Source organism: Methylobacterium sp. J-088, from assembly GCF_022829295.1.
Lineage (GTDB): Bacteria > Pseudomonadota > Alphaproteobacteria > Rhizobiales > Beijerinckiaceae > Methylobacterium.
This window is the reverse complement of sequence record NZ_JAKSYH010000278.1, coordinates 114144-170232: the sequence shown is the minus strand read 5'-3', so window position 1 is coordinate 170232 and position 56089 is coordinate 114144. Positions and strand designations below refer to the sequence as shown.

At 67.9% G+C, this 56089-nt stretch carries 51 protein-coding genes (2 of these 51 only partly in view); 26 read left to right on the top strand and 25 right to left on the bottom strand.

All coding sequences use genetic code 11. The features are described from left to right. On the bottom strand, positions 1-66 hold the start of the coding sequence (locus MKK63_RS30760) for a DUF427 domain-containing protein (RefSeq protein WP_244008245.1). The gene continues 444 nt to the left of window position 1, outside the view; the window shows 66 of its 510 coding nt (coding positions 1-66); its start codon is at positions 64-66; the stop codon falls past the left edge of the window. A gap of 115 nt (positions 67-181) precedes the next feature. Here MKK63_RS30760 and otsB point away from each other — a divergent pair, with 115 nt between their 5' ends. From otsB to MKK63_RS30745, 3 genes are all read left to right on the top strand, one after another. After that, entirely contained in the window at positions 182-925 is a 744-nt protein-coding gene (gene otsB / locus MKK63_RS30755; protein WP_244008244.1) for a trehalose-phosphatase, read from the top strand. Positions 926-952: 27 nt separating this feature from the next. Further along, positions 953-1357, top strand: a complete 405-nt coding sequence (locus tag MKK63_RS30750) for a DUF4260 domain-containing protein (protein WP_244008243.1) — start codon at positions 953-955, stop codon at positions 1355-1357. A gap of 89 nt (positions 1358-1446) precedes the next feature. Continuing rightward, a complete protein-coding gene (locus MKK63_RS30745; RefSeq protein ID WP_244008242.1) occupies positions 1447-2451 on the top strand; it encodes a glucokinase in 1005 nt (334 codons plus the stop codon). Between the two features lie 54 nt (positions 2452-2505). Here the strand turns inward: MKK63_RS30745 and MKK63_RS30740 are convergent, their stop codons facing one another. Further along, positions 2506-3978: an MFS transporter gene (locus tag MKK63_RS30740; protein WP_244008241.1), complete on the bottom strand. Its 1473-nt coding sequence runs from the start codon at positions 3976-3978 to the stop codon at positions 2506-2508. Between the two features lie 158 nt (positions 3979-4136). Here MKK63_RS30740 and MKK63_RS30735 point away from each other — a divergent pair, with 158 nt between their 5' ends. The 4 genes from MKK63_RS30735 (at position 4137) to MKK63_RS30720 (ending at position 8386) form a co-directional block, all read left to right on the top strand. Further along, positions 4137-4424, top strand: coding sequence for a hypothetical protein (locus tag MKK63_RS30735; RefSeq protein ID WP_244008240.1), 288 nt, complete (start codon positions 4137-4139; stop codon positions 4422-4424). A 93-nt stretch (positions 4425-4517) separates the two neighbouring features. Next, positions 4518-5459, top strand: a complete 942-nt coding sequence (locus MKK63_RS30730; protein ID WP_244008239.1) for a 2-hydroxyacid dehydrogenase — start codon at positions 4518-4520, stop codon at positions 5457-5459. Between the two features lie 105 nt (positions 5460-5564). Further along, positions 5565-7526, top strand: a complete 1962-nt coding sequence (locus MKK63_RS30725; RefSeq protein WP_244008238.1) for a cytochrome C oxidase Cbb3 — start codon at positions 5565-5567, stop codon at positions 7524-7526. A gap of 11 nt (positions 7527-7537) precedes the next feature. Further along, the gene (locus MKK63_RS30720) at positions 7538-8386 is read left to right on the top strand and encodes an oxidoreductase (RefSeq protein WP_244008237.1); all 849 of its coding nucleotides are present in this window, start codon (positions 7538-7540) and stop codon (positions 8384-8386) included. Positions 8387-8435: 49 nt separating this feature from the next. On the opposite strand, the gene MKK63_RS30715 is transcribed toward MKK63_RS30720, so the two are convergent. The 10 genes from MKK63_RS30715 to urtA form a co-directional block, all read right to left on the bottom strand. After that, positions 8436-9005: a ClpP family protease gene (locus tag MKK63_RS30715; protein WP_244008236.1), complete on the bottom strand. Its 570-nt coding sequence runs from the start codon at positions 9003-9005 to the stop codon at positions 8436-8438. A 51-nt stretch (positions 9006-9056) separates the two neighbouring features. Next, the gene (locus tag MKK63_RS30710; RefSeq protein ID WP_244008235.1) at positions 9057-10112 is read right to left on the bottom strand and encodes an aliphatic amidase; all 1056 of its coding nucleotides are present in this window, start codon (positions 10110-10112) and stop codon (positions 9057-9059) included. Between the two features lie 46 nt (positions 10113-10158). Beyond that, positions 10159-10470, bottom strand: coding sequence for an FmdB family zinc ribbon protein (locus MKK63_RS30705; RefSeq protein WP_244008234.1), 312 nt, complete (start codon positions 10468-10470; stop codon positions 10159-10161). Positions 10471-10546: 76 nt separating this feature from the next. Beyond that, positions 10547-11776, bottom strand: coding sequence for a formamidase (gene fmdA, locus MKK63_RS30700; protein WP_244008233.1), 1230 nt, complete (start codon positions 11774-11776; stop codon positions 10547-10549). A gap of 62 nt (positions 11777-11838) precedes the next feature. Further along, the gene (locus MKK63_RS30695; protein ID WP_244008232.1) at positions 11839-12858 is read right to left on the bottom strand and encodes an alpha/beta fold hydrolase; all 1020 of its coding nucleotides are present in this window, start codon (positions 12856-12858) and stop codon (positions 11839-11841) included. Positions 12859-12867: 9 nt separating this feature from the next. Further along, positions 12868-13632, bottom strand: a complete 765-nt coding sequence (gene urtE, locus MKK63_RS30690) for an urea ABC transporter ATP-binding subunit UrtE (protein WP_244008231.1) — start codon at positions 13630-13632, stop codon at positions 12868-12870. Positions 13633-13634: 2 nt separating this feature from the next. Further along, positions 13635-14420 carry an urea ABC transporter ATP-binding protein UrtD gene (gene urtD, locus MKK63_RS30685; RefSeq protein WP_244008230.1) on the bottom strand — a complete coding sequence of 262 codons (786 nt, stop codon included), beginning with the start codon at positions 14418-14420 and terminating at the stop codon, positions 13635-13637. An 8-nt stretch (positions 14421-14428) separates the two neighbouring features. Continuing rightward, positions 14429-15601, bottom strand: coding sequence for an urea ABC transporter permease subunit UrtC (gene urtC / locus MKK63_RS30680; RefSeq protein ID WP_244008229.1), 1173 nt, complete (start codon positions 15599-15601; stop codon positions 14429-14431). Between the two features lie 13 nt (positions 15602-15614). Next, positions 15615-16541: an urea ABC transporter permease subunit UrtB gene (gene urtB, locus MKK63_RS30675; RefSeq protein WP_244008228.1), complete on the bottom strand. Its 927-nt coding sequence runs from the start codon at positions 16539-16541 to the stop codon at positions 15615-15617. A 241-nt stretch (positions 16542-16782) separates the two neighbouring features. Continuing rightward, a complete protein-coding gene (urtA, locus tag MKK63_RS30670) occupies positions 16783-18039 on the bottom strand; it encodes an urea ABC transporter substrate-binding protein (RefSeq protein WP_244008227.1) in 1257 nt (418 codons plus the stop codon). Between the two features lie 229 nt (positions 18040-18268). Between urtA and MKK63_RS30665 the strand changes: the two genes are divergently transcribed. The 4 genes from MKK63_RS30665 (at position 18269) to MKK63_RS30650 (ending at position 23280) form a co-directional block, all read left to right on the top strand. Then, a complete protein-coding gene (locus tag MKK63_RS30665; RefSeq protein ID WP_244008226.1) occupies positions 18269-21628 on the top strand; it encodes an ATP-binding protein in 3360 nt (1119 codons plus the stop codon). Then, positions 21621-22535, top strand: a complete 915-nt coding sequence (locus MKK63_RS30660; RefSeq protein WP_244008225.1) for a DNA-binding response regulator — start codon at positions 21621-21623, stop codon at positions 22533-22535. The genes MKK63_RS30665 and MKK63_RS30660 overlap by 8 nt, the downstream gene beginning before the upstream one ends. Positions 22536-22646: 111 nt before the next feature. Continuing rightward, positions 22647-22859, top strand: a complete 213-nt coding sequence (locus MKK63_RS30655; protein WP_409564579.1) for a hypothetical protein — start codon at positions 22647-22649, stop codon at positions 22857-22859. Between the two features lie 31 nt (positions 22860-22890). Continuing rightward, complete coding sequence (locus MKK63_RS30650; protein WP_244008224.1) at positions 22891-23280, top strand: DUF6894 family protein; 390 nt, start codon at positions 22891-22893, stop codon at positions 23278-23280. Between the two features lie 369 nt (positions 23281-23649). Here the strand turns inward: MKK63_RS30650 and MKK63_RS30645 are convergent, their stop codons facing one another. Next, positions 23650-24087 (bottom strand): DUF488 family protein, encoded by a 438-nt coding sequence (locus MKK63_RS30645; RefSeq protein ID WP_244008223.1) that lies wholly within the window; start codon positions 24085-24087, stop codon positions 23650-23652. Positions 24088-24289: 202 nt separating this feature from the next. Here MKK63_RS30645 and MKK63_RS30640 point away from each other — a divergent pair, with 202 nt between their 5' ends. Further along, a complete protein-coding gene (locus MKK63_RS30640; RefSeq protein ID WP_244008222.1) occupies positions 24290-25174 on the top strand; it encodes a glycoside hydrolase family 25 protein in 885 nt (294 codons plus the stop codon). Positions 25175-25307: 133 nt separating this feature from the next. Continuing rightward, entirely contained in the window at positions 25308-26066 is a 759-nt protein-coding gene (locus MKK63_RS30635; protein WP_244008221.1) for a Crp/Fnr family transcriptional regulator, read from the top strand. A gap of 105 nt (positions 26067-26171) precedes the next feature. On the opposite strand, the gene MKK63_RS30630 is transcribed toward MKK63_RS30635, so the two are convergent. Then, complete coding sequence (locus tag MKK63_RS30630; RefSeq protein WP_244008220.1) at positions 26172-26555, bottom strand: VOC family protein; 384 nt, start codon at positions 26553-26555, stop codon at positions 26172-26174. A gap of 218 nt (positions 26556-26773) precedes the next feature. Here MKK63_RS30630 and MKK63_RS30625 point away from each other — a divergent pair, with 218 nt between their 5' ends. Both MKK63_RS30625 and fabI read left to right on the top strand, forming a co-directional pair. Next, positions 26774-27700: a DnaJ C-terminal domain-containing protein gene (locus MKK63_RS30625; RefSeq protein ID WP_244008219.1), complete on the top strand. Its 927-nt coding sequence runs from the start codon at positions 26774-26776 to the stop codon at positions 27698-27700. A gap of 85 nt (positions 27701-27785) precedes the next feature. Then, positions 27786-28610, top strand: coding sequence for an enoyl-ACP reductase FabI (gene fabI, locus MKK63_RS30620; RefSeq protein ID WP_244008218.1), 825 nt, complete (start codon positions 27786-27788; stop codon positions 28608-28610). Positions 28611-28639: 29 nt separating this feature from the next. Here fabI and MKK63_RS30615 read toward each other — a convergent pair whose 3' ends face one another. Both MKK63_RS30615 and MKK63_RS30610 read right to left on the bottom strand, forming a co-directional pair. Further along, complete coding sequence (locus MKK63_RS30615; protein WP_244008217.1) at positions 28640-29797, bottom strand: AAA family ATPase; 1158 nt, start codon at positions 29795-29797, stop codon at positions 28640-28642. A 15-nt stretch (positions 29798-29812) separates the two neighbouring features. Then, positions 29813-30787, bottom strand: a complete 975-nt coding sequence (locus MKK63_RS30610) for a polyphosphate kinase 2 family protein (protein WP_244008216.1) — start codon at positions 30785-30787, stop codon at positions 29813-29815. Positions 30788-30884: 97 nt separating this feature from the next. On the opposite strand from MKK63_RS30610, the gene MKK63_RS30605 reads away from it, so the two are divergent. The 3 genes from MKK63_RS30605 to MKK63_RS30595 all read left to right on the top strand — a co-directional run bounded on the left by MKK63_RS30605 (position 30885) and on the right by MKK63_RS30595 (position 37143). Beyond that, a complete protein-coding gene (locus tag MKK63_RS30605; protein WP_244008215.1) occupies positions 30885-31472 on the top strand; it encodes a histidine phosphatase family protein in 588 nt (195 codons plus the stop codon). 111 nt (positions 31473-31583) lie between these two features. Then, positions 31584-35648, top strand: coding sequence for a Pls/PosA family non-ribosomal peptide synthetase (locus tag MKK63_RS30600; RefSeq protein ID WP_244008214.1), 4065 nt, complete (start codon positions 31584-31586; stop codon positions 35646-35648). A gap of 337 nt (positions 35649-35985) precedes the next feature. Next, positions 35986-37143, top strand: a complete 1158-nt coding sequence (locus MKK63_RS30595) for a sensor domain-containing diguanylate cyclase (protein ID WP_244008213.1) — start codon at positions 35986-35988, stop codon at positions 37141-37143. 226 nt (positions 37144-37369) lie between these two features. On the opposite strand, the gene MKK63_RS30590 is transcribed toward MKK63_RS30595, so the two are convergent. After that, positions 37370-38845, bottom strand: coding sequence for a methyl-accepting chemotaxis protein (locus tag MKK63_RS30590; protein ID WP_244008212.1), 1476 nt, complete (start codon positions 38843-38845; stop codon positions 37370-37372). A gap of 168 nt (positions 38846-39013) precedes the next feature. Continuing rightward, the gene (locus tag MKK63_RS30585; RefSeq protein ID WP_244008211.1) at positions 39014-39235 is read right to left on the bottom strand and encodes a hypothetical protein; all 222 of its coding nucleotides are present in this window, start codon (positions 39233-39235) and stop codon (positions 39014-39016) included. A 657-nt stretch (positions 39236-39892) separates the two neighbouring features. Here MKK63_RS30585 and MKK63_RS30580 point away from each other — a divergent pair. Next, positions 39893-40099, top strand: a complete 207-nt coding sequence (locus MKK63_RS30580) for a SlyX family protein (protein WP_244008210.1) — start codon at positions 39893-39895, stop codon at positions 40097-40099. An 8-nt stretch (positions 40100-40107) separates the two neighbouring features. On the opposite strand, the gene MKK63_RS30575 is transcribed toward MKK63_RS30580, so the two are convergent. Both MKK63_RS30575 and MKK63_RS30570 read right to left on the bottom strand, forming a co-directional pair. Then, positions 40108-41541 (bottom strand): NAD-dependent succinate-semialdehyde dehydrogenase, encoded by a 1434-nt coding sequence (locus tag MKK63_RS30575; RefSeq protein WP_244008209.1) that lies wholly within the window; start codon positions 41539-41541, stop codon positions 40108-40110. Positions 41542-41642: 101 nt separating this feature from the next. After that, positions 41643-42428, bottom strand: coding sequence for a class II glutamine amidotransferase (locus tag MKK63_RS30570; protein WP_244008208.1), 786 nt, complete (start codon positions 42426-42428; stop codon positions 41643-41645). 320 nt (positions 42429-42748) lie between these two features. Between MKK63_RS30570 and MKK63_RS30565 the strand changes: the two genes are divergently transcribed. Further along, positions 42749-43141, top strand: coding sequence for a response regulator (locus MKK63_RS30565; RefSeq protein WP_244008207.1), 393 nt, complete (start codon positions 42749-42751; stop codon positions 43139-43141). A gap of 303 nt (positions 43142-43444) precedes the next feature. On the opposite strand, the gene rpsU is transcribed toward MKK63_RS30565, so the two are convergent. Continuing rightward, positions 43445-43780, bottom strand: coding sequence for a 30S ribosomal protein S21 (gene rpsU / locus MKK63_RS30560; RefSeq protein ID WP_244008206.1), 336 nt, complete (start codon positions 43778-43780; stop codon positions 43445-43447). A gap of 221 nt (positions 43781-44001) precedes the next feature. Between rpsU and MKK63_RS30555 the strand changes: the two genes are divergently transcribed. After that, complete coding sequence (locus tag MKK63_RS30555) at positions 44002-45048, top strand: threonine aldolase family protein (RefSeq protein WP_244008205.1); 1047 nt, start codon at positions 44002-44004, stop codon at positions 45046-45048. A 9-nt stretch (positions 45049-45057) separates the two neighbouring features. Here MKK63_RS30555 and MKK63_RS30550 read toward each other — a convergent pair whose 3' ends face one another. Both MKK63_RS30550 and MKK63_RS30545 read right to left on the bottom strand, forming a co-directional pair. Next, positions 45058-46245 (bottom strand): DUF1501 domain-containing protein, encoded by a 1188-nt coding sequence (locus tag MKK63_RS30550; protein ID WP_244008204.1) that lies wholly within the window; start codon positions 46243-46245, stop codon positions 45058-45060. Continuing rightward, positions 46242-47771, bottom strand: coding sequence for a DUF1800 domain-containing protein (locus MKK63_RS30545; protein ID WP_244008203.1), 1530 nt, complete (start codon positions 47769-47771; stop codon positions 46242-46244). Before MKK63_RS30545 ends, MKK63_RS30550 begins: the two co-directional genes overlap by 4 nt. 179 nt (positions 47772-47950) lie before the next feature. On the opposite strand from MKK63_RS30545, the gene MKK63_RS30540 reads away from it, so the two are divergent. After that, positions 47951-49564 (top strand): peptide chain release factor 3, encoded by a 1614-nt coding sequence (locus tag MKK63_RS30540; protein WP_244008202.1) that lies wholly within the window; start codon positions 47951-47953, stop codon positions 49562-49564. A 234-nt stretch (positions 49565-49798) separates the two neighbouring features. Here MKK63_RS30540 and MKK63_RS30535 read toward each other — a convergent pair whose 3' ends face one another. Further along, positions 49799-50257 (bottom strand): response regulator, encoded by a 459-nt coding sequence (locus MKK63_RS30535; RefSeq protein WP_243925574.1) that lies wholly within the window; start codon positions 50255-50257, stop codon positions 49799-49801. Positions 50258-50265: 8 nt separating this feature from the next. Further along, positions 50266-50733 (bottom strand): BLUF domain-containing protein, encoded by a 468-nt coding sequence (locus tag MKK63_RS30530; RefSeq protein WP_244008255.1) that lies wholly within the window; start codon positions 50731-50733, stop codon positions 50266-50268. A 290-nt stretch (positions 50734-51023) separates the two neighbouring features. On the opposite strand from MKK63_RS30530, the gene MKK63_RS30525 reads away from it, so the two are divergent. The 4 genes from MKK63_RS30525 to MKK63_RS30510 form a co-directional block, all read left to right on the top strand. Next, positions 51024-52370, top strand: a complete 1347-nt coding sequence (locus tag MKK63_RS30525) for a flagellar hook protein FlgE (RefSeq protein WP_244008201.1) — start codon at positions 51024-51026, stop codon at positions 52368-52370. Between the two features lie 31 nt (positions 52371-52401). Further along, a complete protein-coding gene (gene flgK / locus MKK63_RS30520; protein WP_244008200.1) occupies positions 52402-54231 on the top strand; it encodes a flagellar hook-associated protein FlgK in 1830 nt (609 codons plus the stop codon). Positions 54232-54233: 2 nt separating this feature from the next. Next, on the top strand, positions 54234-55790 hold the full coding sequence (locus tag MKK63_RS30515; protein ID WP_244008199.1) for a flagellin: 1557 nt from the start codon (positions 54234-54236) through the stop codon (positions 55788-55790). A 150-nt stretch (positions 55791-55940) separates the two neighbouring features. Beyond that, on the top strand, positions 55941-56089 hold the 5' portion of the coding sequence (locus MKK63_RS30510; protein ID WP_244008198.1) for a hypothetical protein. The gene runs 112 nt beyond the window's last position; only the first 149 of its 261 coding nucleotides appear in the window; it begins with the start codon at positions 55941-55943; its stop codon lies beyond the right edge, outside the window.

The following is a 56089-nucleotide window of genomic DNA, read 5'->3' as shown; positions in this document are numbered from 1 at the left end:
GTCCCAGACACTCTCCTCGCCCGGCTTGATCGGATCCGGTGTCGGATGGGTCGGCAGCCTGATCATGTGGATTCCCGTGCAGAGCGCATGCGCGGGCGATATAGGGCGCTCACCGGGCCGTTTGTCGGAAGGCCGGCCCGTGCTAGCCCGGAGCCGACATTCGAGCCCGGGATCACCCGCGATGGACATCGCCCTCTTTCTCGACTTCGACGGTACGCTGGCCGAAATCGCGCCGCGCCCCGATGCGGTCGTGGTGGAGCCCGGCCTCGTGGAGACGCTGGAGCGGCTGCGCGAACGCCTCGGGGGCGCGCTGGCGATCGTGACCGGCCGGCCGGTTGCGGTGATCGATGGCTTCCTGGCGCCCGCCCGCCTCGATGCCGCCGGACTGCACGGCGTCGAACGCCGGCTCGGTGGCGCCCTCAGCGGCAGCCGGGCGGAGGACCATCCGGACCTGCGCCGGCAGGTCGCGCGGCTCGAAGCCGAGAGCGCCGCGCTGCCGAACGTCCTGATCGAGGACAAGGGCGCCTCCGTGGCGGTGCATTGGCGGCTCGCGGGCGCCGACGATGCGGCGCGCGCCGAGGCGCTCGTCAAGGCGGCCGCCGAGGTGCTCGGTGCGGACTATCGGCTGCAGCTCGGCAAGGCGGTCGGTGAGATCGTCCCGGCGCAGGCCACCAAGGCCCATGCGATCCGCGCCATCATGGAGCAGCCTCCCTATCGCGGGCGGGTGCCGGTTTTCTTTGGCGACGACCGAACGGACGAGATCGCCTTCGCATCGGTCAATGCGGATGGCGGAATCGCCGTCCGGGTCGGTGACGGCGAGACCGTCGCGCACCATCGCCTGCCCGATCCGGCCGCGATCCGCGCCCTGCTGCGGGACTGGGCTGCGGGCGGCACCATCGATCCGGCGGCGCTGCCGCCGGCCTGAGCCAAGCGGCGTCAGGGGAGGATCGGCATGTCCGACGGCTTCGTGGACGGCGGCCCCCGGATCATCCTGCGGATCGAAGCGGCGTGCCTGCTCGTCTGTTCGGTCGCGGCCTATGCCTGGCTCGGACAATCCTGGTGGATCTTCGCCGCCCTTCTGTTCGCCCCCGATCTCAGCATGCTGGGTTACGCCGCCGGCCCCGGCGCGGGCGCCATCGCGTACAACGCGGTCCATACGGTAACGCCGCCCCTGGTCGGCCTGTGCGCGGCGGTGGTGCTTGGTCAGCCGCACGTCGCCGGGCTGGCCCTGATCTGGCTTGCCCATATCGGGCTTGATCGGACGCTCGGATATGGCCTCAAATACGCCAGCGGGTTCGGCGATACGCATCTCGGCACGATCGGCCGGGCGCGGATGACGGCGAAGGCACCCCAATAGGGCGATTCCGTCTTCAGCGGGGCTTGCCCAACCGGGGATGTGCGGCGAATGAACCACCGCGAAGGTTCAGCGAGCAGAGGCACCTTGCGATGTTCGAGTTTCCGGTCCTCGTCGGCGACATCGGCGGCACGAATGCCCGGTTCGGCCTGATCGAGGCACAGGGGGAACAGCCCCGGCTCCTGTCGCACGAGGCGACCGCGGATCATCCCGACCCATCAAGCGCCATCCGGGCGTCCCTGGCCAAGGCCGGCGATCTCAAACCGCCCTGTTCGGCCATCCTGGCCATGGGCGGCCGGGTCGATGGCCCGGTGAACCAGCTGACGAACGCGCATTGGCAGATCGCCGGACAGCGCATCGGCGAGGATTTCGGGCTGGCCTCCGCGGTGGTGGTGAACGATTACGTACCGGTGGCCGCCGGTGCCGCCGGCATCGCGCCGCACGACCTCACGTCGGTCGGGCCCTGCCCACCGATCTCCGGTGGTGCGCGGGTCGTGCTGGGACCGGGCACAGGGTTCGGCGCAGCGGCCCTGGTGCCGTACGCGACGCAGCTCGCGATCGTCTCCACCGAGGCCGGCCACACCGATCTCGGCCCGGCCGACGCCTTCGAGGAGAAGGTCTGGCACGCGCTGGAGCGGGTCGAGGATCGGATCACCGTGGAAGCCATCCTGTCCGGCCCCGGCCTCGCACGGCTGCATGCGGCGGTGGCGCATGTCCGCACCGGTCGGCCGCACGAGAAGATCGAGCCCGCCGCGGTGACCGAGACCGGGCTCGACGCGTCCGATCCCCACGCCGCCGAGACGCTGGAGCTGTTCGGTCGGCTGCTCGGCCGCGTCTGCGGCGACCTCGCGCTGACCTTCCTGGCCACCAGCGGCGTCTATATCGGCGGCGGCATCGCCCCCCGGATCGTCCGGGTGCTGCAGGAGAGCGGGTTTCGCGACGCGTTCGAGCGCAAGGCGCCCTTCGCCGAGATGATGCGCAAGATCCCAACAAGCGTCATCACCGTGCAGGACCCGGCCTTCCAGGGCTTGGCGGCTTTGGCCAACGAGAGCCGGACGTTCGTCTACCACGGGCAGGTGTGGCGGAAGGGGGCGTAACAGCCCCCCGCTGCCTTGACCCGCACGTCAAGAGCAGGGACTTCGACCCCAGCCTCACGCCGCCGCCAGCGGCTTCGACACCTCTTCCAGCGACTTGCCCTCGGCCGCCGTGCCCCAGATTCCGCCGACCACGGCGGCGACCAGCATCAGCACGGCGCCCAGCCCGTAGCCGAACAGGACCCAGTCCCGCGAGCCGGTCTCGACCAGCGTGCCGAACAGCAGCGGCCCCGAGACGCCGCCGATGCCCGTGCCGACCGCGTAGAAGGCCGCGATGGCGAGCGCCCGGATCTCCAGCGGGAAAGTCTCCGAGACGGTGAGATAGGCCGAGCTCGCCGCCGCGGAGGCGAAGAAGAACACCACCATCCAGGCGCCGGTCTGACCGACCGGCCCGAACACGTCGAGGCGGAACAGCACGCCGACACCGGCGAGCAGCAGCGCCGAGATGCCGTACGTGAAGGCGATCATCTGGCGCCGGCCGATCGTGTCGAACAGCCGCCCGAGCAGCAGCGGGCCGAGGAACGAGCCGAGCGCGAAGGGCAGCAGGTACCAGCCGACGCTGTTGCCCGGTACCTGATAGAATCGCTCAAGAACCAGCGCGTAGGTGAAGAACAGCGCGTTGTAGAAGAAAGCCTGCGCGATCATCAGCGCGAGGCCGACCATGGTCGCTTTGCGGTTCGTGACGAACAGCGCCTTGAACACCTCCGAGAGCGGGGTGCGGTCGCGGGTGCGGACCTTCATGCGTTTGCTCTCATCCACCGGCGGCAGGGTCACGCCCTCGTCGGTGAAGCGCTTCTCGATGCCGGTCACGACCCGGTCGGCCTCTGCGGCGTAGCCGTGGGTAGCGAGCCAGCGCGGGCTCTCGGGGATCCAGGTTCGCAGCAGCAGGATCACGAGGCCGATGGCGCCGCCCGTGAAGAAGGCGACCCGCCAGCCCCAAGCCGGGTCGATCACCTCGGGCTTCAGCAACACGATCGACATGAACGAGCCGATGGCCGCGCCGATCCAGAATGAGCCGTTGATCACAAGGTTGGTCCAGCCCCGCACCCGGGCCGGGACCAGTTCCTGAATGGTCGAGTTAATTGCTGTGTACTCGCCGCCGATCCCCGCGCCGGTGAAGAACCGGAAGATGCAGAAGCTCCAGATATTCCATGACAAGCCGGTCGCCGCCGTAGCGACGAGGTAGAGGGCCAGCGTGATGAAGAACAGCTTCTTCCGCCCGATCCGGTCGGTCAGCCAGCCGAAGCCGATCGCGCCCGTGACCGCGCCCACGAGGTAGCAGGAGGCGGCGAGCCCAACGTCGAATTCGGAGAACGACATCGGCGGCTGGCGCAGGGCGCCCACCAGGGAGCCGGCCAGCGTCACCTCCAGGCCGTCGAGCACCCAAGTGATTCCCAGGGCAACGATGACGAGGACGTGGAATCGACCCCAGGGCAGCCGATCGAGGCGCGCCGAAATGTCGGTATCGATCACTTGGCCGATCTGCGCCCGTTCGGGCGTTCCGGAGGTCCCCTCGACCTTGCTCGTCATCTGCGCATGTCCTCCCGAACGGGCCGTTTACCCTGCCTGACCAGCCCGCATTTACCGAAACACCAGACAGGTGTTGGCAACGGGTTGGGAATCGATTCGGTTCGAACCGGTTTTCATTTGATGCGCGCAGAGAGGAGGGATCCACGCGGTGCCCCCTCATGTCATCCTGTCCTGCTTCTCCCCGTCGCCGCCTCGCCCGCTTCGCGCTGCTCAGCCTGATGATCATGGTGGGCTTGGCGACCGTCCCGTCTAAGGGCGCCGACGCGCATCTCGAACGGCCGAAGCCTCACGTCTCGATGCCGACCGCCGACCGGTGGCGAATGCGGCCGGTCGAACCGGCGACGCCGAGCACGACCGGCAGCATCCGCGGCCGCATCGAGACGCCGATCCCGGAAAGCCGCCGCCGTGTCCGCCTCGTCTATCCAGCGCTCATCGAAGCGCGCTGAACCGGTCGCCGGTTTGGCGAACCGCGTCAGCTCGGGCACAGCGCCTGCTTGGTGCGTCGCGGCCCTTGAGGCTGGATTCGAGCGGAGTCGGGAATGGCAGAGGCGATCGCCCTCATCGGATGCAAGGGCCGGACGCAGGAGGCCGATCACCTGGCGGTGCTTTCTACCGCGATGCCCGAGGAACGGATCGTTCCGTTCCGCCTGATGGACGATGCGGAGCGCGCGGCGACCCAGGTCGCCATCGTGGCCAACCCCGATCCCGCCGAGGTCGCGGCCCTGCCGAACCTCGTCTGGGTGCAAAGCCTCTGGGCCGGCGTCGAGCGGCTGGTCGGGGCCTTCGACCGGCCGTTGCCGATCGTGCGGCTGGTCGATCGCGAGATGGCCCGCACCATGGCGGAGGCGGTGCTGGCCTGGACCTACTACCTCCAGCGGGACATGCCGGCCTACGCACGTCAGCAGCGTGCCGGTGTCTGGCGGCCCCACCTCTATCGGAAACCCACGGACACGACGGTCGGCTTGCTGGGGCTCGGCGCCCTCGGGATCGCGGCGGCGGAGAGGCTCCTCGGTGCGGGCTTTCGCGTGGTCGGGTGGAGCCGCAGCCCGAAATCCGTCCCCGGTGTCGATGCGGAGCACGGGCTGGAGGCGCTCCCGGCGATGCTGGACCGATGCGACATCCTCGTCTGCCTCGTGCCGCTGACGCCGGAGACGCGCGGCCTCGTGAACGCCGAGCGTCTGGCGGCGCTGAAGCCCGGCGCGGCGCTGATCAACTTCGCCCGCGGCCCGATCGTTGTGACGGCGGATCTGATTGCGGCGCTGGACAGCGGCCAGCTCGCCCACGCGGTGCTCGACGTCTTCGAAACCGAACCCCTGCCCGCCGAAGACACCCTCTGGGCCCATCCGGGCGTAACCGTGCTGCCGCACGTCTCGGGCCCGACCGATCTGCCGTCAGCGGCCGCGACGGTGGCGGCCAACCTGCGCGATTTCCGGCGGACCGGGCAGCTGCCGCGGGGCATCGATAGAAGCCGGGGCTACTGACGCGACACCCGGTCCCGCCGGCGGACGTGAACCCTGGCCATATCGGCGTGTTGATGCCCAACTGCCGCGCTTGCGCCGGCGGAGCCGGAAGGATTCTGACAGATCATGGGTTGGCCACGCCGCATTCTGATCGGTACCGGCGTCGTGGCCGTTGCGGTCGGCGCCACCGCGAGCCTCGGGCGGTTCAGCTACGCGCCGATGCCAAACCGGGCGGACCTGCTCAACGCCGACCGCTACCCGATCCAGACCGCCTTCGACATTCTCGGGCGCCGGGTTTTGCGGGCGGAGGCGGATCGCTTGAACGCCACGGAGAGCGGCCGGACGGAACTGGCGCCGGGTGGGACTGCGGTTGCGATCGATCCCGCCATGGTCGAGCGCGGGCGGCAGGCCTTCTACCAGGAGACGTTCGGCAACGAGGTCTTCCTCACAGACGTGATGGGCATGCTCGACGGCGGGCTGACGCCGACGCAGGTCGCGCTGGCGGTGGCCAAGCTTGGCGGACAGGGCACCACCAACCTGCAGGTCGCCATGGCCAGCGACATGCGCGTCGGCGAGCGCGTCTACAAGAAGGGCGAGTTGGTCCCGACCGGGCTCGACGTGCCGAAGGGCGGCGCCTTCATCATCGGGATCAAGACGGTCTACGATCGCGGCCACCTGCGCATGGGCATCACCTGCGCGCTCTGCCACGCCGCGGTCGATCCCGGGACCGGCAAGGTGGTGGAGGGCGCGCCGAATATCGATCTCAACGCCGGGCTGCTGATGGCCCTGGCCAAGAACTCGTCCGCCTACTTCATGCACGCCAGCGTGCCGGAGGCCGATACTCGGCCGAATGCCGATCCGCAGCACACGGGCTCGACCACGACAAGGCCGGTCCTGCCGGACGCGGCGGCTGTCGAGGCGGCCACCAAGGTGCAGGTCGCGAGCTGGCCGCCCGGCAGCTTCGACTCGTCGGCGGACCGGGTCACCAACCCGACCTCGATCCCGTCGAGCTTTTCGGCCTATGGCGAGCCCTACAGCTGGAGCGGGCGCGAAGCGATCGGCCCCTTCGCAGGCCTATCGTCGCTCAACAACAACGTGCACGCGGCCAATTCCGATACTACCCAGCTCGCGGCGGCCGCGCCCTGGCTGTTCGGCATGGACCCCGAGACCTATCTCGGCATCGTTCTGCGCGGGTCGGCCACCGAGGCGTTTCGCTACAAGCCGGACGGCAGTCGGAGCCCGTCCGCGGTGTTGCAGAGCGTCGACCCGACGCCGGCCTCGCCGGGCCTGAACAGCTACGCAGCGCTGCCGACCTATCCGGCCACCAACTACGTTACCGATAACGGCCTGTTCACCTCAGTGGCCGGAGAGCCGGTGAACCACGCCAACAACGCGATGTCGGCCTTTCAGAACCTGCTGCATCCGCCGGCCGGCGGTCAGGATGCCGACAAGGTACGGGCTGGCCGGGCCGTGTACGAGAAGGTGGGCTGCGGCGCCTGCCATTCCGGACCGGCGCTGACCAACCACCGGGTCATCCCGGAGGCCGAGATCGGCACGGAACCGACCCGGGCCCGCGCCGGCGCCAAGATGGAGGCGCGCCTGTCCCCGCCGACGATGTTTGCCGTCGGCACGCCGTTCCCGCTCACCGACACGCCGGCGATCGTGCCGGTGCCGCTCGCGGGCGATGCCCTGACGCAGGTTCAGCTCGCCTGGGGGCAGGGTGGGACGGAGGGCGGTTATAAGGTCCCGAACCTCGTCGGACTCGCCTGGACGGCGCCTTACCTGCATGATTCCGGCGTCGCGGTCGGGACCGACACGGAGCGCCAGCTCGGCGTCCCGGGAACACTCTACAAGGGTGTGGCGCCGGATCCCGCCAACAGCCTGCGGGCGCTCGTCGACCGGGATCTCCGCGCCAAGGTCGTGGCCGCGAACGCGGCCTCGGATACGGCGCGGATTGCCCGGGTTACCGGAAAGGGGCACGCCTTCTGGGCGGATGCCGGCGCGGGTGTCTCGCCCGATGAGCAGACGGCGCTGATCGCCTACCTGCTCTCGATCGATCGCCTGACGGAGCCGGCCGCAACGCCCTGAAGGGGTACGCCATGACGCAGAACACCGATCCGGTCTGGTTCATCACCGGTTGCTCGACAGGCTTCGGCCGTGAGCTCGCCAAATTGGTCATCGCGCGGGGCTGGCGCGTGGTGGTCACGGCGCGCGACCGTGCCAACGTCGCCGATCTCGCGCAGGGTGCCGAGGATCGCGTCCTACCCCTGTCGCTCGACGTCACCGCGGCGGGTCAGATCGCCGAGTCCGTGCGCGCCGCGCAAGACAGGTTCGGTCGGATCGACGTGCTCGTGAACAATGCGGGTTACGGCTATCAATCCTCGATCGAGGAGGGTGAGGACGACAAGATCCGCGCCCAGTTCGACGCCAACGTGTTCGGCCTGTTTGCGCTGACCCGTACGGTGCTGCCGGTGATGCGGGGTCAGGCATCCGGTCACATTCTCAACATCACGTCGGTGGCGGGCTTCGTCGGTTTCCCGGCCTCGGGCTACTACGCCGCCAGCAAGCACGCCGTCGAAGGGTTCTCGGATGCCCTGGCGGCCGAGGCCGCGCCGCTTGGGATCCGCGTAACCTGCATCGAGCCGGGCCCGTTCCGCACCGATTGGGCTGGGCGTTCGCTGATCCAGACCCAGAATGCGATCCTCGACTACGCCGCGACGGCTGGTGCCCGCCTCAAGGCCACGGCGGAGAAGAGCGGCACGCAGGCCGGCGACCCGGTGCGAGCAGGCGAGGCGATGATTCGGGTGACCGAGATGGAGGATCCGCCGCGCCACCTCGTCCTCGGCGCCTGGGGGTACGACGCGGTCACGAAGCGACTGAAGCAGCGTCTCGCCGAAATCGAGGCTTGGCGGCAGACGAGCCTCGGCGCCGATTACCCGGAGGCCTGAGTTCCGCTCTTCGCTCCGTTCGCTTCGCCGCGCACGCGATAACGGAGGGTTAGATCACGCCCTCGATCACGCCCCGCCGTTTGGCTTCCTCGGCCTCCAAGTACCAGTTCGACGGTGCCTTCTCGAGCACTTCGTCCAGGGTCACATCCGAGCCCTGGATCAGGTTGGAAAAGCCCTCGTTCTGGATCTCGATCGAGCACAGGATCTCATTGAGCGTCGCCTTCACGGAGGCGACGCAGGTCGTGAGCGGGCCCTGGACATGGAGCTGCTTGTTCATCTTGCGCTCGTGGATCATCAGCCGCGTACCGCGGGTCAGGTAACGATTCGGTTTCGCGAAGAAACTCATCAATGTCGTGCCGGCCGAGTAGATCGCCGCCTTGCCGAGGAACACGAACCGCCGGTTCGGGTCCATGGCGCTGTTGAAGCGGATGTCCTCGCCCATCATCCGGGCGACCTCGGGATCGCCGCCGAGCGTCGTCAGTTCGACCACCACAATCTCGCGGTCTCCCGCCGCGCCGAGTTGGCGGCGGAAGTCTTTGTACATGTCGTAATCGACCGGGCCCGAGAGCAGCACCGCGGGGGCCCGGAAGGCGGTCGGGTCGAGGGGTGGCGTGTCCATGGTCCTCCTGGTCGAACGGCCGGCTCCACCTAGGGGGAGCCGGAGTCAGCCTCAGCGCACCGGATCAGGCGCACCAGCGCCCTTGCCAACGAACGGGATACCCTCGATCGGGCATTCCTCGGTGCCGACGCTCTGACGAGTAATGGCCCTGACAGCATCGCGGGTTCCGTCGGGATCCTCGATCCAGCGCCGGTAGAACTCGTAGGGGCATTCCGACAGGCCGTGCCGGTTCTCCTTCGAGTTGATCATGCCGGTGTAGCCCCGGTGCAAAAGCTTGAAGAGGTGGTTCTCGGATTGGCCGTGGGCGCGGAAATCCCGGATCAGGAACTTGGAGAGGGCGGCGTACTGAATGCCCATCTCCTCCTCGCCGCACTCGCCGAGCGTCCGGCCGTCGAAGCCGATGATCGCCGAGTGGCCGAAATATGTGTACACGCCGTCGAACCCGGCAGCGTTCGAGACCGCAACGTAGACGTTGTTGGCGAACGCCATCGCCTTCGAGATGACGATCTGCTGTTCCTTGGCCGGATACATGTAGCCCTGGCAGCGGATGATCAGCTCGGCGCCCCGCATGGCGCAATCGCGCCAGATCTCGGGGTAGTTGCCGTCGTCGCAGATGATTAGGCTGATCTTCATCCCCTTCGGCCCGTCCGACACATAGGTGCGGTCGCCCGGATACCAGCCCTCGATCGGGGTCCAAGGCATGATCTTGCGGTATTTCTGGACGATCTCGCCTTGGTCGTTCATCAGGATCAGGGTGTTGTAGGGCGCTTTATTGGGGTGCTCCTCGTGGCGCTCGCCGGTGAGGGAGAACACGCCCCAGACCTTGGCCTCGCGGCAGGCGGCGGCGAACACCTCGGTCTCGGCACCCGGGACCGACGAGGCGGTCTCGTACATCTCGGCGGCGTCGTACATGATGCCGTGGGTCGAGTATTCGGGAAAGATTACGAGATCGAGGCCGGGCAGGCCGGTCTTCATCCCGACGATCATCTTGCCGATCGCCTTGGCGTTCTCAAGCACCTCGGCGCGGGTATGGAGCCGCGGCATCTTGTAGTTCACGACGGCGACGCCGACGCTGTCCTGGCTGGACGAGATGTCTCCGTGCATCATGGCGTTTGGTCCTCCTGACCTTGATCGCCCCCCAGGTGGGCGCGGCTCAGTGGCTGATCATCCAGGGCCGCGCACTCGGGAAGCCCTTGGCGGCGGCCGGGGCCGACTTCTTCGGCGAGCAGCAGCCGCAGCCCGACCCGTGGCTGCCCGAGCGCTTCGGCGCGTGGCGGCTGCGCTCGTTGGTGGCGTGGGCGGCCCGCAGCCCTGCGTCCATGCCGGCGATGCGCGGCGCCGTGAGGAACGCCCGTTGGCTCGACACGCCGCAATCCGGGCACGCATGCGGATCGCGGAACTCGGCCATCGGCCGCATCACCGTGAAGGGGCCGCAGGCCTCGCAGGCGTACTCGTAGACGGGCATGGGGTGCTTCCGGTGAAGGGAATGCGCTTGGGGCACGAGCCGCGGGTCCCCTCTCCCGCACGGGAGAGGGAGCAGGTCACAGATCCGGCGAGAGCGGCATCTGAATCGAGCCGTCGAGGAACTTCGTCGGCCCGTCGGCGCCGGGATTGATGTCGAACTCGAAGATCTTGGTCGGGATCCAGAGCGTCGCGCAGGCGTTCGGGATGTCGACGACGCCCGAGATGTGGCCTTGGACCGGTGCGGTGCCGAGGATCGAGTAGGCCTGCGCGCCCGAATAGCCGAACTTCTTCAGGTATTCGATCGCGTTCAGGCAGGCCTGCCGGTAGGCGATGTGGACGTCGAGGTAGTGCTGACCGCCGTGCTCGTCGACCGAAATGCCCTCGAAGATCAGGTGATCGTCGAATTTCGGCGTGATCGGTGACGGCTTGAAGATCGGGTTCTTGATCCCGTACTTGGCCATGCCGTCCTTGATCAGCTCGACCTTGAGATGGACCCAGCCGGCCATCTCGATGGCGCCGCAGAAGGTGATCTCGCCGTCGCCCTGGCTGAAGTGCAGGTCGCCCATGGAGAGGCCGGCGCCCGGCACGTAGACCGGGAAGTAGATTTTTGAGCCGCGCGACAGATCCTTGATGTCGCAATTGCCGCCATGCTCGCGGGGCGGGACCGTGCGGGCGCCGGTGGCGGCGGCTGCGTCCTTCGCGTCGCCCTTGAGGCGGCCCATATGGGCCGTCGGACCGAAGGGGAGGGTAGCCAGCGCTGGCACGCGTTCCGGATCGGTGTCGTAGAGTGCCTTCTCGCGGGTGTTCCAGGTCTCCAGCATCTTGGGATCGGGCAGGCAGCCGATCAGGCCGGGATGGATCAGGCCGGGGAAGCGCACCCCCGGGACGTGGCGGGACTTGGTGAACATCCCCTCAAAGTCCCAGATCGACTTTTGGGCCTGGGGGAAGTGCTCGTCCAGAAAGCCGCCGCCGTTCTTCTTCGAGAAGAAGCCGTTGAAGCCCCATTGGCTCTCGGGCTTGGCACCGATGTCGAGGAGATCGACCACCAGCAGGTCGCCGGGCTCGGCACCCTCGACGCCGATCGGGCCCGAAAGGAAGTGCACGATCGAGAGGTCGATATCGCGCACGTCGTCCGCGGAATCGTTATTCTTGATGAAGCCGCCGGTCCAGTCGTAGGTCTCGACGATGAAGTCCGCGCCCGGCTTCACATACGCAACCATCGGGATGTCGGGGTGCCAGCGGTTGTGCACCATGTCGTTCTCGTAGGCCGATTGCGTGAGATCGACCTTGATCAGCGTCTCGGGCATCTCGTGTCTCCAGCTCCCTGACTCTCCGGGGCAAGCCCCGTCCACGCGCCGCTGCGCGTCTCTCACCCGCTCGCGAGCAGCTCTTTCAGCGCTTCGTCGAGGATCTTGATGTCGTCCGGGCTGGTGCCGGGCCCGCCTGCGAAGTGGCCCCACCACGTGTCGATCACGCGCAGCTCCGCGTTCGGCATGGCGGCCGCCTCGATGGCGTTGTCCTCCGGCGGGAAATACAGGTCGGTCGAGGCGGGCATCAGGATCGCCTTGGCGCGGATGGCGCCGAGCGCGGCCTTGAAGTCGCCCTGGAAAGTGTCGTTGGCGCTGATATCGCCGTGCTGCCACGTCCACAGCATGGCGAGCAGGTTGTTGGCGTCGCGCTCGTAGAACAGGCCTTCCCAGAACCCGATCAGGAAGTCCTCCAGCGAGGCGTAGCCCATGTGGGTGATGTCGGCCTCGAGCCGGTAAAAGGTCTGCGACAGGCCCCAGCCGGCGTAGACCCGGCCGAAGGCGCGCAGGCCGCGCGTCGGCGGGCTCGCGTACCAGCCCTCCGCCCAGGCGGCGTCGGCCTGGAGCGCCGCCTTGGCGCCCTCAAGGAAGACGTAGTTGTGCCGCGAGCACTTGGCCGAGCCCTGAAACGGCAGGATCTTCGGCACCATGTCGGGATACATCGCCGCCCAGTGGTAGGTCTGGAGCGCCCCCATCGACCAGCCGGTGACGAGGACGAGTTTCTCGATGCCGAAATGCTCGATGACGAGGCGGTGCTGGGCGCGGACGTTGTCGTAGGCGGTGACGTTGGGGAAGCGCGGCCCGTTCCAGGGCGCGGGCGTGTTGCTCGGCGAAGACGAGAGCCCGTTGCCGAACATGTTCGGGATGATGATGAAGTACTTCTCCGGATCGAGGGCCTTGCCGGGGCCGATCAGCCACTCGTTCTCAGTGTGCTGGCCCGAGTACCAGGTCGGGTAGACGATGGCGTTGTCCTTGGCCGGGCTCAGCGTCCCGAAGGTCTTGAAGGCGAGCTTGGCCGCGCGCAGCGTCTTGCCGCACTGGAGCACGAAGTCGCCGAGTTCGAAGATCTCATAATCGGCCATGTTGTGCCCCTAGACCGATAGGAACCGGGCCACCGCCGCCTCGTCGATCCCGTCGCGCGGGGCCTCGTGGACGATGGCGCCGTTCTCCATGACGATTACCCGGTCGGCGACATCGAGGGCGAAGCTCAGGACCTGCTCCGACACCACGATCGAAAGGCCGCGCGCGTCGCGGATTGTCTTGAGCGTCCGGCCCATCTCGCGGATGATCGACGGCTGGATGCCCTCGGTCGGCTCGTCCAGCAGCAGCACCTTCGGGCGGCTCGCGAGCGCCCGGGCGATGGCAAGCTGCTGCTGCTGCCCGCCCGAGAGGTTGCCACCGCGCCGGCCCTTCATCTCCAGCAGGACCGGGAACATGTCGTAGAGGTCCTGCGGCACCTTGCGGGTGCCCGTGACGGTGAGGCCGGTCTCGATGTTCTCCTGGACCGTCATGGTGGAGAAGATCATCCGGCCCTGCGGCACGTAGGCGAGGCCTTTGGCGACCCGGACGTGGCTCTTGAGCCCGGCCACGTCCGTGCCCTCGACCTGGATCGACCCTGCTTTCACGGGCACGAGACCCATCAGGGTCTTCATGAGCGTGGTCTTGCCCATGCCGTTGCGGCCCATGACGGCGACGATTTCGCCTGGCGCCACCGAGAAGGTGAGTCCGTGCAGCACTTCGCTCTGGCCGTAAGCGGCGTGCAGATCCTCGACGGCGAGCGCCGCCGTGGCGGATGGGATCGTGGCGAGTGGGGGCGCCTGAATTCCGGGCGGGTGCGCGGTCTGAAGCGACGCCATCGTCAATGTCCCAAATACACTTCGATGACTTTCGGGTCGTTCTTGACCCGCTCCATCGACCCTTCGGAGAGTACTTTGCCCTGGTGCAGGACGGTCACCCGGTGGGCGATGTCCTCGACGAACTTCATGTCGTGCTCGATCACCAGCACCGAGCGGCCCTTGATGATCTGGTTGAGCAGCTCGGCGGTCTTGATCCGCTCGCCGACGCTCATCCCGGCCACCGGCTCGTCGAGCATCAGGAGTTCCGGGTCCTGGATCAGCAGCATGCCGATCTCCAGCCACTGCTTCTGGCCGTGGCTCAGGAACTCGGCCCGCTCCTTGAGCTGATCCTTCAGGAAGATCGTCTCGGCGATGGCGTGGATGCGGTCGCGGACTTCCGCATCGCGCTTGAACGTCAGGGCGCCGAACACCGAGCGTCCGCGCGGGAACGAGATTTCGAGATTCTCGAACACCGTCAGGTCGTCGTAGATCGACGGCGTCTGGAACTTGCGGCCGACGCCGGCCTGGACGATGGCGCTCTCGGAGAGCTTTGTCAGCTCCTGGCCCTTGTACCTGATCGATCCGGCGCTCGCCCGGGTGCGTCCGCAGATCAGGTCCAGCACCGTGGTCTTTCCGGCGCCGTTCGGGCCGATGATCACCCGGATCTCATCGGGCTCGACGTAGAACGACACGTCGTTGACCGCCTTGAACCCGTCGAAGGAGACCGTCAGCGCCTCGACGGCGAGGAGATGATCGGGCGGGGCCGCCTCGGCGCCGACCACGGGAGAGGAGAGGATCGCGGCGTTCATGGGCAGGATCACTCGGCCGGGGCGCCGTGGGGCGGGACGATGGCGGGCGGCGGGGCGCGAAGACCCTTCACCCGGCGGGTGAGGCGGGGCTCGATCTGCTCGCGCCAGATCCCGGCAAGGCCGTTCGGGAAGGCCAGCACCACCGCGATGAACAGGGCGCCGAGGCCGAACAGCCAGAGGTCCGGGAAACTTTCGGAGAAACTGGTCTTGGCCCAATTGACCAGAAGCGTGCCCCAGACCGCGCCGAACAGGGACAAGCGCCCGCCGACGGCGGCGTAGATCACCATCTCGATCGAGGGCACGATGCCCACGAAGGAGGGCGACATGAACCCGACCTGCAGGGTGAACATTGCCCCGCCGATCGCGGCCAACCCGGCGGCGAAGCAGAAGGCGAAGACCTTGAACCCCGCCACCGAGTAGCCAGAGAAGCGGACCCGATCCTCCTTGTCGCGCATGGCGACGAGGATACGGCCCAGCTTCGATTTCTTCACGTATTGCGCCGCCAGAATGCAGGCGATCAGCAGGCCGCCATTGACGAAGTACAGGATGGTCTTTGCGCTATCGGTGCGGATGTCCCAGCCGTGGAGGGTGCGCAGGTCGGTGATGCCGTTGATGCCGCCGGTATAGCCCTGCTGGCCGACGATCAGGATCGTCAGGATCGCGGCGATCGCCTGGGTGATGATGGCAAAATAGGTGCCGCCGACCCGGCGCTTGAACATCGCGAAGGAGATCAGCATCGCGAACAGGACCGGGACCGCGACCACAAGGATCAGGGTCAGCGGCAGGCTTTTGAACGGCTGCCAGAACCACGGGATCGCGGTGATCTGGTTCCAATCCATGAAGTCCGGGATGCCCGGCGTCGACTGGATCTTGGTGTTGGCGACGCTCGAAGCTTCGAGCTTCAGGTACATCGCCATGCAGTAACCGCCGAGGCCGAAGAAGCAACCCTGGCCCAACGAGAGGATGCCGGCATAGCCCCAGCAGATCACGAGCCCCAGGGCCACGAACGCGTAGGTCAGATACTTGCCGACGAGGTTGAGGCGGAAGCTGTCGAGCAGCATCGGCAGGACAACCAGGATCACCCCGGCCAGCAGAGCCAAGCTCAGCCACTCCACCGGCTTCATGAACGGGTTGTCGTTGACGGTGACGGATTTGGTGAGGGTCTGGACCGGATTCGTCATGGTCGAAAAATCCTCAGCGCCGGACCTTGAGGGTGAAGAGGCCCTGCGGCCGCAACATCAGGATGCCGACCACCGCGAGCAGCGTGATTACCTTGGCCATCGAGCCGGAAAGGAAAAACTCCAGGGTCGACTGCGTCTGGGAGATCGAGAAGGCCGACGCGATGGTGCCCAAGAGGCTGGCGGCGCCGCCGAACACGACGATCAGGAAGGTGTCGACGATGTAGAGCTGGCCCGAGGTCGGCCCGGTGGAGCCGATCATCGTGAAGGCCGAGCCGGCAATGCCCGCGATGCCGCAGCCCAGGCCGAAGGTGTAGCGATCGACCTTCTCGGTATCGATGCCGACCGCCCCCGCCATGGCACGGTTCGACATGACCGCGCGGACCTGCTGGCCGAAGCGCGAACGGTAGATCAGCAGGGCGACGCTGACGGTGATCAGGATGGTAATCCCCATCACGAACAGGCCGTTGACCGGGATCTCGATCGTGTCGGTGACCTGCACCGAGCCGATCAGCCAGGACGGCAATTCGACGCCGACCTCGCGGGCCCCGAAGATCGACCGGTAGGCCTGCTGGAGAATCAGCGATAGGCCCCAGGTGGCCAGCAGGGTGTCGAGCGGGCGCTTGTAGAGGAACCGGATCAGGCTCCACTCCACCAGCATGCCGAGCGCCCCGGAGGCCAGGAACGCCAGCGCCATGGCGACGAAGAAGTAGGCCGGAAACAGCACCGGCACGTAGGTCTGGCAGAAGGCCGAACAGAGATACGTCACGTAGGCGCCGAGGATCATGAACTCCCCATGGGCCATGTTGATCACGCCCATCTGGCCGAAGATGATCGCCAGCCCGAGCGCCATCAGCAGGTAGACGGAGAACAGGATCAGGCCGGCGAAGCCCTGCATGGCGAAGATCGCGCCGAGATCGCCGAGGGAATAATCGCCGAGCATTTTCTCGTGTCTCCCGCGCCTGGGGATGCCTAATTGAAGCCCGCGGCGCCCTCCCTCCCCCCTTTGCGGGGGAGGGGGGCCCCTGCGTCAGCAGGGGTCGGGAGAGGGGAGCCCGGCTTCCGTAAGATGGCTGAGTGCGTTGTGAGGGGCGGTGCATCGTCCTGCACCGTCGCTCCCCTCTCCCGACCCCCATGCGGGGGCCACCCTCCCCCGCAGAGGGGGGGGAGGGGAGAGTTGGAGACTACTGGTACCCCTTCGGGAACGGATCCGGCTTGATCAGCTCCGGGCTCGTATAGACGATCTCGAACTGGCCATCCGGCTTGGCCTTGCCGACGCGGGTCTTCGACCAGAGGTGATGGTTCTCGTCGATCCGGACGTAGCCTTCCGGCGCACCCTTGAACTCGATGCCGGGCGAGGCCGCCACCACCTTGTCGACATCGAACGAGCCGGCCTTCTCGCAGGCCATCTTCCACAGGTACGGCCCGAGATAGGCGGCCTGGGTGACGTCACCGATCACGGTCTTCTCGCCCCACATCTTCTTGAAAGCGGTGACGAAGGCCTTGTTGTTCTCGTTCTCGATCGACTGAAAGTACTTCATGCACGCATAGGCGCCGGCGATGTTCTCGCCGCCGATGCCGTCGATCTCGTCCTCGGTGACCGAGATCGTCATCAGCACCTGCTTCGACAGGTCGATGCCCGCCGCCTTGAGCTGCTTGTAGAACGCCACGTTCGAGCCGCCGACCACGTCGGCGAAGATCACCTTCGGCTTGGTCAGCTTGATCTTGTTGATCACCGAGTTGAACTGGGTGTGGCCGAGCGGGAAGTACTCCTCGCCGACGACCTTGCCCTTGAGCACGTTCTCGACGTGCTTCCGGGCGATCTTGTTGGAGGTGCGCGGCCAGATGTAGTCCGAGCCGATGAAGTAGAAGCTGTCGCCGCCCTTCTCCTTGTGCACCCAGTCGAGGCCGGCGAGAATCTGCTGCGTCGCCTCCTGGCCGGTGTAGAAGACGTTCTTCGACTGCTCCAGGCCCTCGTAGAAGGTCGGGTAGTAGAGCAAGCCGTTGTACTGCTCGAAGACCGGCAGCACCGCCTTGCGCGAGGCCGAGGTCCAGCAGCCCATCACGGCGGCGCAATGGTCATTGACGAGGAGCTTCTTGGCCTTCTCGGCGAAGGTCGGCCAGTCGGAGGCGCCGTCCTCCTGGATGATCTTGATCTTGCGGCCGAGCACGCCGCCGGCCTCGTTGATCTGGGCGATCGCGAGTTTCTCCGCTTCCTGCGCCCCCGTCTCCGAGATCGCCATGGTGCCGGTGATCGAGTGCAGGATGCCAACCGTCACCTCGGTGTCGGTCACGGCGAGGCCGGTGGTGTTGACCGTCGCGGTCGGCGTCGCGGCCCAGGCCGCGCGCGGCATCAGCGCCAGCGCCGGTGCGCCGGCCAGCCCCATGAGCAGCCTGCGCCGCAGCGGGGAACGCAAGCCGTGATCGGTGTCGTCTGCCATCTGCCTGACCCTGTGGGCGTCCGGGTCTTGAGAGGCGGCCCGGATCGACGAGCGCAGGCTAGGGCGGCTGTTGCGGTGCGGCCTATACGCGATTTTGCGTATGGCGATACTCTTGCATGCGCTGCACCATCGCGGCGGAACAGTGTGAGGTCATGCCGGTCTTGGGCGCGAGCAACATAAGTGCCGCGCGAATACGGGGGTGTTCGCGCGCGCGCGGGCTCGCGGTGTCATGACCGCTGTGCAGCGCATCATCCCGATCCGCCGGGATTACAACCGCTTCGTCGCCGACGAGACCCTGGAAGATTATGCGCTGCGCTTCACCGCCAAGAAGGCGCGGCGCTGGACCGGGTTCGAGGTGGCGCAGACGGCGCTGGGCTCGGTCTCTTTCCTGGCGCTGGAGGCGATCGGCGGCACGCTCGCCCTGACCGCGGGCTTCCCCAATACGCTCGCGGCGGTGCTGCTCGTCGGTTTGATCATCTTTGCTACGGCTGTGCCCATTACGGTCTACGCCGCACGCTACGGCGTCGACATGGATCTGCTGACCCGCGGCGCCGGGTTCGGCTATCTCGGCTCGACCGTCACGTCGCTGATCTACGCGAGCTTCACGTTCCTGTTCTTCGCCATCGAGGCGGCGATCATGGCGCTGGCGATGCAGCTCTGCTTCGGGCTGCCCCTCGGTGTCGGCTACCTGCTCTGCGCGGGCGCCGTGATTCCCCTGGTGGTCTACGGGATCCGCCTGATCAGCCGGTTCCAGATCTGGTCGCAGCCGCTCTGGATCGCCCTCAGCCTGCTGCCGCTCGTCTTCGTAGCCGCCCAGGGGGCGGAGCCGCTGCGCGCCTTGGTGCGCTTCCCGGGCCTCGACGGCGATGTCGGCTTCGATCTCGCCCGGTTCGGGCTCGCCACCGGCGTCCTGCTGGCACTCCTCGCGCAGGTCGGCGAGCAGGTCGACTTTTTGCGATTTGTCCCCGAACCGAAGGATCCGCGCGATCGTCGCTGGTGGCTCGCGGTGCTCTCCGGCGGCGCTGGCTGGATCCTGCCGGGCATGCTCAAGATCCTGCTGGGCGCCGCGCTGGCGGTGCTCGCACTCGGTCACGGCGTGCCGCCCGAGCACGCCGCCGAGCCGACCCGCATGTACGCGATCGCCTTCGGTTATCTGACCGGGGAGGGGAGCCGGGCGGCGCTGCTACTGACCGGACTGTTCGTGCTGGTCTCGCAGCTCAAAATCAACCTGACCAACGCCTATGCCGGCTCGATCGCGTGGTCCAACTTCTTCTCGCGGCTGACCCACAGCCATCCGGGGCGGGTGGTGTGGCTGGTCTTCAACGTCGCCATCGCGCTGCTGCTGATGGAGCTCGGGATCGACAAGACGATCGAGAGCACGCTGCCGCTCTATGCCGCGGTGGTCTCGGCCTGGGTCGGAGCGCTCGCGGCCGACCTCGCGGTGAACAAGCCGCTGGGGCTCTCGCCGCCCGGCATCGAGTTCAAGCGGGCGCATCTCTATGCCGTGAACCCCGTGGGCACCGGCGCCATGGTGCTGGCGCTCGCCCTGGGCGGGCTCGCCTATACCGGGCTTCTCGGCCACCTGCTCCAGCCCTTCGCACCGCTGCTCACGCTCGCGACCGCCTTCGCCGCCGCCCCGGCGATCGCCTGGGCCACGGCGGGGCGCTGGTATCTCGCCCGCACGCCGCAGACCGATTGGCCTTCGTCGGAGGTGGTCTGCCGCGTCTGCGAATTGCCCTTCGAGGGCGAGGACATGGCCCATTGCCCGGCCTATGACGCGCCGATCTGCTCCCTGTGCTGCTCGCTCGACGCCCGCTGCGGTGACCTGTGCAAGCCGCACGGCCGCCTGGAGGTGCAGGCGCAGGCGGCCGTCGCACGGATCCTGCCCGGCCGTACCGCCGCCTGGATCGGCGCGCCGCTCGGCCGCTACCTCGCGGTGATGCTGACGCTGTGCGCGGTGATCGGCCTGATCCTCGGCATCGTCCATGCCAGCGCGACGATCGCGCATCCGGAGCACCGCGCGTTCCTGCGCGACGCGCTGACCAGCGTGTTCTTCACCCTGGTGGTGATCCTCGGCGTGGTGGCGTGGCTGTTCGTGCTCGCGCAGGAGAGTCGGGGCGTCGCGCAGGCCGAGACCATGCGCCAGACCGCCCTCTACGAGGCCGAGATCGCCGCCCACAAGATCACCGACGCCAAGCTGCAGGAGGCCAAGGAGCGGGCGGAAGCCGCCAACCAGGCCAAGAGCCGCTACGTAATCGGGATCAGCCACGAGCTGCGCACGCCGCTCTCCACCGTGCTGGGCTATGCCCAGCTCCTCGAATCCGATCCCGCGATTCCGGCCCACCGGCTCAATGCGATCCGGGTGATCCGGCGCAGCGGCCAGCACCTGTCCGGCCTGATCGACGGTCTCCTCGACATCTCCCGCATGGAGGCCGGGCGTCTCCAGATCCACCGCGACGAGGTCCGGCTCGCCGATTTCCTCGATCAGCTCGTCGACATGGTCCGCCTCCAGGCCCGGGAGGCCGGGCTGGAGTTCCGGTTCGCACGGCCCGAGATCCTGCCGGCCGTCGTCGCCACGGACGAGAAGCGCCTGCGGCAGGTGCTGCTCAACCTCCTGTCGAACGCCATCAAGTTCACGGAGGCCGGCACGGTCTCGCTGGACCTGAGCTATCGCAGCCAGATCGCCGTGTTCACGATCCGCGATACCGGCCCCGGCATCCCTGAGGCGGATCTGGCGCGGATCTTCGAGCCCTTCGAGCGCGGCTCGACGCCCGCCGCCCGCAGCACGCCGGGGACGGGTTTGGGGCTGACCATCGCCAATCTGCTGGCGCAGCTGCTGGGCGGCGAGATCACCATCGCGGCGGCGCCCGGCGGCGGCACGCAGGCGCGGCTGCGGCTGATGCTGGCTTCGGTGGCCGAGCCCATGCCGGTCGTCCTGCCAGCCCCCGCCGAACCGCCGGAACGGGCCTATGCGGGCGCCCGCCGCACCGTCCTCGTGGCCGACGACGACAGTGCGCACCGCGCCCTGATGCGGGCGATCCTGGAACCGCACGGGATCGCCGTGCTGGAGGCCGGCTCAGGGACCGAATGCCTGGCGGCGGTCGCGGCCGGCGGGATCGACCTGATCCTCCTCGACATCGCCATGCCGGGGATGAGCGGCTGGGCGGTCGCCGCAGCCCTGCGGGCCGCAGGCCATGCCGGCCCGATCGCCATGATGTCGGCCAACGTCCACGAGATCAGCCCCGTGCGCGGCGACGACGCACCCCACGACGCGATCTTCGCCAAGCCCTTCGACCTGCGCGACGTGATGGAGCGCGTCGGCAAGCTGTTGCGGCTGGAATGGACCGGCGCGGCCGCCCTTCCGCGCGAGCCCGTCGTGACCCTGGAGGCACCCGGGCCGGAGCAGATCGGCGAATTGCTGCGCCTCGGGCGGATCGGTCACATCCGGGCTATCGAGGCAACGCTCAGCCGGATGGAGGCGGAGGCATCGGCGCCCCCGGCCTTCGTGGCGCAGATGCGCGGGCTGGTGGAGGGCTACGACCTGCGCCGCTACCTGTCGGTGCTGCAGGGGCTCGCCCGCAATGGCTGAGGCACCGAGCCGGCCAAATCGGGACATCGTCCTGGTGGTCGACGATTCCCCGGACACGTTGAGCTTCCTCACCGAGGCGATCGAACGGTCGGGTGCCACCGTGCTGGTGGCGGTGGGCGGTGACCTCGCCCTGGCGCTGGTGGACGAGATCACCCCCGACGTGATCCTGCTCGACGCCGTGATGCCGGGGCTGGACGGGTTCGAGACCTGCCGCCGGCTCAAGGCCAAGCCGCAGCTCGCGGGCGTGCCGGTGATCTTCATGACGGGTTTGAGCGAGACCGAGCACATCGTGCAGGGCTTGAGCGCGGGCGGGATCGACTACGTCACCAAGCCCATCGCTCCGGACGAGATCCTGGCCCGAATCCGCGTGCATCTGGCGAGCGCCCGCGCCGCGCAGAGCGCTCGGGCGGCCCTCGACACCGCGGGTCGGACCCTGTTCGCCGTCGCGGAGGACGGGACCGTGCTGTGGTCGACGCCGCAGGCCGGGCGGCTGCTCGCCGGTCTCGTCGCCGATCCCTCGGGCGTCTTCGTCCTGCCCTTGCGGTCCCGCGACTGGCTGCGGGGCTGCCTCGCCGGGGCGGCCGCGCCCTTGACGCTGACCGATCGCGACGGGGCGGCCATCGCCCTGAGCTTCATCGGCCGCACGTCGGACGAGGTCCTGCTCCGGCTGTCGCGGGAGGAGCCCGCTCTGGGGGTCGAACGGCTGCGGGCGCGCCTGCCGATCACCGGCCGGGAGGCGGAGGTGCTGCTCTGGCTCGCGCGCGGCAAATCGAGCCGCGATATCGGCGAGATCCTGGGGTTGAGCCACCGGACCGTCACCAAGCATCTCGAAGGCATTTACGCCAAGCTCGGCGTGGAGAACCGGACCGCGGCCTCGATCATCGCGGCCCGCCATCTTCAGGATTGAGCGGCACCGTGATCCCCATCTTGTCCACAGGCGTCGCGCCCCGGCGAAACGCCTTGGTAAGCGCGGGCGCGCCAGGGTTCCCGCTCAGATCGACCAGCCGAGCCGGATGCGATGATGACCTGCCAGCAACTCGCCGAGGAACTGAAGCGGATCGCCACAACGCAGGTCAGCGACATCACCCGTGCGGTCAAGGAAGGCCAGAAATCGATCGCGCTGAACGAGGTGCGCGACATGGCCCGCCGCCTCGAACTCCTGGCCGAGGCCTTCGATCCGAAACCGGCCGCCGAGGCCGCCGAGGCCGCCGAAGGCGCGCAGGCGGCCTGACGCGCAGATTCGGTCCTCACCGGGAGCCCCCATGATCCACGCTCATTTCACGATCCGTTTCGGGCAATCCTCGCTACCGGCGTCGGCCGTGCAATGGGTCGCCGACGCGGAGGCCGCCCGGGCCGCTGCCCGCACCGTCGTGCAGGGCCTGATGCGCCAGCACGGCGGCGATTCCCGGCTGCTTGCAGCCACTATGGTGATCACTGACGCGGCCGGTTCGACGCTCTTGGAGATCCCGTTCTTCGACGCGCTGTACATGCCGGTCGAGCCGGTGGCCGATCCGGATCGGCGCACGCGGCGCATCGCGCCGCCATCGCGCCTCGGCGCGGCCCTGCGCCCGCTCCGAAGGCTCGCCGGCGCGATCGGCGCACGCCTTCAGCCGCCGCACGGGCCTTCGGTGGATTCGCGCTTCTCGGCGTAAGACCGAAAAGCGGCCGAGCAATTTACTCCAGCGCGAGGACCCACTTTTAATTATCCGGGTCGGAGATCGCCGCTCGTGACGGAGCGTATCGGCCCTCTCTCGCACGGGCGACCGGTTGTCTAAATCGGTCTTGGATAGGGCAGACGGGCGGCCGCGCATTTCCCTCCCCCGCAAAGGGGGGAGGTAGGGCGCGTGTCACAGCCAGACGGTGATTTGTGAATATCGTAGTCGTCATGGGCGAGGGGACTCGCGTCCGTCGATTTGGCGGTGACGTACGCTAAGACTTGAAACCAGTGTCGCTTGTCGCTGGCCAAGGGGGCCAGGAGAGCGCGCCTCAAAAGCCGGATTGCCGTCCCCCGGAACAACCGTTCAGAGATCCCGCACCACAAAGCCCCGCGCAGCGAGCCGCTCCGATAGGATGCGCCGGTGGCAGACGGACGGATCGCGTTCAAAGCACAGCAGGCAGAGCGGTGCCGCCTCGGCCATCGCCGACAGCTCGTCGAGGGCCGTCTGCCCGGCGGCGGTGTCGAGCACCTCCTCACAGTAGATCCGGCGCAGCAGCGCCGCATCCCCCGCCCGGGCCGCCTGCCGGCCGGATTTCGGCGTGCCGAGGCTGCGCAGGTGGGTGTAGCCCAGGCCGGCCTCCTGCAGCGATGCCGCGAGCACGCTCTTCGAGAATCCGCGCTTGCGCGAATTCGCCACCGCTCGGACATCCGCCAGCAGGCCCACCCCGGCATCGCGCAGGATGCCGCCGAGCTGCTCCGAATCCAGGCCTTCGTACCCTATGGTGAAGATTTGCTTGCTCACGGCGGTGTCACCGAACTCGCGTTGCAGAACCGGCACTTAGCCGGGCGTCATCCTGTGCAACACCCCTGGATCCCCTGCGTATGTCACGGCAATGCAACGCGTCTCGGAATTCCGCCGCAATGATCGCAAAGGTCCGTTAACTGCGCTGGGGCCATCGATTACGCCTGTCTTTGGCGCTTCTTCGGTGGCGGGCTCAACACTGATGTCGCGAATTGCTCAGCTCTCGCGCGCTTCCTTCCTCGGCGACGCGCTTGGCGTGACGGAGCGCCTCAAGGCGGCCCGCCGGCTCGCCGGCCGGTTCGCCGCGGCGGCGATTCTCGCCGGCCTGGCGGCCTGCGCGTCGAACAACGACTTCTATCCGACCAAGGGCGATGCCAAGCCCCATCCCGGTGTGGCCAAGGCCAAGCTCCATCCGATCCAGGGCATCGACATCTCCAAGTGGCAGGGCAACGTCGATTGGGCGTCCGTCCGGGCCTCCGGCACCCAGTTCGCCTTCATCAAGGCGACCGAGGGCGGCGACCACGTCGATGAGCGGTTCCGTACCAACTGGGACGGCGCGGCTCGGGCCGGCGTGCCGCGGGGCGCCTACCATTTCGTTTTCTGGTGCCGCTCGGCCAAGGAGCAGATGGACTGGTTCAAGCGAAACGTCCCGAACGATCCCACCGCCCTGCCGCCGGTGCTGGACGTCGAGTGGAACGGCCATTCCCAGACCTGCCCGAAGAAGCTGCCGCGGGCGCAGGCCCTGGCGATGGTCACCGAGATGCTGGAAGAGATGGAGCGCTATACCGGCAAACGCCCGATCATCTACACCGACATCACCTTCCACAAGGACGTGCTCGAAGGCGAGCTGCCCGACTACCCGCACTGGCTGCGCTCCACCGCGGCGGAGCCGGAGCAGCGGTTCGTCAACCGCAAATGGATGCTGTGGCAGTTCACCTCCACCGGCCGGGTTCCGGGCGTGCGGGGCGACGTCGACCGTAACGCCTTCTACGGCACACCCTCTGACTGGGCGTCGTTCCTGACGACCGATTGCGATCCGCGGGAGCACAAGCGCCTGTCGGAACAGGGACTTTGCACCGACAAGTAACGTCGCTGATTAATTGCCAATGTAGGTTAGTTCAGCATCGGGCAGCGAGGGCTATGCGTGGGAGCCCGGTCAAGACTGGGCGCACCTGAGAGGATTCTTTCGGGAGCGATTGATCTTAGATTGTCCCCGCCTGATGCCAATCGAAAGTGCCGGCCCCACGGGCAATCTGCTGCTGGATGCGCTCTCGGACCCGGATCGGGCGCTGATCGCACCGCATCTGGAGCGAACCCCCTACGCCCGCGGTGAGACGGTCTTCGAGGCCGGTGCGGCGGTCACGCACGTCATCTTCCCCTGCCGCGATACGATCCTGGCGCTGGTCGTGACCACCCGGGACGGGCGGACCGCCGAGACCGCCATCATCGGCAATGATGGGGCCGCCGGCGCGCTCGTCGGCGGGGGGCGCGTACCGGCCTTCGCCAAGGGGATGGTGCAGATCGGCGGTTCGGTGCTGCGCCTCGAAGCCGACCGGCTGGAGGAAGCGACCGGCCGATCCGCATCGGTGCACGATCTGTTCGTGCGCTATGCCGATTGCTTCGTCGCGCAGTTGCTGCAGATTGCGGCCTGCAACGCGCTCCACCCGATCGAGCAGCGCTGCCTCCGCTGGTTTCTCACGATCCAGGACAGGATCGAGGGCGACACGCTCCCGGTCACCCACGAGCTCCTGGCCGCAATGCTCGGGGTCCAGCGCACGTATCTGACCCGCATCCTGCGGGTGCTTCAGGAGCAGGGCCTGATCCGCGTCGGGCGTGGGCGGATCACGGTCCTCGACCGGGCGGCCGTCTCGGCCAGTGCCTGCGAGTGCCATGACCGCCTGCGGATCCGCTGCGAGACGGTGCTGGGGGCGGTGTACGGCTCGGAGAGCCGCGCAGCCATCGCCGCGACGGACGGCTAGAGAGGCGGCCGATCGCGCCGCAGCACGGTCCGCGCCAATCTTGTGCCGTTGGGCTCGGAAGCCGCGAAGAGCGCCCCGTTTCGTTGGGGCGCCGATGCTATCGCTTCAGGCCGTCTTGCGCTCCAGAACTTCGATCAGCGCGCCGTCCGGACCCTCCACGAAGGCGATGCGCAGGCCCGGTCCGCGCTCCGTGATCCCGGTGCGGATCGGAACGCCGCGCGCTTCGAGATCGGCCATCGCCGCGTCGAGATCGTCGACGCGCAACCCGACATGCTCGAGCCCGAGGCAGGGCGTCGGCCCGGCCGGTGCGGTCTCGGCCGGGGCCTGCTCGATGAACACGGTCAGCCCGCCGAGATCGAGGACGACCCGCTGCACCGGATCGCCGCCGACGCGCTTCACCTCCCGCGCCCCGAAGGTCTCGACATAGAAAGTCGCGGCCCGCATCGCGTCGCGGCTGCGCAGATGGATGTGGTCGCAGGCGTAGTGCATCGGGGCCTCAACTCCTCGCGATTCGGCCTCGGGACCGGCTGTCTTGCAGCCTTCGACCCGGCAGGATGGCGACGTTATGCACCTTCTGCCTCCGCGGCGAGGGGCACCGCTTGACGTCCCGCGCGAACCCGCAGACTTTCGCCGCCAGCACCGTTGCAGGTATGCAACAGCCTTCCCACATCCGGGTGGAATTCCCACACCGCACAGCCAAGAGTTCCATGCGCAATCCCTACGACGTGCTGGGCGTGGCCAAGGGGGCGAGCGAGGCCGACATCAAGAAGGCCTATCGCAAGCTCGCCAAGGACTTCCACCCCGACCGCAACAAGAACGACGTGAAGGCCAAGGACCGGTTTTCCGAGGCGAATTCGGCCTACGAGATTCTGGGCGACGCCGAGAAGCGCAAGCAGTTCGACCGCGGCGAGATCGACGCCGACGGGAAGCCGCGCGCGACCGGGTTCGAAGGGTTCGGCGGTGGACGGGGCGGTGGATTCGATTTCGAGGGCATGGCCCGCAGCCGGCAGGGCGGCATGGGCGGTGGCATGGCCGGCGGGATGGGCGAGGACATCTTCTCGCACATCTTCGGCGAGGCGTTTCGCGCGGGTGGCGCCGGCCCCGGCGGCCAGCGCGGCACGCCCAAGGGCGATGACGTCGCCGCCGAACTGGCCGTGACTCTCGAGCAGGTCGCCAGCGAGGAGAAGCTGCGCCTCTACCTGCCCACCGGGCGGGAGGTGGACGTGGTCATCCCGCGGGGGATGGTCGACGGCCAGACCATCCGGCTGCGCGGCCTGGGCCAGAGCGCGGGACCGCGCGGCGAGCCGGGCGATGCGCTGCTGACCATCCGGATCCGACCGCATCCGCGCTTCACCGTGGACGGATCGGACCTGCGCACCACCGTGGACGTGGCTCTGGAGGATGCCGTACTCGGCGGCACGATTCGCGTGCCGACGCTGACCGGCGCCGTCGAGATGCGGATCCCGTCGATGACGAGTTCGGGCCGAACCTTCCGCCTGCGCGGCAAGGGCCTGCCGCGCAAGGACGGGAGCGCCGGCGACCTGTTCGCCACCACGGCCATCGTCCTGCCCGAGGGCGAGGATGCGGCTTTGATGGAATTCGCCCGGTCACGGCGCGGCGCGAAGCCCGCATGAGGCGGGCCGGACTTCCGTCGCCGGGCGGCCTCCGCTAAGGAGGCCCCCCGGCTCCGTGAGGGGCCGCGCGGCTTCGGGATCGATCATGGCGGAACACGGGCAGGGCCTTCTGGCGGGCAAGCGGGGCATCGTCCTGGGTGTCGCCAACAACCGCTCGATCGCCTGGGGCATTGCCCGCAGTGCCCGCGCTCACGGGGCGGAACTGGCCTTCACCTATCAGGGCGACGCCCTGCGCAAGCGCGTCGAGCCCCTGGCCAAGGAACTCGACGCCCACGTCATCGGCCATTGCGACGTGACCGACTCGTCGACGATCGACGCCGTGTTCGAGGAAGCCGCACGGGTCTTTCCCGAGGGCATCGATTTCGTGGTCCACTGCATCGCTTTTTCCGACAAGGACGAGTTGACCGGCCGCTACATCGAGACCTCGGAGGACAACTTCACCAAGTCGCTCCTCGTCTCTTGCTACTCGTTCACGGCCGTGGCCCAGCGTGCCGAGAAGATCATGCGGTCGGGCGGCTCGCTCGTGACGCTGACCTATTATGGCGCCGAGAAGTGGATGCCGCACTACAACGTGATGGGCGTCGCCAAGGCGGCTTTGGAAGCCTCGGTGCGTTACCTCGCGGCCGATCTCGGACCGAAGAACATCCGCGTCAACGCGATCTCGGCCGGCCCGATCAAGACGCTGGCCGCCTCGGGAATCGGCGATTTCCGCTATATTCTGAAGTGGAACGAGTACAATTCGCCCCTGCGGCGGACCGTGACCATCGGTGAGGTCGGTGAGACGGCAGCCTACCTGGTCTCCGACATGGCGGCCGGCATGACCGGCGAGATCTTGCACGTGGATGCGGGCTACCACGTCGTCGGCATGAAGAACCCGGATGCACCGGACCTGACCCTCGACAAGGATTGAGGGTCGGCGCCGGGCGGATCGCGACAGCCTCACTCTTCGTCGTCCGCCTCGGCGAACTCCCCGGACAGCTTCAACCCCGCGATCCATGTCTCGCCATCGCGTTTGATCACGGTGCGCGGCGGCGCGCCACCAAACTGCGCGACTCCCGCGGCAAGGCGCTCGGAATGCGTCACCAGCCAGATCTGCGTCCGCTCGGCCGCACGGGCGATCAGCTGGGCCAGCGGGTCCATGAGATCCGGATGAAGGCTGGTCTCCGGCTCGTTCAGCGCAATGAACGGCGGCAGGCGGTAGCTCAGCAGGGCACCGGCCAAAGCGAGGTAGCGCAGCGTCCCATCCGATAGCTCGGGTGCGGCGAAGACCCGGCCGGCGAAATCCGGGATCGTCAGGCCGAAGCTCGCCTCCCGCCCCGGTTCCGGCACGATCAGCCGCGCCCCGGGAAAGGCGCCGTCCACGGCCGCGTCGAGGTCGATCGTGTCCTGCCGGATATGGGCGAGGGTGGCGAAGACCGCCGCGAGATCCGAGCCATCGGAGGCCAGCGTCGGCGTCGTCACTGCGAGGCACGGGCGCCGAAGCGGCGACTCCGAATCGGTCCGGAAGCCATGGTGGAAGCGCCACGCCGTCATCGCCTGACGCGCGCGGGCGATCTCCGGCTGGCCGGTCGCGTCGAGCAGGCCGCCGAGCGCCGTTTCGGTGGGGAGCAGGTCCGATCCGAGGGATTGCTTGCGCCCCGCCGCGTCGCGAACGAAGCCGGTGCGGCCGTCGCGGTCGAGGATCACGGCGGCGCGACCGCCGGTTCGGAGCGTCAGGCGCCCGGCCTTGACCTGCGGCTCCCGGCGGAAGGCTGCGCCGATGATCTCCGCGCCGGCTTGCGGCACGAGGCCGATCTCCACCGCGTAGGTGAAGTCCTGCCCGGTGGTCTCGTGGCGCAGTGTCGCCGACAGGTGGATCCGCGCGGGTTCGCCCTGTCGCCGCCGGCCGGCCAAGAACGCGGAATCCATGCCGCCCTCCGCGGCGAGATCGCGAGTCAGTGTGCCCCTGGCCGCGGCCTGCAACAGTTCGAGGGCCCGATAGAGGTTGGTCTTGCCTGTGCCGTTGCCGCCGACGAAGACCGAGAGGTTCTCGATCGGAAAGCTGATCCGGCGCAGCGACCGGTAGCCCGATACCGTAACACCACGAACGACCAGCATGCCGGCCTCCCCGTTTCAGTCAGGGACCGTCACCTTCGCGATGCCCGTCGGGGCTTCCGGAAATCGCGGGTCCATTGCCTCCAGCGTATCCGCCACGGTCCGCGCGATCACGTAGTTGCGGAACCATTTGTGATCGGCCGGCACCACCAGCCACGGGGCATCCGGCGTCGAGCAGCGGGTGAGCGCATCCGCGAAGGCCTGCTGATAGGCATCCCAGGATTGGCGTTCAACCAGATCGGCCGGGTCGAACTTCCAGTGCTTCTCCGGATCGGCGATTCGGGCCTCCAACCGCTTCTTCTGCTCTGCCTTGGAGATGTGCAGGAAGAACTTGAGGATTGTCGTGCCCGACTCGGTGAGCAGGCGCTCGAAGTCGTTGATCCGGCCGTAGCGGCTCTGCCAGACCGCATCCGGCACGAGGCCCTTCACGCGCACCACCAGCACGTCCTCGTAGTGGCTGCGGTTGAACACGCCGATCATGCCGCGCGCCGGCGTCCGGGCATGGTAGCGCCACAGGAAATCGTGATCGCGTTCGTCGCTCGACGGCACCTTGAAAGAGGTCACGGCGCAGCCCTGCGGGTTCACGCCCTTCAGGACGGACCGGATCGTCCCATCCTTGCCGCCGGTGTCGATCGCCTGGAAGACCAGCAGCAGGCTTCGCGCGCGTTCGGCGTAGAGGCGTTCCTGGAGGGCGTCGATGCGTGCCCGTTCGTCCGCCAGCGCGTCCTTCGCCCAGTCCTTGTCGAGGCCGCCATCGGCGCGCGGATCCACGGCCTGGAGGTTGAAGGGCGCCCCCGGCTGAACCGTGATGATGCCGGGGGCCGCGCGGACGGAAACCGTGGGATGTCCGCTCGGCATGGCCGGCAAGCTGTCTACGACGGCGCCGGCCCCGTTGGCCGTCGCGGGTGGGGCCGATCCGTGCAGGTCGGCGCTCTCTGTCACACCGTCATCGTACCTCTGGCCGCGATGATGCTTGCCGTGCTTCTTCGACATGAGGCAGGACCTGTTTCCGGGTGTTGCCGACCGTCGGCGAAAACGGGTTGGCGCTCCGAGCCGTTCCGAGTGCCGGTGCAGGACGGGATTGAGACGGTTGGGCAGCATCTACTTCATCCGCCACGGCCAGACCGACTGGAACGCCGAGGGGCGCCTCCAGGGCGGCCGCGACATCGATTTGAACGCGCATGGGGAGAGCCAGGCCGCCGCCGTCGCGGAGCGCCTCGCCGCCGCGGCGGGTTCGGGGCTGGCCGAGGCGGACTTCGTGGCGAGCCCGCTCAAGCGGACCCGGCGGACCATGGAAATCCTGCGGACGCAACTCGGCCTGCCGCCGGACGCCTACCGGACTGATCCGCGGCTGCGCGAGATCAGCTTCGGGAGCTGGGAGGGATCGACCTGGGCGGAGATCCGGCGCCGGGATCCGGCCGGCGCCGCGGGCCGCGATCGGGACCGCTGGCACCACCGCCCGCCCGGAATCGGCGGCGAGAGCTATGCCGCCCTGGTCGAACGGGTCGGGCCGCTGCTCGCGGGTCTGGAACGGGACACGGTCATCGTCGCCCATGGCGGTGTTGCACGGGCGGCGCTCGTTTCGCTCGGGCATCTCGACATCTACACCGCGCCCCGTCTCGGCATCCGCCAGGGCGAAGTGCTGATTCTGGAGCGCGACGGCTGGCGCTGGGCTTGATCACGTGCGCGGGCGCAGTGCAAAGCCGCCTCGATAACGGCATGATCGGTGGGCTATAGGGCGGCTGCCACGGGAGGCGGCGGCCTCAGCGGCCGGCCAGCGGAGCAGCGGATGAGTGACGTCGCCGAGAAGACCCGGCCCGGCCCGGCTGCCGGGGACGGCGGACGTCACGGCGCGGCCGTCCTGCGGGGCGCGCAAAGGCCCGACCTGATCCGCGACGAGGTGCTGGCCGAGATCTTCCTGGACTCGGCCCGATCCCGGCCCGACCATCCCTGCCTCGTCGACGGGGCGAACGTGGCGGCGGGCGGCGTCCATCCGCACCTGACCTATGCCGAGGTCGCGGCCCGCGCCGGCCGGATCGCCGCTGGGCTTCGCCATCGCGGCATCGGGCCCGGGGACGTGGTCGGCCTCTGGATGGCCCGGGGCCCCGAACTTCTGCTGGCGCAGATCGGCATCACGATGTCGGGCGCCGCGTGGCTGCCCTTCGACGCCGAGGCGCCCGCCGACCGGGTCGGCGTATGCCTGACCGATGCCGCAGCCAAGGCGCTCCTCGTCTCGCCGGCGCTGAAGCCGGCCGCGCCCGACGCCGCGCCGGCCCTGACACCGGCCGATCTCGACGGCGCCACCCCGGGCGATGCCCCGGTGCCCGATCTCCGCGCCCTCGGCCTGACGCCGGAGCACCCTGCCTATCTGATCTATACCTCCGGCTCGACCGGCGTGCCGAAGGGCATCGTCATCAGCCACGCCAACATCTGCCACTTCCTGCGCTCGGGGAACGCGCTCTACGGCATGCGCGCCGACGACGTGGTGTTCCAGGGGGCCTCGGTCGCCTTCGACCTCTCGATGGAGGAGATCTGGGTCCCGTACCTCGTCGGCGCGACGCTGTTCGTGGCGAGCCCCGCCATGATGGGTGACGTGGAATCCCTGCCCGGCATCCTGGAGGCCGAGCGCATCACGGTGCTCGATACCGTGCCGACCCTGCTGGCGATGATCTCCGGCGACCTGCCGACCGTGCGCCTCGTCCTGCTGGGCGGCGAGGCCCTGCCGGAGCCCTTGGTCACGCGATGGGCCACGGGCGCGCGCCAGTTGTTCAACACCTACGGGCCGACCGAGGCGACCGTGGTGGCCACCGCCGCCGAGATGCGGCCCGGTGAGCCGGTCACCATCGGCGGGCCGATCCCGAATTATTCGGTGTATGTGGCGGGCGAGGATCTGAGCCTGCTGGGACGCGACCAGCAGGGGGAATTGCTGATCGGCGGTCCCGGCGTCGCCCGGGGCTACCTCGCGCGGCCCGAGCTGACGGCGGACAAGTTCATCGCCAACCCCTTCGCATCGGATGGGACCGATCCGGTGCTCTACCGCTCGGGCGATGCGGTTTCCCTCGATGCCGCTGGGCGGATCGTGTTCCACGGCCGCATCGACGATCAGGTGAAGATCCGCGGTTTTCGCGTGGAACTCGGGGAGATCGAGGCGCGGATCCGCAGTGTGCCCGATATCAACCAGGCCGCCGTGGTGCTTCGGCAGGATGACGGCGTCGATCGGCTCGTCGCCTTCCTGATCCCCGAGCGCGGACAGACCATCGACACCGCCGCCCTGCGCAAGACGCTGGCCGGCCAGATGCCGCCCTACATGGTCCCGGGCCATTTCGAGGTGACCGAGACGCTGCCGCGCCTCACCTCCGGCAAGGTCGACCGCAAGGCCCTGAAGATCGCCCCGCTCACCGTGGTGGCGGCCGATGGCGAGCAGGAGCCTCCGGCCAACGAGACCGAGGCCGCCCTTGTCGCCGCCGCCAAGCAGATCTTCGGCAACCAGCCGATCGCGCTGGAGGGGGACTTCTTCGCCGATCTCGGCGGCCATTCGCTGCTCGCGGCCCGCTTCGTCTCGGCGGTGCGCGAGAACCCGCCGCTTGCCGGCATCACCCTGCCGGACGTGTATTCCCTGCGCACGATGCGGGCGATGGCCGATGCGCTGATCGCCCGCACCGGCGGCATGGGTGCCGCGGCCGCGATCCGCGACCTCAGCTTCGAACCGCCGCCGCTGCTGCGCCGGGCGCTGTGCGGCCTCGCACAGCTGGTCGCGCTCCCCATCGTGATTGCGCTCTTCACCGCGCAGTGGCTCGGCATGTTCGTGACCTACCTGCTGCTCACCGGCGGGGGCTTGAGCTTCTTCGCCGAGCTCGGGGTCTTGCTCCTCGTCTACGTGGCGATCAACGGCGTGACTGCCGTGATCGCTGTGGCCGGCAAGTGGTTGATCCTGGGCCGGACCAAACCCGGCCGCTATCCGCTCTGGGGGGCGTATTACTTCCGCTGGTGGCTGGCGCAGCGGCTGGCGGCCCTCGTCCACGTGAAGTGGCTCCAGGGCTCACCGGCCATCGCAATCTATCTGCGCCTGATGGGCGCGAAGATCGGCCGCGATACCCTGATCTCCGACATCGAGGTCGGTGCCCCGGACCTCCTGAGCATCGGCGACGGCGCGTCGCTGGGTGGGCGCCTCGTCATCGCCAATGCCGAGATCGCCGGCAACGAACTGGTCATCGGCCCGGTGGCGATCGGCGCCGACGCGGCGGTGGGCACCTCCTGCGTGATCAGCCACGACACGGTGATCGGCCCGCAAGCCGAGATCGCCGACCTCACCACGATCCCGACCGGCTCGCGGGTCGGGGCCGCGGAAATCTGGGACGGGTCCCCCGGGCGCAAGGTCGGGTTGGCCGATTCGACCGCGCTGCCCGCGCCCGCGGAGGCCTCCTGGCGACGCCGGGCCGGCTTCATGGCCGCCTACACGCTGCTGCTCGCCGTGATCCCCGCGGTCGGCCTGCTGCCGATCTTCCCGGCCTTCTTCATCTTCGACCAGATCTCGGACTCGCTGTCCGACATCACCGACGTCGATTATCACTGGTACCTGCCGATCCTCACGTGGCCGACCGCCATGCTGATGACCGCCGGCACGGTGATGCTGATCGCCGGTATCCGCTGGGTCCTGCTGCCCCGGACGAGTTCCGGTACCTACTCGGTCCACTCGCTGTTCTATCTGCGGAAATGGTCGCTGGCGCTCGCCGTCGAGGTGACGCTGGAGACGCTCTCGTCGCTGTTCGCCACGGTCTACATGCGCGCGTGGTACCGGCTGATGGGCGCACGGATGGGCCATGGCGCCGAGATCTCCACGAATCTGGGCGGCCGTTACGACCTCGCCGATATCGGGGCGAAGAACTTCGTGGCCGACGAGGTTGTGTACGGCGAGGAGGAGATCCGGCGCGGCTGGATGCACCTCGAGCCGACCCGCACAGGGGCCCGGGTCTTCGTCGGCAACGACGCCGTGGTGCCGCCGGGCGCCATCATCCCCGACGACGTGCTGATCGGCATCAAGTCGAAGCCGCCGGCCAACGACGCCATGAGCCCGGGTGAGACGTGGTTCGGCTCGCCGCCGATCCGGCTGCCGGCCCGCCAGGTGGTCGATCTCGGATCCAACGCCCAGACCTACGAGCCGGGGCTGTGGCCGAAGGTCCGGCGCGGCGTGTTCGAGGCGTTCGCAACCTCGTTCTCGCCGATGCTCTACATCACTCTCGCGATCACGGTGATCGACTGGTACTTTTACCCGGCGATCCTCGACAAGGATTGGTGGGGGCTCGCGATCAGCTTCGTCACGGCGAGCGTCGCCATCGCGCTGATCCAGTCCTCGGCCGTCATCGCGATGAAGTGGCTGCTGATGGGCGTCTACAAGCCCGGCATGCAGCCGATGTGGTCCTGGTGGGCCATGCGCACCGAGGCCATCGCGGTGGCCTATTGGGGGCTGGCCGGCAAAGTGCTGCTGGAGCATCTCCAGGGCACGCCGTTCCTGCCCTGGGTTCTGCGCCTGTTCGGCGTGAAGGTCGGCCAAGGTGTGTGCATGCTGACCACCGACATCACCGAATTCGACTGCGTGACGATCGGCGACTACGCCACGATCAACCGGGTCTCGGCGCTCCAGACGCACCTCTACGAGGACCGGATCATGAAGATCGGCCGGGTGGTCGTGGGCAAGGGCGTCTCGGTCGGCGCCTTCTCGACCGTGCTGTACGACACCAAGGTCGGCGACTACGCGCGGCTGCGCCCGCTCACGATCGTGATGAAGGGCGAGTCGATCCCGGGCAACACCGAGTGGGAAGGCGCCCCCGCGGTCCCGGTGATCCACGCCGCCTGAACGCGCAGACGGACCCGATCCTGATGCGGTCGGGTCCGGCACCCTGCCGGGCCGGCAGACGCGCCTGCGCCGAACCCGCGTTCACACCCGAGCAGCACGCAGGCCACGGAGCGCCGACTTCGTCACACTTCGGCAGCAGCCAGGTTCGACACCCGCGTCTTCGATCAATAGAGAATCATTCTATTGCCTTGGTCCGGCGAAATTTGGCTCCGATATAGCGCTTTGAAGTAGATTGATCGCCAACGATAGCTGTATAGTCTGATTCGTTGGCGCGTGTGTTCAGTCACGCCCGGTCGGCACGATGTGCCGCGTCCAGGCAGGAGATCGATGGTCGGTCGTGCACCTTGATCCCGCCACCCTGCTGATCGTCAGTGCGGCGATCGCCTTGTTGGTGGGAGCGCTGTTCCTGACCTCGTGGCGACAGGCGCCCGAAGAGCGGTCGCTCGCCTTCTGGGGCGCGGCGCATCTCGTCGGAGCGGCCGGCAGCGCCGGGCTCGCACTGAGGGGCCAGATCCCGGATCTGCTGTCGATCGGATTGGCCAATGCCGTCGTGCTGGCCGCCTACGGTCTGATCTGGTGCGGTGTCCGCGCGTTCGAGAAGCGTCGACCGAGCCTGGGGTTCGCCCTGGCGGGCGCGCTCGTCTGGTGCGCGCTATGTCTCGTCCCGGCTTTCTATGCCTCGATCGCGCTGCGTATCGTCTACGCCTCCGCGGTCGCCACCCTCTATTGCGGTGCCGCCGCCGTGGAGCTCTGGCGCGGCCGCTCGGAGCAGTTGGCTTCCCGGTACGCAGCCGGCGCCGTCCTGGCCCTGCACGGGGCCTTCTACGTCGTGCGGATTCCCGCGACGCTGCTCGCGCCGCCGCTGATCGGGCCGAATCCGCTGGCTTCGCCCTGGGTGGCGATCCTGTGCTTCATGACCATGCTGTTCTCGATCGCCTCGGCCTTCACCGTCATGGCGCTCGTGAAGGAGCGGGCGGAGCGGGAACAGCGCATCGCTGCCTCCACCGACGCGCTCACCGGCGTGCGCAACCGCCGCGCCTTCGTGCAGGGCGCCGAGGCCGCGCTCGGCGCGGACGAAGACGGGGCGCTCCTCCTGTTCGATCTCGACCGGTTCAAGGCCGTCAACGACGTCCACGGCCACGCGGTCGGAGATGCGGTCCTGGTGGCGTTCTGCGCCATGGCCGGGACCCTGCTGCCGCGGGATGCGCTGCTGGGGCGGCTGGGTGGCGAGGAGTTCGTCTGCTTCCTGCCAGAGGCTTCGGCCGCGGAGGCCCTGGCCCGGGCCGAGGAACTGCGCCGGGCCTTTGCGGGTCTTCGCGTGCCCGAGCTTCCGGACCTGCGTGTCAGCGTCAGCATCGGCATTGCCCAGACCCGGGACGGGATCGGGTTCGACGCGCTGATGCGGCGGGCGGATGCCGCGCTCTATACCGCCAAGAATGGCGGCCGGGATCGAGTGGCCGTGGCCGTCGAGGGCGCCGCTGCCCAGGCCGCCTAGTGCATCGATCCAGACGGAGGCGTCAGCCAAGTCTGGAAAAATTGATGCAAAACCAAAGACCTAGTGCTCACTCGCATGAACGAAGTCAATGCGTCAGAGCACTAGGGCCATGCCCGATCGCGTGGCAATCGGGCATGGCTCTGGGTCACTATTTTGTCGCGCACTTTTACGCCGAACCGGTATCCACCTCGCCGGAGCACGCTCCAGGCCCGACGCGACCGTCCGCTCAGGCCAGCGCGCGGGCTGCCTCGGAGACCTGACGCACCGAGCGGTCCACCTGGGCGGCCGAGGTCGCGATGTCGGCCATGGCGGCGCGTGCCATATCGACGCTGTGCGCAGCCGACTGCATGTTCTCCGTCAGGTCGCGGGTCACCGCCGCCTGCTCGGTCACGGCGGACGAGACGCTGAGCGTGATCGCGCTCAACTGTTCGATGGTCATGCCGATCCCGTCGATGGCCGACACCGCCTTGGCGGTCTCCGTTTGGACGGCCGCGATCTGGCTGCCGATTTCGCCGGTCGCCCGGGCGGTCTGCTCGGCGAGCGCCTTCACCTCCGCGGCCACGACCGCGAAGCCCTTGCCGGCGGCGCCCGCGCGGGCGGCCTCGATCGTGGCGTTGAGGGCCAGGAGGTTCGTCTGGTCGGCGATCGAGCGGATCAGGTTCACGGCGGCGCCGATCCGGTCGGCGGCGCCGGTCAGCCCGACCACGATCGCCCCCGCCTCCTCGGCACGAATCACAACTTGGTCGACCGAGGTTTTCGCCCCGAGGGCATGGCGGCTGAGCTCCTCGATGGAGGCGGAGAACTCTTCCGAGCCGGCTGCGACCGCCTGGACGTTGCGGGCGGTCTGGTTCGAAGCCTCGGCGGTTTCGTCGGCCTGCCGAACGACGCGGCTCATCGAATCCCGGATCGCCGCGATATCCCCGTCGATGCCGCGCTGGCTTTCGGCCCGGCGATGCCGGTCCTCGACCTGCTGGGTCACGTCGGTGGCGAACTTGACCACCGCGCAGGGCTTGCCCTCCGCGTCGAGGATCGGGTTGTAGGCGCCGAAGATCCAGACGGTCCGACCCTCTTTACCGATCCGGCGGAACTCGCCCGCTTGATACTGTCCCGCCGCCAGCGCGGCCCAGAACGCCTGATATTCCGGGCTCGCCGCGTCGGCGGAGGGCATGAACATCCGGTGATGACAGCCACGGACCTCGTCGAGGGTGTAGCCCATGGTGGCGAGGAAGTTCGCGTTGGCGTCCGTGATGGTCCCGTCGAGGGCGAAATGGATGACCGCCTGCGAGCGATTGATCGCTGCGATCTGGCCCGCGTCCATGGCGTTGCGCGCCCGCTCCGCCGTGACGTCCGTGACGATCTTCACGATTTTGACGGCTTTCCCGTTGCGGTCGAGGACCGGGGTATAGGCCCCCTTGATCCAGACGATGCGGCCGTCCTTGGTCAGACGGGCGAACTCACGGACCTCGGGCTGGCCGGCCCGCAGGCGATCCCAGAACGCGGCGTAACCCGGTCCCGTGCGCTCGGCTTCGGGCACGAACAGGCTGTGATGGCGTCCACGGACCTCCGCGAGGGTGTAGCCGACGAGATCGAGGAAGATCGCGTTGGCATCCGTGACGTGGCCGGCCGGATCGAACTCGACCCGCCCCATTGTCCGGTCGAGCGCAGCCAACGGCACTTCCGAACGCAACCCGAACAATGCCATCGTCAGCCCCGAACCCACATAATCGATCTGCCTAATTATTCACTCCAAGACAGTTTAAAATGTTATAATTTACCCGAACACGGATCCGGCAGGCCGGTAATGTCCGATGGTAGACGGAGTGTCTACCGATCGGGCTCGGCCAAGTCGGATTTTGGGTCAGCAGCGCGTTCAACCTCTTTCATCAAATGAGGGTATGTAGGCCGACGGATATTTTTTAATCGGTCCAGTCGCGGCTGTCGTTATGCGCCAGTCCATTGCTTCGATATCCGGATATTTCAGACGCAATATCGTTAAGATGCTTGAGCGAGCTGACCGACAAGCCTCATCCCGGCGCTGACGACGGAATAAATACAGCGCGTCTTCTCCCTTCGCAGAAGCTTGCAGATTCATCGTTTTGCTCCGAAGCTCAAAGCTATCGGAAGACAGCGCTATTCCCTCCCCCTTGCGGGGAGGGGTCAGGGGTGGGGGTGGTGCAGGATTGAGCGCAGGGGTGCCTTCTGAACCACCCCCACCTCCGGCTCCTCAAAAGGGGGAGGAGAGAGCGTCGGCGCAATTGTGGGTATGCTTTAACCCGCAGAGGAGGGAGGGCGTGTAGCAACTCGGGATTGCCACACCTTTCTGAACGTGGATCCCAAAGCCGCTCGGCACGCCGGGAGAGCGAGATCCGTGCTTAAGTCCGGGATGTGCGTCCATCGAAGGCCGCAAGGGGGATGAGCGCACGTCTTCCCACTTGATAGGCGAAGGACGCCGGCTGCTCGAGAGGATACGCGGGGCGACTCGGCCGCCGTTTTCCCAACGCCTGACTGTATGGATGCGTGGACGGCCTCAGGGCGTTGACGGGTTCAGCGTGAAAGCGGATCGATGCGTTTGGGTCGGACAGGCGCGCGGAACCCTGCCAGTCCAGAGGCACGCCGCGCGCGCCTGATTTGCAATCCGGGATCGTGATGCGCTGCCGCCCGATCGTTCGGCTCTTCCGGCGGGCCGAACGCGAGGTGCGCAAATACGATCCGCGCCGCCGGCCCGATGCCGGGCCGAAGGAGATCAGGGATGGACGAGCCGAGCCGGATGGACCGCCTCGAAATGCGCCTCACCGAACAGGAGGCGACGATCGAGGATCTGAATCGCACCGTCACCGAACAGTGGCGCATGATCGATCGCCTGTCCCGCCTGATCGCGGGTCTGCGCGAGCAGGTCGAAGAGGCGGCGGCCCGGGCATCCCCACGCGGTCCCGAGCCGCCGCCCCCACATTATTGAGCAGCCGGTCAGAAATTCGCCTGGGTGACGAACTTGATCACGAGGTAGGCGTCGAGCGCTTCCGGGCCGCCCTCGCTGCCGTAGCCGGAGTCTTTGACCCCGCCGAACGGCGTCTCCGGCAAGGCGAGGCCATGGTGGTTGATCGAGATCATTCCGCTCTCGACCCGATTCGACACCCGGGCCGTCCGCTCGGCCGAGCGGGTATAGGCGTAGGCCGCAAGACCGTAGGGTAGGCGGTTCGCCTCGGTCAGGGCCTCCTCGTCGTCCGAGAACCGGTTGATGATGGCGAGCGGGCCGAACGGCTCCTCGTTCATGATCCGGGTGGTGAGCGGGACCTCGGTGAGAACGGTCGGCTCGAAGAAGTTGCCCCGGTTGCCGATCCGCTTGCCGCCGGCGCGCAGCGTGCCGCCGCCCGACTCGGCGTCCGCCGTCAGCGCCGTGACATCGTCGAGGCGCCGCTCGTGGATCAGGGGGCCCATCTTGGTCTCGGGATCAAGCCCGTCGCCGACCTTCAGGGTCTTGGCGAAGGTCGTGAAGCCCTCCACGAAGCGGTCGAACACGGAATCATGCACGAGGAAACGGGTCGGCGAGACACAGACCTGTCCGGCATTCCGGAACTTGGCCGGGGCGAGGATCGAGACCGCCTTGTCCACGTCGGCATCGCCGAACACGATCGCCGGCGCGTGGCCGCCAAGCTCCATGGTGGCCCGCTTCATGTGCGCGCCCGCCAACGCCGCGAGCTTCTTGCCCACCACCGTGGAGCCGGTGAACGAGATCTTTCGGATCACCGGATGCGCGATCAGGTAGGACGAGATCGCGGCCGGGTCACCATAGACCAGCGCGAGCGCGTCCCCGGGGATGCCCGCATCCAGGAAGGCGCGCACCAGGGCGGCGCAGCTCGCCGGCGTATCCTCGGGCCCCTTCAGGATCACCGTGCAGCCGGTGGTGAGCGCCGCCGAGATCTTGCGAACCGCCTGATTGATCGGGAAATTCCACGGCGTGAAGCAAGCCACCGGGCCGACCGGCTCGCGGATCACGGCCTGGAGCACCCCGTCGGCGCGGCCGGGGATGACGCGGCCGTAGGCGCGCTTTCCCTCTTCAGCGAACCAGTCGATGATGTCGGCCGCCGCGAGCGTCTCAATCCGCGATTCGGCCAGCGGCTTGCCCTGTTCCAGGGTCATGGTCCGGGCGATGTCGTCGACCCGGGCACGCAGCAGGTCGGCGGCCTTGCGCATTACCTTGGCGCGCTCGAAGGGCGCCACCTTCCGCCAAACAGGGAAGGCGCGGGCGGCCGCCGCCACGGCCTCATCGAGATCCGCCGTGCCGGCGACCGCGCATCGACCGATCGTCTCGCCCGTGGCGGGGTTCAGGACCGCTAGGGTCTCCCCTTCGACACCCGCGCGCCAGCGTCCGGCGATGTGAAGCTCGGTATCCGGATACATCGATCAAATCCCGCATGGCCGCAGCATCGGCCGCAGGCGGATTGTGGCCATTCGGCGCGCCCGGGCAATGCCCGCAGCGGCATGGCTGGGCCGGTTGTCACTCAGGCCGCAGCGCGCGCCAGCCCGGGAGCCTCCACAAGCGTTGCGGTGCCGTGGCGGGCGCGCAGCGTCGCGCCCTTCGGCACCACCTGCCAGCCCTCGCGGCAGCCGTCGATCGGCTCGGACACCACCACGATCCCACCCGGCCCCTCGCGGTAGTACAGGCTCGGCGGCCGGCCGTCGCAGGCCCAGCGATAGGCGGTCAGGGTCTCGCCGTCGGTGAGCAGTGCCGTGAAACGGACGGGCTCGCAGATTGCAGCCTCGTCCATCAATCCGCGGATGATCTTCAGGGTTCGAGCCATCGCACCCACGGCGTCCTGCTCGAGCCCGTTGGCGAGCGCCAGCAGGAAGATCGCCTCGGAATCGGTGCTGCCGCGGCGGTTGTCGTAGAGTGCATCGGGAATCATGGCTTCGAGCCGGCGCTTGATCCGGTGATAGCCGCCGATCTGGCCGTTATGCATGAACAGGTGCCGGCCGTGGACGAACGGATGGCAATTCGCCCGGGCGGTCGCAGTGCCGGTCGAGGCCCGGACATGGGCGAAGAAGGTCCGCGCTCGCACCTGCCCGCAGAGGTTCACCAAGTTCTCGTCCGACCACGCCGGCGAGATGTCGCGATAGACGCCGGGCTCCGGCCGCTCCGCGTACCAACCGATGCCGAACCCATCGCCGTTGGTCTCGGTTTTCCCCTCATCGGCATGCAGCGACTGGTGCACCAGCGAGTGGGTCGGCGCGCAGACGAGGTCGGAGAGGAAGACCGGCTCACCGCTATAGGCGAGGAAACGGCACATGTCGGACAACGATCCTTCAGCTCTGGCCCACGCGAGCCCGATGGAGCTTCGCCGCGGGGTGGGGACGTTCCGTCGCAGGATGTTAACAGTCGGTCCACACGGGTGAACAGTTTCTTAACCGCACAGGCGATGCGCCAAATTCGGGCGCATCGCACGAATGTGCAGCGGTCTGATCGCAGGGCGGGCATGCCGTCCCGGATGGCGCCGACTCTTGTGAGCCGGCTGTTGACAGGTCAGCATGGCCGAATCGGGGAATCAGAAGCCACATTCGAAGGCCGTGACCCCGGTGTGGGGCATCGCACCCAGCTCAGGAGACATCAATGGATCGCGCACAGCCCGAGTGTTCCAACCCGGTGGCCCTCGTCGTGGAGGACGACGCGGCGGTCCGCGACCTTGCCACCGCGGTTCTGGAAGAGACGGATCTCGGCGTGATCGCCTGCGAGAGTGCCGAGGCCGCGCTCTCGGTGCTGGAGCGCACGGACGTCACGGTGGCGCTGCTCTTCGCCGACGTGCGCCTCCCGGGCGCCATGGACGGCGTCACGCTGGCGCAGGCGGTGGGCCGCCGCTGGCCGGATGTTCGGGTGGTCGTGACCTCCGGGGCGAGCCGCGACGCGCGCCTGCCCGATCAGGCCGTCTACATGCAGAAGCCCTGGCGGGCGCTCGATGTGCTGGTCCAGGCCGAGCACGCGACGATGGCCGCCAAGGCGGCTTGAGGGGCGGGGCGCAGTCCGCCTTCTTTCCTACTTCCGCAGACTTGTGGGCTACACGGGTTCGGCACGCGGATAATGACATAGCGCCGACGCGCCCCCCTCTCCCGCGCGGGAGAGGGGACACGCGTCTCATCCTGCCGATGATTGAGCCAGCTGAGGCATGAAACCCGTGCCGGGTCTCTGCCCGCAAAGGAGGCAGGACACGTAGCTGAGCCGAACCGCCATTCCTGACGCTATCGCGCCGCCTCAAACGAAAAAACCCGGCCGCTTGCGCGGGCCGGGTTTCTCTAAACGCAGTGTCGTCGCTCAGGCGGCGGGGGCCGGGGTCACCGGAACCTGACCCGAGGCGTTGCCGCCCTGGCCCTGGGTGACCGACGGCGACGGGAAGCCGGGGCGGCGGCTGCCGGCGGGGAAACGCGGCTTCGGCTTCGGCGCGGCGATCAGGCCCTCGCGGATCGCGGTCTTGCGGGCCTGCTTGCGGGCACGGCGGACGGCCTCGGCCTTCTCGCGGGCCTTGCGCACGGAGGGCTTCTCATAAGCCTTGCGCTGCTTCATCTCGCGGAAGATGCCCTCGCGCTGCATCTTCTTCTTGAGGACGCGGAGCGCCTGATCGACGTTGTTGTCGCGAACGAGTACCTGCAACGGACTTGATCCTCTGGACCTGGATTTGGGGCTCGCGCAGCCCGCCGCCGATCTGGAAACCGACAACGTCCCTCGGCCGGGATGAACCCGGGAGGGACGGGAACGTCGGTTTCCGAATCGGCGTGGAGCCCACGCCTTGACGGGGCTATTACACCAAGCGCGCACCAGTTCCAACCTGTTCGCACGATCGATCTTCGGCGCCGGCGTGATAGGTTGCCGACATGAGACACGACGACTCGCAGCAATTCGCCAGCGACAACTATTCCGGCATCTGCCCTGAGGCGTGGGCGGCCATGGAGGCGGCCAATCGCGGCCACGCCCCGGCCTATGGCGAGGATGCCTGGACGAAGCGCGCGGCGGACGCGTTCCGCACCCTGTTCGAGATCGACTGCGAGGTGTTCTTCGCGTTCAACGGCACCGCGGCGAACGCCCTGGCGCTCGCCGCGCTGTGCCAATCCTACCACAGCGTGATCTGCGCCGATTCGGCTCATGTCGAGACCGACGAGTGCGGCGCGCCGGAATTCTTCTCCAACGGCTCGAAGCTGCTCACCGTCCGCACCGAGGGCGGCAAGCTCACCCCGGAGGCGATCCGCGGGCTCGCCACCAACCGCAGCGACATCCACTTCCCCCGGCCCCGGGTCGTGACGGTCACGCAGCCCACCGAGACGGGACAGGTCTACACGCTGGCCGAGCTGCGCGCGCTGTCTGCCACCTGCCGGGAGTTGGGGCTTGCCCTGCACATGGACGGTTCGCGCTTCGCCAATGCCTGCGCGAGCCTCGGTTGCAGCCCCGCCGACATGACGTGGCGGTCGGGCATCGACGTCCTATGCTTCGGCGGCACCAAGAACGGCATGCATGCCGGCGAGGCTGTGGTGTTCTTCGACCGGAAGCTCGCCGAGGATTTTGGGTATCGCTGCAAGCAGGCCGGCCAGCTCGCTTCCAAGATGCGCTTCTTTGCAGCGCCCTGGGTCGGCATGCTGGAGAGCGGTGCTTGGCTGCGGAACGCGGCCCACGGCAATGCCTGCGCCCAGCGTTTCTCCGAGGCGGTTGCTGGCCTTCCGGGGGTACGGGCGCTGTTTCCCGTGGAGGCCAACGCCGTGTTCCTGACGATGCCACCCGCCACCATGGAGGGCCTGCGCACCCGGGGCTGGCGGTTCTACACGTTCATCGGCGGCGGGGCGCGCTTCATGTTCGCCTGGGACGCCGAGCTCGATCGGATCGATCAGCTGATCGGTGATCTGCGCACGCTGTCGGCTGCGGCCGCCTGAAGCCGGCCATTATAGCAGCGCCAGATCCGCCGGGTCCGCGCTCGGGAAGATCCGGCGCAGGCTCGCCTGATCGAGGCCGTAGAGACGCCGGAACAGGCCGCCGAGCAGGCCGCGATAGTTGCTCAGGACCGGATAGTCCCGGTTCTGGAACAGGTTGGCCTCATCGGCCCGCACCTGCGGACCCGCGATCCGGCCGCCCCGGACGCCGCCGCCGAGGATCCAGTAGGCACTGCCATGGCCATGGTCGGTCCCGCGGTTGCCGTTCTCCCGGAAGGTGCGGCCGAACTCCGACAGGACCACCACCACGGTATCGGACCAGCCGGGCCCGATCTCCTCGACGAAGCCGGCCAGGCCGCGCCCCAGCTCGCCCAGCCGGTCGGCGAGGTAGCCGTTGCCGGCCCCCTGGTTCACGTGCGTGTCCCAGCCGCCGACATCCACGAAGCCGAGGTTGAACGAGTCGCGCATCAGGCGGCCGATGCGCCGGGCCGACAGCTCGAACCCCTTCGGCGAGACCGCGCCGCGGTCCGCCTGCGCCGCGTGGTCGGAGATCGAGCGGTAGACCTCGTCGCGCACCCGGAAGCCTTCGCTGACGGCCCCGGCGAGCTTGGTCCCGCTGTACATGGCGGCGATGAGCCTGGCCTGCCGGTCGTCGATGCCGGGCTTGCCGACGCCGTTGATGGCGATGTTCGGCACCGTCTCGCCGCCCCGGAAAATCAACGGCATCTGATCGGTGAAGGCGATCGGCCGGACCCGGGTCAGCTCGGCGGCGAGCCGCGCCATGAAGCCGGAATTGTAATCGCGCACAGCCCCGATGGTCTGGCCCATCTCGATCGTGTCCTGCGTCTCGAAATGGCTGCGCGTCAGGTCGTCCGTGCCCGCAAAGGGCACGAAGGCCGCTTGCCCCTTGGCGAAAAGGGGCAGGATCGTCTCGCGCAGAGCCGGATGCAGGCTCCAGTCGGCGTCGAGCACCAGGGCGGCCTTGGGATCGGCGGCGTCGGGCTTGGCGATGGCAAGGTTCGGGCGCGACCGATAGTAAAAATCGCTGCCGGTGGGGATCACCACGTTGGCGGCGTCGTAGGCACCGCGCAGGAACACCACGAGGAGACGTGCATCGGCCTTCGGAGCTGCCCAGACGCGTCCCGCCACCGTGGACAAGCCGAGCGCCGCCGAGGCGCGGATCAGGTCGCGACGGTTCATCGCATGAACTCCGGCGAGGCGAGGTAGAGCGTGTTCCAGTCCTGGGGCGAGACCGCCTGCGCGAGCGCTGCCCGCGTCGGGGCCGAGAGGGTGCCCGACACGGCCGCGAAGTAGAACCCGTTGGCGAGAACCGGGAAGGCCGGCTGCTCGGGCTGGTCAGGTGTCGGCGGCTTGAACAGTCCGGCCGAGCTGGAGCCGATCTGGCGGGCGATCTCGAAGCGGGTCGCGAGCTGCCCCGGTCCGTTCCAGGCCGCGGAATCGAGCGGGTAGCCGTCGGGCGTCGAGCGGTTGAACAGACCCTCGCCGAGCCGGTTCAGCCAGCCCAGCATCGGGCCGGCATTGAGGATCACGCGCTGGTCGTAGGCCATGCGCACGGCCGAGAAGACGTAGCGCACCGGATCCTTGAAGGCGCCACCGCGCTCGGCCGCGAAGGCCGGCTCGCGCACCAAAACCTCCATCACGGCCGCGATGTCGCCGTCCGTGCGGGTGAAGGTGGCGGCGAGCCGGGCCACCAGCCCGTCGTCCGGGGTCTGCCCGAGGATGTAAGCCGCGAGCGCCCGTGAGACGTTCGTGGCGGTGGCGGGATTGTGGGCGATGAGGTTCACCGCCTCCTCGACCTCCGGCCAGCCGCGGCCCTGAATCGCTGCGCCGAGGAAGACCTTGTCGCCGTAATCGTGGCGGTTCGGGTTGAACTCGAACAGCCCGTCGCGGCGGAAGTCGGCGGCGTGCTCGGGCCGGAGTTTGGGATCCTCGGGCTTCAGATCGATGCCGACCCCCGTCAGGATCCGCGCCAGCGCCTCCACGTCGGCCTGACTGTAGCCGGAGCCGACACCCATCGTGTGCAGCTCCATGATCTCCCGGGCGTAGTTCTCGTTGATGCGGCCGGCGGCGTTGTCGGCATTGTCGAGGTAGCGCAGCATCGCCGGGTGGCGCAGGCTCGCCATCAGCAGGTCGCGGAAGCGCCCGAGCGCGTGCGGGCGGATCGCGGTGTCGAGATAGTCGCCCACGGCAGCGCGCAGCGTCGCCTTGCCCTGGTGCACGTTGAACCGGTTGAACCAGAACCACGTCAGCCGCTCGCGCAGCTGGTCCGGACTGTAGAGGGCGCGCAGCACCCAGGCGGAGGCGGCGTTCCGGGCCGCATTGTTCAGCACCGCTTGGAACGCCTGCTGCCCGGCCTTCTTGGCCTCGGGGTCTTGGATGTCCTTGAAGGCCTTCGCCTGGGCGTCGAGCGCCTGGGTCCGCTCGAACAGGCTTCCCGGCGGGGTCAGCGCATCCACGGCGGCCTGCGCCTCCGGCGGCAGCCGCGTCTCGGCGAGCGGATGGAGCTGTCCGTGCAGCCAGCGCGCGCGCCCCTCGGCCTCGAGCTGCGCGAAGGCGGAGGGCGTGGCACCCCAGGTCAGCGCGTCGAGGAAGGCGGCATCCGCTGCCGCGGAGGAAGCGGGCGAGCCGGCCGCCTGCGGCCCGGGCCCCGCAAAGGACACGAGCAGGGCGGCGATCAAGAGACAGAGTGGTGCGGCGCGTGACATGGCAGCCTCGCGGGTCGTGAATCGGCTTACGGAGCCTGTTGCCGGGCTCCTGTACGGTCCCTGAAGGGACGCCCCGATGAGCCCCGCGTCTTTGCCAATATCGGGGCGTGCCGCTACACGATCCCGAGACCGCGCCCGACGCGCACCCTCACGTTCCGCCGATCCAGAGCGTTCGCTCCATGCTGATGCAGACCAAGACCGAGGCGAGGCCGGCCGATCCGGTGGCGCGGCGGCGCACCTTCGCGATCATCTCCCACCCGGATGCGGGCAAGACCACGCTCACCGAGAAACTGCTGCTGTTCGGGGGCGCGATCCAGCTCGCCGGCGAGGTGAAGGCCAAGCGCAACCGGGTCTCGACCCGATCCGACTGGATGGGCATCGAGAAGGAGCGCGGCATCTCGGTGGTCACCTCGGTGATGACCTTCGAGTACGGCGACTGCGTCTTCAACCTCCTCGACACGCCTGGCCACGAGGACTTCTCGGAGGACACCTACCGCACCCTGACGGCCGTCGATTCGGCCGTGATGGTGATCGACGCCGCCAAGGGCATCGAGGCCCGCACGCGAAAGCTGTTCGAGGTCTGCCGCCTGCGCGACATCCCGATCGTCACCTTCATCAACAAGCTCGACCGCGAGTCCCGCGACCCGTTCGAGCTGCTGGACGAGATCGAGAAGACCCTGGCGCTCGACGTCGCCCCGGTCACGTGGCCGATCGGGACGGGCCGCAACTTCTCCGGGACCTACGAGCTCGGCGGCAACCGCGTACGCCGCCTCGATGCCGCCGAGGATGCCGGGATGGTCACGGTCTCCGGACCGGGCGACCCCCTGTTCGACGCGTTGCTCACCGAGAACGGCGCGGCGGATACGTGGCGCGAGGAGGTGGAACTCGCCGAGGGCGGGCTGAAGCCCTTCGACCTCGACGCGTTCCGGGAAGGCCACCTGACGCCGGTGTTCTTCGGCTCGGCGCTGCGCAATTTCGGCGTGCGCGACCTGATCGACGGGCTGGCCAAGGTGGCGCCCCCGCCCCGGGGTCAGGATGCCGACAAGCGCCTCGTGGAGCCGACCGAGCCGCGCATGACCGGCTTCGTGTTCAAGATCCAGGCGAACATGGACCCCAACCACCGGGACCGGATCGCGTTCATGCGGGTCTGCTCGGGCAAGCTCAACCGGGGCATGAAGGCCCGGCTGGTGCGCACCGGTAAGCCGATCTCGCTCTCGGCCCCGCAATTCTTCTTCGCGCAGGACCGGGCCATCGCCGACGAGGCCTATGCGGGCGACGTGGTCGGCATCCCCAACCACGGCACGCTGCGGATCGGCGATACGCTGACGGAGGGCGAGGATATCGTGTTCCGCGGGGTGCCGAGTTTTGCCCCCGAGATCCTGCGCCGGATCAAGCTCACCGACGCCATGAAGGCGAAGAAGCTGCGCGAGGCGCTCCAGCAGATGGGCGAGGAGGGCGTCGTCCAGGTGTTCGTGCCGCAGGACGGCAGCCAGGCGATCGTCGGCGTGGTCGGCGCGCTCCAGCTCGACGTGTTGAAGGAGCGGCTCCAGGCCGAGTACGGCCTGCCGGTAGATTACGAGACCTCGCGGTTCTCGGTCTGCCGCTGGATCGAATCGGATTCCGAGGTCGAACTCGACAAGTTCATCGACACGCACGGCTCGGCCATGGCCAAGGACCTCGACGGGGCACCGGTCTTCATGGCGACCACGGCGTTCTCGCTCCGCTATGAGGAGGAGCGCTACCCGGCCGTACGCTTCACCGATGTGAAGGATTATCAGAAGCGGGAGGCGTGAGGCGGAGGGACGGGCGCAACCGCCGCGGGTCTCCCTTCCCCCTCTGCGGGGGAGGGTGGGCCGGCCGTCAGGCCGGGTCGGGAGAGGTGAACCCGGTTTCCGGAAGGCACGCGGCCTTCATGAAAGCTCATGCGCTGTTCTGCACCGTCGCTCCCCTCTCCCGACCCCCTTCGGGGGCCACCCTCCCCCGCAAAGGGGAAGGGGGAGCGTGTCGCTGGGCCGGACGGCTTGGCCTCAGAACTTCCCGAGCATCGGGAATTCCACGCTCAAGCTCGATTCCGCCGCCATTGGCGCCTCGCGCTTGCGCGGTTTGCGGTTGAGCACCTGCTTCAGCTTCGTCTTCAGAACCGCCATGTCGAACGGTTTGAGGATGAAGGCGTCCGCCCCCGCTTGGTGGGCGAGGTTGATGTCCTCGAAGTCGAAGGACGATTCGGTGAGCATGAACGGCGTGTTCATCAGCGCGTCGTCGGCGCGGATCTCGCGCAGCAGGCTGAGCCCGTCCATCGGTTCCATATCGAGATCGGAGATCACCAGGGCGTAGCGGCGCTGGCGCAGACGCTCCAGGGCCTCCGGCGCACTGGTGACGCCCTCGACATCCGGGAAACCGATCCGGGTCATCAGCATGATGATCAGCCGGAGAAGTTTCTCCTGATCATCGACGATGAGGATCGGGGGCGTATCGCTCTCGGACATCGCGCTGCTCAGACGAAGAGATGATCGATGCCCTGGCGGGACATCGTGTCGGATTGCAGAGACAGGCACAGCCCGTGGATCGCGGAGGCCTTCGGCGTGCCGCGCTGGAGCATCGGCAGCAGGTTGGCCTTGGCGAACAGCGTCTCGTTCCCGGGCGTGCGCTGCGCGCTCTTGAAGGAGTGAACGAACTCGCGCTTGGCGATCTCACGCCATTCACTGATCTGCACATCCCGATGGCGGCTGTCGGCGTTGACCCGGTCGAAGGTCTCGTGGACGGACGAGCGCTCGCCCTCGATGACCTGGCAGGCGAAGTTCCCCTCGATCACGAGGAAACTCGTGATGACCGCGAACTCGTTCTTCTTCTGGGCGATGCGGCCGATATCGCCGATCTGCTCCGACCGCTTCGCCGCGTCCGACGACAGGTTCAGGCGCGAGAAGTAGATGATGTGGACGAGGCTCGTCCGTTTCGCCCGCATGATCCCGAGACCTGAAATCCCCACCGGTTCGGCGCTTCCGGGCAGGTCGCGCCGCACCCGATCCTGGCCGAAGGCGAGTCTCGCATGAGTCCGGATAACGCGTCGTAAACGAGGGCTGGCGGCCATCACGGGCCTGCTGGGCAGGATTTGCCGGCTCCGGCTGTCCGGCCTGCCAAGGCTGCCGGGTCGCTCCGCGACGGACTCAGTGTTTTCAACGGCTTAGCCCTGGCACAGCGGTTGCGGCCGATTGGGGCTGCGGGCCGTGCCGGCGCGCATCGGGATCGCTCGCCATGGATCTTTTCTCAGCCCTGCAGACCTCGGTCTCCGGATTGCAGGCGCAATCCTACGCCATCAGCAACATCTCCGGGAACATCGCGAACTCGCAGACGACCGGGTTCAAGCGCGTCGACACCAGCTTCGTCGACCTGATGAACGAATCGACGCCCAAGCGTGAAACCTCCGGTTCCGTCCTGGCGCAGTCGCAGCTGACCAACACGCTGGCGGGCAACATCGTCGCGACCACCGTGCCGACCAACATGGCCATCAGCGGCACGGGTTTCTTCACGGTGGTGCAGAAGACCGGCGACGCGAACGGCGCTTCGACGCTGGGCGGCACGACCATGTACACCCGCCGGGGCGACTTCTCGCAGGACAAGGACGGCTACCTGGTCAACGGAGCCGGCGGATACCTGACCGGCACGAATCTCGACCCGAAAACCGGCCAGGTGGTCAGCACGGGTCCCGTCCAGCTCAGCAGCGTCTCGCTCCCAGCTCAGGCGACGACCACGATCACTTACGCCGCCAACCTGCCGGCGACGCCCGCGACCGCCAACTACGCCGCCACGAAGGACGACACCTTCAATGGCGCGGCGGGAGCCTCGGTCACTGCGGCCAACGCTCCGGATTTCGTCAGCAAGAGCATCTCCGGCCCCTCCGTCACGGCCTACACGGCGACCGGCGCGCCGCTGACCTTGAGCACGCGGTGGGCGAAGATGAAGGATGCCGACCCGGCCAGCAACACCCCGGCGACGTGGAATCTCTTCTACGCGTCCGACCCGACCGTCTCGGCAACCGCGACCGCTTGGCAGAATGTCGGGACGGACTTCACGTTCGACTCCACCGGCAAGATGCTGACGCCGACCGCCAATCCTGTCCCCCTCGGCGCAATCAGCATCGGCGATTACACGTTTCCAAGTGTCAGCATGAACATCGGAGCCGGCAACCTGACGCAGTACTCGGATACGAGCGGTGCCGTCACGACGAACAAGCTGACCCAGGACGGCAATTCCGCCGGCACCCTGACGAGCGTCGATGTCGGCAGCGACGGCAAGGTCAACGGCACGTTTTCCAACGGGTCGGTGGCGGCGATCGCCACGGTGGGCATCGCTCAGTTCGCCAATCCGGACGGTCTGAAGGGCGACACGAGCGGCAACTATCTCCAGACGGTCGATTCCGGTCCGCCGCTCACCGGGCTCAACGGCAGCACGATTTCAGGAGCGAGCATCGAGCAATCCAACACCGACATTGCGACCGAATTCTCTAAGATGATCGTAACCCAGCAGGCCTATTCTGCGAACACGCGGGTCATGTCGACGGCTCAGACGATGATGTCTGATCTGCTCAACGTGATCCGCTGAGTGTTGAGCGCCGGGCCGCGGAGGGTGTGAGATGTCGCTGAATGCGCTTTCGACCGCCACCGCGGGGCTGGCCGCCACACAGGCGGCGATCAACGTCGTCTCGCAGAACGTAGCCAATGCGGGGACGGCGGGCTACGTCAAGCGGACAATCTCGACGGTCTCCACCGGCCCCAACAATTCCGGGGTCGCGGCCGGGCAGATCACGCGCAGCTTCGACGCTGCGGCGCTCAACCAGCTGCGGCTGGAGACGTCGGGCGCCGCCTACACCAGCACCAAGGCCGGAATCACCACGCAGCTCGATGCCCTGTACGGCACACCGGGCACCGCGACGTCGCTCGACGGCACGCTGAACACCTTCACCGAGTCGTTGCAGGAGCTGGCCGCGAGCCCGACCTCCGCGGCGGCGCGCACGACGGTCCTCGGCAACGCATCGGCGCTGGCCAGCCAGATCAACAGCGCCGCCGATACGGTGCAGTCCCTGCGCAGCGGGATCGAGGCGCAACTCGGCTCCGATACGAGCGCGGCGGGCGCGCTGTTGACCAGCATCGCGAACCTGAACACGAAGATCCAGAACACCTCCGACGGCGCCTCGATCGCCGATCTGCAGGACCAGCGCGATCAGGCGGTCACGAGCTTGTCGAGCTACATGGACGTCAAGACCACCCCGCAGCGCGACGGGACGATCTCGGTCATCACCCAGTCCGGCGTGACGCTGGTCGACCGCGGATCCGCGGCTTCCCTGAGCTTCGACGGCCGCGGTACCCTGAACGCCACGTCGACCTACGCGACCGATCCGAACCAGCGCTCGGTCGGGACCATCACCGCCACACTGCCGGGCGGTGGCATCATCGACCTCGGCGCACCGAATGTGCTGCGCTCCGGCAGCCTCGCGGCCGAGTTCGAGCTGCGCGACCAGACCCTGCCGCAGGCCCAGCGCCAGCTCGACGACCTTGCGGCGGGTCTCGCCACCGCGCTGACCAACAAGCAGGTCACGGCGACCCAGGGGGCGGGCAATTCCGCCGCGATCGACCTGACCGGCCTCCAGGCCGGCAACACCCTGATCATCCCCGCCAACGCGAACAGCACGGGCCGGAACATCATCCTGGTCGCGTCCAATGATGCATCGCCGATCACGGCGAGCCAGACCGCCGATGCCAACGCCCTGGTGGCGAAGATCCGGATCCCGGTGGATCCGAACCAGGTTAGCGCGGCGCTGAGCGCTTTCGATCCCACTCTGTCGGCGTCCGGCACCGGCGCGGCGATCACCCTCACGAGTTCGGCCGCCTCACCGCAGGTCACCGGTACGGCGAGCATCACCGTCCCGACCTCGGCGGATCCCGCGTCGGGCTATCCGCAGATCGCGCTGTTCGTCGACGGCACGGGCAACACCCTCTATACGGGCTCGCTCGACGGTGGATCGAAGCTCGCGGGGCTCGCCCAGCGCCTCACCATCAACAAGAACATCTCCGCCAACACGGCGTTCTTGACGGCGACGAGCGCCACGGACCCGACCGCGACCGGCAAGCGCGCACAGATCCTGTTCTCGGCCCTGACCTCCACGGCGATGACCTTCTCGTCGGCGAGCGGGATCGGCGGGGTCTCGGCACCCTACAGCGCCACCGTGGCGGGCTTCGCACAGGACATCATCGCGACGCAGGGCGCGGCTTCCGCGAACGCGAACGCGATCGACGCGACGCAGCAGACCGCGCTCTCCACGGCGCAGGCCCGGTTCTCCTCCGCGGCGGGGGTCAACATCGACCAGGAGATGTCGAACCTGATCGCCCTTCAGACCGCCTACGGTGCCAACGCCCGCGTGCTCTCCGCAGCCCGCGACATGCTCAACCAGCTGCTGCAGATCTGATCATGACGACGATCACGCCCTTCGCGGCCGGCTCCTACATCACGGCCCGCAACGCCTCGCACCTGACGGCGCTGAAGAACCAGCTGAACGACCTGTCGAATCAGGTCTCCAGCGGAAAGGTGGCGACGACCTATGGCGGCCTCGGCTCCGGGCGTTCGACGGCGCTCTCCGCGCAGGCGACGCTCAGCGCGCTCACCGGCTACGCCGCCGGCATCGGCATCGCCCAGACGCGCACGAATCTCGCGGTCACCAGCCTGACGCAGGTCGCGACGATCGGGACGAGCGCCCGGGACGCGCTCAACAACGGCCTCCAGAGTGCCGCGGCCACCACCGTTGCCGGTCGCGCGACCGCACTGTCGGACCTGCAGACCGCCCTCGACACGCTCAACCAGTCGGCCGCGGGCAACTATCTGTTCGGCGGCGGCAATGCGACCACCCAGCCGGTGGTCGATGGGACCACGATCCTCAACGGATCGACCAACAGCGACGGGACCAAGAAGCTCGGCCTGCAGGGCTACATCGCCGACCAGGTGGCGGCGGATCTCGGATCGGGGATGGGGCGGCTGACGGTCTCGTCCGCCGGCAACAACCCGGTGGTGGTCTCGGAGCCGAACGACGCGACCCGCGGGACCTTCGGATTCACCCTGGGCAATGCCTCGTCGTCGACGACCGCGATCACCGCCGCCCCCGTGACTGGAACATCCGGCACGCCGGGCTCGGTCAGCTTCAACGTGACCGGTCAGCCGGCCGTCGGCGACAGCGTCACGGTTACGCTGCAGATGCACGACGGGACCTCGACGACTCTGACGCTCACCGCAGTCGGCGGAACGACGGAAACGTCTTCCACGGGGACGGGGGCGACCTTCACGATTGGCGCAAGTCCGGCCGCTACCGCCGACAGCCTCAACGGGGCCTTGCAGAACGCCCTGAAGGCCGCTGCCGGAACCACCCTGGCGGCCAGCTCGACGGCGACCGCCGCGCAGAACTTCTTCACAGGCTCGGCGAACAAGCCTGTCTATCCCCCGCGCATCGCCGACCCAAGCGGCACGCCGAGCTACGTCGCTGGAACGAAGGACAGCACCGTCCTCTGGTATCAGGGCGAGGATTCCGGCACCCCGGCGATCGACACGCAATCGGTCCAGATCAGCGCGAGCGCCAGCGTCGGCACCGGCGCACGGGCCAACGATGCCTCGATCCAGAAGGTGCTGACCGGCCTCGCCACGATGGCGTACGCCCTGCCGGCCACGACCAGCGGCGACGTCAACACGGCCTATCAGGCCGTAGTCGATCGGGCCGGACAGCTCCTCACCTCCGCGTATACCAGCCCCAGCGTTCAAGATACTGTCACCCAGCTCTCGCTCGCGTCCGCGCGTCTGACCAATGCGGGCACGACCAACGCGGCCACCCAGAACACCGTCCAGAATACCATCGACGGAATCGAGCAGGCCCCGACCGAGGAAGTCGTTGCCAAACTCCTCGACGTCCAAAACCGGCTTCAGGCGAGCTACCAGATCACCGCCACGCTCTCGAAGCTCTCGCTCGTCAACTACATCAGCTGAGGACCTCCGGCAGCCGATGCGCTGTCGCGCACGTCTGAGGTGAAGCGGATCTCGATCGACCGCCGCGATCATAGTCTTGCCGCTTTCCCGCAGTGAACCGTGGGGTGCGGATACGTTTTGGCGACGCCGCCGATGTGAGGAGAGGTTCGCATGGCGTTGTCCGAACCTGTCGAACGCGTTCGCCGGCTTGGTCCCACGCCGGATGTCGGCGCCCTCGTCATGATCGAGCAGGCGATCGATCTGTACGCCGCTGGCTACACTCATTTGGACGAACGCCGTATCGCCCTCGATATTCTCCT

What these genes read in the sequence shown, in the direction of transcription:
- urtC (WP_244008229.1), bottom strand. Translation starts at nt 15,601, where the DNA reads ATGACGAATCCGGTCCAGACCCTCACCAAATCCGTCACCGTCAACGAC.
- MKK63_RS30565 (WP_244008207.1), top strand. Translation starts at nt 42,749, where the DNA reads ATGGATCGCGCACAGCCCGAGTGTTCCAACCCGGTGGCCCTCGTCGTG.
- MKK63_RS30695 (WP_244008232.1), bottom strand. Translation starts at nt 12,858, where the DNA reads ATGGCCGATTATGAGATCTTCGAACTCGGCGACTTCGTGCTCCAGTGC.
- MKK63_RS30665 (WP_244008226.1), top strand. Translation starts at nt 18,269, where the DNA reads ATGACCGCTGTGCAGCGCATCATCCCGATCCGCCGGGATTACAACCGC.
- MKK63_RS30730 (WP_244008239.1), top strand. Translation starts at nt 4,518, where the DNA reads ATGGCAGAGGCGATCGCCCTCATCGGATGCAAGGGCCGGACGCAGGAG.
- MKK63_RS30555 (WP_244008205.1), top strand. Translation starts at nt 44,002, where the DNA reads ATGAGACACGACGACTCGCAGCAATTCGCCAGCGACAACTATTCCGGC.
- MKK63_RS30735 (WP_244008240.1), top strand. Translation starts at nt 4,137, where the DNA reads ATGTCATCCTGTCCTGCTTCTCCCCGTCGCCGCCTCGCCCGCTTCGCG.
- urtB (WP_244008228.1), bottom strand. Translation starts at nt 16,541, where the DNA reads ATGCTCGGCGATTATTCCCTCGGCGATCTCGGCGCGATCTTCGCCATG.
- MKK63_RS30655 (WP_409564579.1), top strand. Translation starts at nt 22,647, where the DNA reads ATGATGACCTGCCAGCAACTCGCCGAGGAACTGAAGCGGATCGCCACA.
- MKK63_RS30635 (WP_244008221.1), top strand. Translation starts at nt 25,308, where the DNA reads ATGCCAATCGAAAGTGCCGGCCCCACGGGCAATCTGCTGCTGGATGCG.
- MKK63_RS30570 (WP_244008208.1), bottom strand. Translation starts at nt 42,428, where the DNA reads ATGTGCCGTTTCCTCGCCTATAGCGGTGAGCCGGTCTTCCTCTCCGAC.
- MKK63_RS30710 (WP_244008235.1), bottom strand. Translation starts at nt 10,112, where the DNA reads ATGATGCACGGAGACATCTCGTCCAGCCAGGACAGCGTCGGCGTCGCC.
- MKK63_RS30600 (WP_244008214.1), top strand. Translation starts at nt 31,584, where the DNA reads ATGAGTGACGTCGCCGAGAAGACCCGGCCCGGCCCGGCTGCCGGGGAC.
- MKK63_RS30625 (WP_244008219.1), top strand. Translation starts at nt 26,774, where the DNA reads ATGCGCAATCCCTACGACGTGCTGGGCGTGGCCAAGGGGGCGAGCGAG.
- MKK63_RS30535 (WP_243925574.1), bottom strand. Translation starts at nt 50,257, where the DNA reads ATGTCCGAGAGCGATACGCCCCCGATCCTCATCGTCGATGATCAGGAG.
- MKK63_RS30725 (WP_244008238.1), top strand. Translation starts at nt 5,565, where the DNA reads ATGGGTTGGCCACGCCGCATTCTGATCGGTACCGGCGTCGTGGCCGTT.
- MKK63_RS30740 (WP_244008241.1), bottom strand. Translation starts at nt 3,978, where the DNA reads ATGACGAGCAAGGTCGAGGGGACCTCCGGAACGCCCGAACGGGCGCAG.
- MKK63_RS30610 (WP_244008216.1), bottom strand. Translation starts at nt 30,787, where the DNA reads ATGTCGAAGAAGCACGGCAAGCATCATCGCGGCCAGAGGTACGATGAC.
- MKK63_RS30630 (WP_244008220.1), bottom strand. Translation starts at nt 26,555, where the DNA reads ATGCACTACGCCTGCGACCACATCCATCTGCGCAGCCGCGACGCGATG.
- MKK63_RS30580 (WP_244008210.1), top strand. Translation starts at nt 39,893, where the DNA reads ATGGACGAGCCGAGCCGGATGGACCGCCTCGAAATGCGCCTCACCGAA.
- MKK63_RS30530 (WP_244008255.1), bottom strand. Translation starts at nt 50,733, where the DNA reads ATGCGGGCGAAACGGACGAGCCTCGTCCACATCATCTACTTCTCGCGC.
- MKK63_RS30575 (WP_244008209.1), bottom strand. Translation starts at nt 41,541, where the DNA reads ATGTATCCGGATACCGAGCTTCACATCGCCGGACGCTGGCGCGCGGGT.
- MKK63_RS30615 (WP_244008217.1), bottom strand. Translation starts at nt 29,797, where the DNA reads ATGCTGGTCGTTCGTGGTGTTACGGTATCGGGCTACCGGTCGCTGCGC.
- otsB (WP_244008244.1), top strand. Translation starts at nt 182, where the DNA reads ATGGACATCGCCCTCTTTCTCGACTTCGACGGTACGCTGGCCGAAATC.
- fmdA (WP_244008233.1), bottom strand. Translation starts at nt 11,776, where the DNA reads ATGCCCGAGACGCTGATCAAGGTCGATCTCACGCAATCGGCCTACGAG.
- MKK63_RS30640 (WP_244008222.1), top strand. Translation starts at nt 24,290, where the DNA reads ATGTCGCGAATTGCTCAGCTCTCGCGCGCTTCCTTCCTCGGCGACGCG.
- MKK63_RS30590 (WP_244008212.1), bottom strand. Translation starts at nt 38,845, where the DNA reads ATGGCATTGTTCGGGTTGCGTTCGGAAGTGCCGTTGGCTGCGCTCGAC.
- flgK (WP_244008200.1), top strand. Translation starts at nt 52,402, where the DNA reads ATGTCGCTGAATGCGCTTTCGACCGCCACCGCGGGGCTGGCCGCCACA.
- urtE (WP_244008231.1), bottom strand. Translation starts at nt 13,632, where the DNA reads ATGGCGTCGCTTCAGACCGCGCACCCGCCCGGAATTCAGGCGCCCCCA.
- MKK63_RS30540 (WP_244008202.1), top strand. Translation starts at nt 47,951, where the DNA reads ATGCTGATGCAGACCAAGACCGAGGCGAGGCCGGCCGATCCGGTGGCG.
- MKK63_RS30660 (WP_244008225.1), top strand. Translation starts at nt 21,621, where the DNA reads ATGGCTGAGGCACCGAGCCGGCCAAATCGGGACATCGTCCTGGTGGTC.
- MKK63_RS30585 (WP_244008211.1), bottom strand. Translation starts at nt 39,235, where the DNA reads ATGAATCTGCAAGCTTCTGCGAAGGGAGAAGACGCGCTGTATTTATTC.
- MKK63_RS30525 (WP_244008201.1), top strand. Translation starts at nt 51,024, where the DNA reads ATGGATCTTTTCTCAGCCCTGCAGACCTCGGTCTCCGGATTGCAGGCG.
- urtD (WP_244008230.1), bottom strand. Translation starts at nt 14,420, where the DNA reads ATGAACGCCGCGATCCTCTCCTCTCCCGTGGTCGGCGCCGAGGCGGCC.
- MKK63_RS30720 (WP_244008237.1), top strand. Translation starts at nt 7,538, where the DNA reads ATGACGCAGAACACCGATCCGGTCTGGTTCATCACCGGTTGCTCGACA.
- urtA (WP_244008227.1), bottom strand. Translation starts at nt 18,039, where the DNA reads ATGGCAGACGACACCGATCACGGCTTGCGTTCCCCGCTGCGGCGCAGG.
- fabI (WP_244008218.1), top strand. Translation starts at nt 27,786, where the DNA reads ATGGCGGAACACGGGCAGGGCCTTCTGGCGGGCAAGCGGGGCATCGTC.
- MKK63_RS30705 (WP_244008234.1), bottom strand. Translation starts at nt 10,470, where the DNA reads ATGCCCGTCTACGAGTACGCCTGCGAGGCCTGCGGCCCCTTCACGGTG.
- MKK63_RS30745 (WP_244008242.1), top strand. Translation starts at nt 1,447, where the DNA reads ATGTTCGAGTTTCCGGTCCTCGTCGGCGACATCGGCGGCACGAATGCC.
- MKK63_RS30750 (WP_244008243.1), top strand. Translation starts at nt 953, where the DNA reads ATGTCCGACGGCTTCGTGGACGGCGGCCCCCGGATCATCCTGCGGATC.
- MKK63_RS30545 (WP_244008203.1), bottom strand. Translation starts at nt 47,771, where the DNA reads ATGTCACGCGCCGCACCACTCTGTCTCTTGATCGCCGCCCTGCTCGTG.
- MKK63_RS30515 (WP_244008199.1), top strand. Translation starts at nt 54,234, where the DNA reads ATGACGACGATCACGCCCTTCGCGGCCGGCTCCTACATCACGGCCCGC.
- MKK63_RS30650 (WP_244008224.1), top strand. Translation starts at nt 22,891, where the DNA reads ATGATCCACGCTCATTTCACGATCCGTTTCGGGCAATCCTCGCTACCG.
- MKK63_RS30550 (WP_244008204.1), bottom strand. Translation starts at nt 46,245, where the DNA reads ATGAACCGTCGCGACCTGATCCGCGCCTCGGCGGCGCTCGGCTTGTCC.
- MKK63_RS30715 (WP_244008236.1), bottom strand. Translation starts at nt 9,005, where the DNA reads ATGGACACGCCACCCCTCGACCCGACCGCCTTCCGGGCCCCCGCGGTG.